The sequence below is a fragment of the Maricaulis sp. genome (genome assembly GCF_030149425.1).
Classification (GTDB): Bacteria; Pseudomonadota; Alphaproteobacteria; order Caulobacterales; family Maricaulaceae; genus Maricaulis.
This window is the reverse complement of record NZ_JASBRQ010000088.1, coordinates 1-55,633: the sequence shown is the minus strand read 5'-3', so window position 1 is coordinate 55,633 and position 55,633 is coordinate 1. Positions and strand designations below refer to the sequence as shown.

Here is a 55,633-nt window from a genome sequence, read left to right as displayed (position 1 = left end):
TGAGCCCGGACCGGTCACTGATCGCGCTGGTGGCTGAGGAATAGCGTGAGCCAAGCCGGCTTCCCAATAAGCGGTAAGCAAGCATAGACAGACGCCTCCTCGCCCTTGATGGGCGAGGTGGATTGCGGCGCAGTCGCAAGACGGAGTGGGTGCGCGCCGAAGGCGCACATAAAACCTGCAAAGTTCGAGTTGGTTCGCAGTAGCGGCTTCGCCGCGTCACCCACTCCCCCGCTGCGCGGGACCTCGCCCATCAAGGGCGAGGAGGGTATGTCAGCGTGTTGTCGCTGACCTAGACCCGGACTTGCCTGCCCTCGCGGAAGCGGGGCATCCGGGCGGAGATCCGGGACCGCGCCGCGAGCCTCGAGGTCCCTGATCTGCGCCCCGCGTGCGCGGGGCATCCGTCAGGGATGACAATATTGGGAAGAGCGCAGCGGAAAGCGGCACGTGTCACCGCTCTCCTTCTCCCTTGAGGGAGAAGGTGCCCGGAGGGCGGATGAGGGGGGAATCGCAGGCGTTGGCGTTTCCACCCTCTCGCTTAATCCCTCTCCCGTGGGAGAGGGGGAGCGGCCAGCCTACAAGCCCCCTAAACCGGCTGAGCCTCGGTGATCTTGTAAGTCAGATCATCGCCGTCAGCTTCGTGGATGGTGAGATACTCGCCGACACGCATGACATGCTCGCCGAGGCGGAAGACCGGCTCGTCCGGGCCTTCATGCTCCTCGTCATAGTGGAAGAACCAGTGGCTCCCGCGATGGGTCAGCCAGCCATCGGCTTTTTCAGCCTCGTCAGGAGAGAAGCGGTCGACGGTGCATTTGGCGCGCTCGGCCCGCCATAGCTCGACATCGAGATGGCCGTCCTTGTCCAGGGGGGCGACAACGACATAGCCGTGATTATCATCGCCCTCTGGATAACCGGCATCCGGATTTCGGCCGAGGCGCATGACGATACGGGTCAAGGACATGGATATCTCCCTCATTTGTTTGTGCCCATATCAACCCGACCGGGCGGCCGCGTCCAGCACTTCCGGCGCGTCAAACACGCGCAGGCCTGTTGGCAAGATCAAAGCGCTTCTGCTACACCCCGGCGCCCGCTTGATGAGGAAACGCCCCGCATGTCCAAAGACGCCGCGAAATCGAATGCCCCACGCGCCTGGCAGCGCATGATTTCCGGCCGGCGTCTCGATCTGCTCGATCCCTCTCCCTTCGATGTCGAGATCGAGGATATCGCGCACGGCCTCGCCCGTGTGGCGCGCTGGAACGGGCAGACCAAGGGCGATCATGCCTTTTCCGTCGCCGAGCACTCTGTTGTAGTGTTGAACATCCTCGACGCGCTTTATCCGGGGCTCGACGCCAAACTCCGCCTGGCGGCTCTGCTGCATGATGCGCCGGAATACGTCATTGGCGACATGATCAGCCCGTTCAAGGCCGCGCTCGGCGTGGATTACCGCTCCTTCGAGGACCGCCTCGAGGCGGCGGTGCACCTGCGCTTCGGTCTGCCGGCCAAGTTGTCGAAGGAAAACAAGCGCAAGATCAAGCGGGCCGACATGATCTGTGCCTATTTCGAGGCGACCCAGATAGCTGGTTTCACGCATGAGGAATCGATCAACTTCTTCGGCCGCCCGCCGGCTGGCCTGGAGATCGCCATCCGCCCGCTGCCGGTGAAGCAGGCCCAGCTGCTCTTCCTCGAGCGATTTGAAACCGTGCTGGCCGAGGTCGAGGCCAAAGGGTAAGACGGGGCCATGGCAGCGCTCGACAACAGCCTTATCGTTGGTCTCAACGCGGTGATCCTGTCCGTCGATGCGGACCGGCCGCAAGTGCTGGTCGTGGCCCAGCAGGACGGTGAGGTCGCCCTCCCCTTCGGCCCGTTCGATCCGGACGAGCATCGCACTTTCGAGATCGGCCTGCGCCGCTGGGTCGCCGAACAGGCCCGCTTCCAACTCGGCTATGTCGAACAGCTCTACACCTTCGGCGACCGCGGCCGCGAGGCCCCGATCGCCGCCATGGGCGACGCCGACGATGCACGCATCATCTCGGTCGGCTATCTCGCTCTGACCCCGGACACGGAAACCCCGCCGGATGGCGGCGGCATCTGGCAGGACTGGTACAGCTTCTTCCCCTGGGAAGACTGGCGCCAGGGCAAGCCGGCTGTGATCGACAGTGAAATCCTGCCCCGCCTGTCCGCCTGGGCGGATGAGGCCGCGGTACCCGGACGCCGGGCTGCGCGCCATGACCGCCTGAAGCAGACCTTCGGATTGGGCGGATCAAGCTGGAATGAGGAACGCGTTCTGGACCGGTTTGAGCTGCTCTACGAGGCTGGCCTGATTGCCGAGGCGGCCCGCGACGGCCAGGCCGAACGCGATCCGGGTTGCGCCGGGCTCGGCCGGGTCATGGCTTCCGATCATCGCCGGATTCTGGCCACCGCCCTGTCGCGCCTGCGCGGCAAGGTGAAATACCGCCCGGTGGTCTTCGAGCTGATGGAAGACCTCTTCACCCTGTCCCACCTGCAGCATGTCGTCGAAGCCATCATCGGCCATCGCCTGCACAAGCAGAATTTCCGTCGCGCCCTCGATCGTGCCGGTTTCGTGGACGGGACAGGCAAGTTCGAAAGCCAGACCGGCGGCCGCCCGGCAGAGCTCTTCCGCTATCGCCGTGAGGCGCTCGCGGGCCTGCCCTCACTGGGCCTGGCCACCCCGCGGCTGAAAGACAGCTGACTCAACCTGTGACGGATATTCTGGACGCGAACCACTCTAAACGGTAAGGTAACGAGTGAGCTGGGGGGCTTGTTGTGCGTACCATCATGACCTGTGCTGCTATCGCCATCGCCTACGGCATCGCTTTGATGTCGGCGATCACAGGTGCCTGGTGGCTGGCAGCACTGATTGCCGCGGCGACGAGCATGGCTCTGGTCTATCTCCCCGCCTCGACGACACCGCCCAAGCGCGCAGCCTTTGCCGCGGTGATGCTGGCCACACTGATCGTCGGCATCTCCCAGTAAGACCCGACTTCGGTCACATCGACGAGGAACCTGGTTTTACCAGCTGGTCGCTTGCGCTTTGCTCAAACTGAGCATATATCGGTTCCATCATTAGGCTCAGTTCGAGCATAAGGCGGCTTTCAAAAAGTCGCCGTTTATCGGATCTAACAAATGCTCATTTAGAGCATAAAGGCGTCAAAATCATGATGCCGAGACGGGGAGTAACATGATGGACCGCTTGAATTGGGACGGCAGCCAGGCCAGCACCGATGCGAACGCCAGCGAGGCCTCGAACCCCTATCTCCTGCCGTATACCGATGAGGTCAAGGCGGCAACGGACCATCTCTATGAGCGCGTCAAACACGTCGTGACACCGATGGAATGGCCGCAGAAGGCCGCCCTTATCCACGCCATCAACACGCTGAAGGCGGAGAAAAACGCCGTTATCCTCGCCCACAACTACATGACCGCGGATATCTTCCACTGTGTCGGTGATTTGATGGGCGACAGCCTCGCCCTGGCGCGCATGGCAGCGGAAAGCGATGCCGATGTCATCGTCCAGGCCGGGGTTCACTTCATGGCCGAAACCGCCAAGGTCCTGGCCCCGGAAAAAACCGTGCTCATCCCCGATATGGAAGCCGGCTGTTCGCTGGCCAGCTCGATCACCGGTGAGGATGTCCGCCGCATCAAACAGGCCTATCCCGGCGTGCCGGTTGTCACCTATGTGAACACTTCGGCGGATGTGAAAGCCGAATGCGACATGTGCTGCACCAGCTCCAATGCGGTTCAGGTCGTGGAAAGTCTCAACAGCGATACCGTCATCCTCCTGCCGGACCAGTATCTGGCCAAGAATGTCGCCGCCCAGACCGATGTCAAAATCCTCACTTGGGCCGGCAGCTGCGAAGTCCACGAGCAATTCACCACCGAGGACGTGCAGGACCTGCGGGACGCTCATCCCGGCGTGGTGATCATCACTCACCCGGAAAGCCCGCTGGAAGTCGTACAGGCGGCCGACTTCGCCGGTTCGACCGCCGCCATGGCGGACTGGGCACGCAAGAGCGGCGCCAAGAAAGCGGTGCTCCTGACCGAGTGTTCGATGAGCGATAATGTCGCCGTGGAAGTGCCTGAGATCGAGTTTATCCGGCCCTGCAATCTGTGCCCGCACATGAAGAAGATCACGCTGGAAAACATCTATGACGCCCTGCGCTTCGAGCAGCATGAAGTGCATGTCGACGCTGATGTGATCGAGGGGGCCCGCGCCTCTGTACAGGCCATGCTCGACCTGCCCAAGCCGGCCGCACCGGCGAGCTTCGACCCGGCCTGCCAGGAAAAACCCGTGGATATTGTCACGGTCTAGGAGAGCGGCGTGAAACTCGTCAGCCAGGACGGTCGCGAACTCTACGATTTCGGTACTGACCAGGACGGGCAGAGCCTGCTCAGCCTGTTGATCACCAATGCCAAATTCCAGGACGGGCCGTCCGACGCCGTGGCGCATAATGACAAGGTCAACGCCCTGCTGCGTGCCGTCGACCCGGCCAGTATTGCCGGTTTCGAATTGCATCAGGACCGGTTCGACGGTGAGGATGTCATGAAGATCCGCCGCTCGCTCCTGTTCCAGGCCGTAGGCCGGCATTTGGCCGGGCGGTTTTCCGATGCCGAGCGCGACCGGCTGATCGAGATCAGCTTCTTTCCCATGAAACTCAACCGGGCCCAACACGCCCAGGTCTGCAAGGACCTCAACAAGGCGCTGGACGATTTCGCTGCGGCGCGCGAGCGAGGCCGTAATGGCTGACCGCACGCTCATTATTGGAGCCGGTATTGCCGGTCTGTGGGCAGCCTTGAAGCTCGCCCCCAAACCGGTGACCCTGCTGACCGGATCGCCACTGGGTGAAGGCTCGGCCTCGGCCTGGGCCCAGGGCGGGGTATCGGCAGCCCTGGCCAGCGATGACAGCGCGGCGCTACATGCGGCCGATACGGTCCGCGCCGGCGCCGGCCTGGTTGCCCCCGAAGCGGCCCAAGCCATGGCCGAGGGCGCGGCAGTAGAGGTGGAAGCCCTCGCCGCCCTGGGCGCCCCGTTCGAACGCGACGGCCATCGCTGGGCCTTGTCGCGCGAAGCCGCTCATTCCGCACACCGGGTCGCCCGGGTGAAGGGCGATGGGGCCGGCGCAGCGATCATGGCGACCTTGATCAAGGCAGTGCGCAGCGCCGCTCATGTGGAGCTTCTGGAGGGCTGGACGGCCATTCAACTCCTCGGTGACGAGACCGGCTGCAGCGGCGCGCTCGCACGTGGACCACAAGGCGATACGACCGCCATTACAGCCGCCCATACAGTGCTGGCCACCGGAGGCGCGGGCGGATTGTTTGCGCTGACGACGACGCCCGCCGGCGCCCAGGGCCAGGCCATGGCCATGGCCGCGCGTCTGGGTGCTGTGATCCAGGATCCCGAATTCGTGCAATTCCATCCCACCGCGCTCAATGCGGATCTGGACCCTGCACCACTGTGCACCGAGGCCCTGCGCGGCGAAGGCGCGACCCTCACCGACACATCCGGCAAGCGTTTCATGAAACCCGTTCATGACGATGCCGAGCTGGCACCGCGTGACGTGGTCGCCCGTGCGGTCCACCGCCAGAATGCTAATGGACAGGGTGCCTATCTCGATTGCCGCGAGGCCATCGGCGAGCACTTTCCTGATCGCTTTCCTGCGGTTTTCGCCGCCTGTGAGCGCGCCGGTATCGATCCACGTATCGAGCCCATCCCCGTCGCCCCGACCGCGCATTATCATATGGGCGGAGTAATGACGGATATTGATGGCCGCACCAGCATCAAGGGTCTTTGGGCGATTGGCGAATGCGCCTCCTCAGGCCTGCATGGCGCCAACCGGCTGGCATCGAACTCGCTGGCGGAAGGCCTGGTCGCTGCGGCACGCTGCGCCAAGGCCGTCCGGACCACAACACCGCGCCAGCCTCAGCCCCCCCGTGCCGGGCAACACCCTGAAAACGTGGAAGCCGCTCCGGCACTTCCGCCCCTCGCCCTGACCCGTCTGCGCCAGGCGATGTCGCGACATTGCGGGGTCGAGCGCTCGCAAGCCGGACTGTGGCAGCTGGTCGAGCTGATCGACGAGATTGAAGCGCGCTACGGACAGAGCGATGCCATCCTGGCGGCACGCTTCATAGCCACCGCAGCGCTTCAGCGTGAGGAAAGCCGTGGCGGACATTTCAGGACCGACTATCCTGAAACCAGCCCGGACGCCCGGCACACCCGCCTGACCCTTGCAGATCTGGCGGTAATGCACGCATCTCGCCGCTCCAATGCCCTGCCGGCCGAATAGGACACATCATGACCGTCAATCCCATCCCGCCGCATATCCTGCGTGACGCGGTCAGCCGCGCGCTTGCCGAGGACCAGGGTGGCCGCGGCGATATCACCGCCCTGGCCTGCATCCCGGCGACTGCGAATGCGAAATTCTTCTTCAAATCGCGCGGCGACGGTGTGATCTGCGGCATGCAGCCGGCGCTTGAAGCGATCTGGCAGATGGATCCCGAAGCGCTGGTCAAAACCCAGGTCGAGGATGGTGAAAGGGTTGAGACGGGCGATATCATCGCCAGCGTCCTCGGCAAGGCGCGCGCGCTGCTGTCGGCAGAGCGTATCGCCCTCAACTTCATGGGCCGGATGAGCGGGATCGCGACCTTCACCAAGCGTTATGTCGATGCGGTTGACGGCACGGGCGCGCGGATAGCTCACACGCGAAAAACCACGCCGGGCCTGCGCGCCTTTGAACTCCAGGCCGTTCAGGCCGGCGGCGGCGCATTACACCGCTTCGGGCTCGATGACGCCATTCTGATCAAGGATAATCATGTCGCCGTCTGCGGCGGGGTCGCCGAAGCGGTACAGGCGGCCAAGTCCAATGCCGGGCATATGACCCGGGTCGCGGTCGAGGTTGACCGGCTGGATCAATTGCCCGCCGCGATCGAGGCCGGGGCGGAAAGCGTACTGCTGGACAATTTCTCGCTCGAGGACCTGCGCGGTGCCGTGGCTGAAGCCAAGGGCAAGGTCATCCTGGAGGCCTCCGGCGGGGTCAATCTGGAGACCGTGCGCGGTATCGCCGAGACCGGGGTCGATGTCATCTCCGTCGGCGCGCTGACCCATTCAGCACCGAACTTCGACATCGGTCTGGATGAGGCCTAGGCGACTTTCGCCAGCAACTCGGCCAGTGACCGCGCGCCGGCAACCGGTTCCGGCAAGACCTGTTCGCCGAAAGTTGTTCCTGCGCGGAATTCCTCAGCCAGGCTGTCATACCAGATCAGATCGCCCTCATGGCGGGCCAGGACCCAGAAGCCGACGCCATGTTCGGCCCCGTCCGCGGGGGACCAGACTTCCGGCTCAATACGGATATCATTCCACAGTGCGGCCTGCGCGGCATCCAGCTCGCCCTCGGCCACCAGGACCATGCCGCGAATCTGCGCCTCGGTGACTAGGCTCATGCCTCGTCCGTCACCGGCGGGGCCGCAACACCTTTCGCCGCCACTTCTTCCGGACTCAAACCACACAGCTCGTGCGGAAAGACCAGCCAGTCATCGCATTCATGCAGGAAGAAGTCCGGCGTCAACTCGGTCGTATTGCGCTTGGGTTTGTAATAGACGGTGGCGATACGGGTATCGACGGGATAATTGCGCCGCAGCTTCGACTTGAGGACACGCAGGATGGCCTCGATCGAACGGCCGCTATCGAACACATCATCGACGATCAGAACCCGGTCCGTCGCATCGAGCGTGTCGACCAGATAGCCCTCGCCATAGACCTTCACCTCACGCGATTGCTGATCAATGCCGGTATAGGACGAGGTTCGCAGGGCGATGTGATCGGTTTTGATGCCCTTGTATTCCAGATATTCCTGGACCGCGATCCCGACCGGCGCTCCACCGCGCCAGACACCGACAATATGGGTGGGGAGAAAACCGCGTTCGATGACCTGGGAAGCCAGTTTGAAACTGTCGCGCAACAGCTCATCGGCGGTGATGTAAGTCTTGGCAATGCTCATGCTTCAACTTGGCCTGACTTGCTGCTGATCTCAAGCGCTTGCCTCGGCTCTGCGCATGGCTAGGCTGGCGGCAAATCGCAAGAGGTTCCCCATGCGCCGAAACTCCGACACCCCCGCCGGCACGGTTACGTCGATCACCGTCACCAGTCAGGCGATTGCCAATAATATGCTCGGCGACGACCTTGACCGCCGGGTCGATGTCTATGTGCCGGCCGGACATGACGGCAAAGGCCTTCCGCTCCTGGTCGATCTGGTCGGGTTTACCGCTGGCGGGCCCAAGCACACCAATTGGCAAAATTTCGGCGAGAATGTTCCCGAACGCGCGGACCGGTTGATTGCCGAGGGCAAGATGGCGCCCTGCGTCATCGCGTTTCCCGATTGCTTCACCCGGCTCGGCGGCAATCAGTATATCAACTCTGCGGCGATGGGGAATTGGGCCGATTTCCTGATCCGGGAATGCGTACCTGCGATCGAAACCCAGTTCGGTTGCGGCGGTGATGGCAAGCGTGGCGTGTTCGGGAAGAGCTCAGGCGGGTACGGCTCCATGGTGCATGCGCTTTTATATCCCGATTTCTGGGCGGCAGCCGCCTGCCATGCGGGCGATATGGGGTTTGAACTGGGCTATGCGCCGGACTTCCCGCACACGCTGCGCCGCATCGCCAAGGGCGGTGGTACCATCGAACGCTTCATCGACAGCTTCGAAAACGCGGTGAAACTGTCCGGAGATGACCTGCACGCGCTCATGATCCTGGCCATGGCCGCGACCTATGATCCTGATCCGGACAGCTATCTCGGCATCCGCCTGCCGGTCACCATGGATACCTGCGAGCTCATTGAGGAACGCTGGGCGCAATGGAAACGGTGGGACCCGCTGGAACTTGCCGACGCCCATGGCGAAGGTCTGAAACGGCTTAAGGCGCTCTATATCGATTGCGGCGATGTCGACCAGTACAACCTGGTTTATGGCGCCCGCCGCATGACCCGCAAGCTGACGGCGATGGGAGTCGAACACATTTATGAGGAATTCCCCGACAATCACTCCTCGGTGGATTACCGGATGGACATTTCCCTGCCCTACCTGGTCAAGGCGCTGAGCGGCTGAGCCCTAGGCCGGAGCAATAATGCGCGGCTTGTTGCCCACCATGGCAGAGGTGAAGCTCGTCGCGACCAGGGCGATACCGATGCGCGCCACGATGGTGAAGAACAGCAGCAGGATCTTGTCGTCAGACACGATGTAGCGCACGCCCGCCGTCCAGCGCCCCGGCAGCGGCAATTGCGCCAGCATGTCTTCGACATAGTCCGCCATATCGAGCATGGCATGCAGCAGACCTTCCGCCGTCAGGGCGAGCGTCGACAGCATCAAAATGGCCAGCACGAAGGACAGCATCAGGGTCGAGATCATCGACGCGATCGAGGAAATCAGGCCCGGCCCTGCGACATGGTAGCGGTCGCGCTGGGTAAAGCGGGTCCAGATATTGCCGATCACACCGAGCATGATGCGGGCGATAATCGTGAACAGCAGCAGGACGATCTTGTCGTCACTGGCATAGATGCGCACCAGGTTGTTGTAGCGCTCGGGCATCGGGATGGAGACGATGGCGTCCTCGATCAGGTCGGCACCGTCCTGCACCCAGCCGAGCCATTGCGGCAGGTAGAACCAGAGCGAGACCAGCATGACCATGGCCAGAACCATGGACACGAAAAGCGTCACGGAAATTCCTGTCAGACGGCTCATGGCCCCGCTCCCTTTATCCCCACGTCCTTCTTAGCCCGGCTAAACGCCGGACACATGACAATACTCTTTGCAGGGGAATCCGGCGGGAAAACGGCAGACTAGTCGATCGGTTCCTGATCGGCGGCCGGCTGCCCGGGCGCTTCCACGATCTGGACCCAATACTCACCAATCGAATTGATCACCCGCATCAGGCGGTCGAGCGAGATCGGCTTCACGATATAGGAGGACGCACCCAAGCCGTAGCTGGACAGAATGTCGTCTTCGCTCTTCGAGGTAGTCAGGATGATGATCGGGATATCGCGCAGATTCGGGTCAGCTTTGACCTCTTCCAGCGCTTCACGCCCGTCCTTCAACGGCATGTTGAGATCGAGCAGGATAATGCCCGGGAAGGGCTCGCCCTTGAGGTGAGCGTAATTGCCCTCGCGCTTGAGGTAATCGAGCAATTGCTCGCCATTCTCGAGGAATTCGAGCGGATTGCGCAGGCGCACTTCCTCGCACGCCTCTTTGAACAGGAGACGATCATCCGGGTCGTCATCCACCATCAAGATCGTGAAAAGCGCGTCTTCAGTGCTCATATGCCCGCCTCTTTGCTTGTCCCAACCCGTAGCCCCCAGACCGGGTTTTTTCAACCTTTACTGCTGAGCCGGTAGCCCCAGGGTGAAAGTCGCGCCCTGTCCCGGCTGAGAGCTCGCGCGAAGCGTGCCCTTGTGACGCTGAACGATTTTCATACACGTGGCGAGACCGATACCGGCGCCACTATACTCATTGCGCGAATGCAACCGCTCGAACATCGAGAAGATACGATCGGAATATTTCGGATCGAAGCCGATACCATTATCGGCCACGGAGATCTCCGCATATGCCCTCCCGGCATGCTCGGCCTGCCCCGCCGAAAAGGTGATTTCCGGCCTCTGCCCCGCCGGTTGGTATTTCAAAGCATTACCCAGAAGGTTTTGTAACACAATCCGTATCTGCCCTGCATCCCCATAAACGGATGGCAAATCTACGGCCGTGATCACCGCACCGGAGCGCTTGACCTGTTCGGACAGGGCATCGAGCACGATCTCCAGCACATCGTTCAGATCGACGCGCTCATGCTTGATGTCGCGCTGGCTGGCGCGGGAAAACTCCAGTAGCGAATCTATCAGATGCCGCATTCGACCGGCCGCATCGATCATGCGGTCGAGATAGAGCTGACCGTCATCGCCAAGCTGGTCCGCATAACGGTCGGCCAAACGGCCGCCGAAACTCTCCACCTTGCGCAGGGGCTCCTGCAAATCGTGCGACGCAGCGGAGGCGAAAACTTTCAGGTCTTCATTGATCCGAGCCAGCTCTTCGGCGTGTTCCGATGCCTCACGCCGAGCCCGTTCCACTTCGGTCAGGCGACTGGCCAGATACAAGGCCGACCCCAGTCCGGCTCCGGTTACCGCGACAACCGCCAGCGACGTGACAGCGCGAATATCCGCCGGTAGACCCGGCAGGATCAGGGCGATCACCGCCCCAGCGGCCAGGATCACCGGGATAATACCGATCAGCATGTCCGGTCGCAGGAGGCCACGCTCGGCGGGCCGCCCCCCGCTACGGTCCTTATTGTCCTGTCCCTGGCTCATATCCCGCCGCCCTGCCGGATCGGCAATATCAGCGTGAAGACCGCGCCCGCATCCGGCTCGCCCCAGGCGGTCAGCTCGCCGGAATGGCGCTCAGCGATCTTGCGACAGGTTGCCAGTCCGACACCGGTTCCATCGAACTCCTCGCGGCCGTGCAGACGCTCAAACATGCCGAAAATCCGCTCCGCATGGCGAGGCTCGAAACCGATACCATTGTCGGCAACAGCAATACGGGCCACCGCACCGGCCTCTCCGACCTCAACCGAGCCTTCGATCGAAATCGAGGGCTGCGTCCCGGCACGGCGGAATTTGAGCGCATTGGCAATCAGGTTGAGGAAGAGCTGATGCATTTGTGCCGGATCGGCTTCGATTGCCGGCAGCTCGCCGACGCGGATTTTCGCATCTTCCGAGGCGATGCGTGGCTCGAGGTCAGACACGACATCCGCGACCACGGCAGACAACTCAACCGGCAGGAAGGAGGTGGTCTTGGAATTGACCCGGGAATAGCTCAGCAAATCATCGATCAATTGCCGCATTCGGCCCGCGGCATCGACCATGCGCTCGAGATAGTGGCGACCGGTATCATCGAATTCGGCGCCGTATTTGTTCGACAGGCGGTCGCCGAACGCCTGGATTTTCCGCAACGGCTCCTGCAGGTCATGCGAAGCGGCGTAAGCGAACTCCTGCAGCTCGGCATTGGAGCGCTTGAGCTCCTGGGCATAGCGGCGCAGCGCCTGTTCGTCCTGACGCCGTTTGGAAATATCGCGGAAGGTGACAACAGCACCGCCGCTGACATCATCCGGATTGATCGCCGTGGTCGAGAACTCGATCGGAATGGGCTGACCGCTTTTGGTCCAGAACACTTCCTTGTCGGTTTCCACAATTGGAACGCCAGCGGTATGAACCGGGCATTCCTCGCGCGGATAAATGGTACCGTCGCGATGCGAATGGTGGATCATGGCGTGAGACGATTTGCCGACCAGCTCGTCCTCGCTATAGCCCAGCATTTCGCAGGCACTTCGATTGACGAAGGTGATCGCCCCATCGCGATCGATGCCGTAGATCCCCTCGCCGGCCGACATCAGGATCTGGCTCAAGCGCTGACGCGCTTCCTGCGTCACCAGCGCGCGCTGGCGACTGATATTCCGGTGCGCACTGAAAAGGACCGCAAGAAGAATGAATGACAGCGCCATGGCCACAGCGAAAACGCGCAGAACAGCCTGCGCCTGGCTCGCTCCGGCCAGCGCTTCTGAGAGTTCGATCTCGGTGATCACCCCGAAGTCGCGCTTCTCACTCCATTCCCAGGCCCCCATCACCAGAACGCCGCGCGGATCGCGATAACCTTCAAGGTTCTGTCCCCGATTTCCGGCCGTCACATCGCGCGCGGCGAAGGTCAACGGCCACTCGCCATAGGGGCGCACTCCCGACGAGATCGAGCGCAAGGTCATTCCCGGATCACGCGCATCGAGATGCAGCATGGACGGATGTCCCTCGGGCAACAGCCCGGCCTCAATGAATTGCCGGTCATAGCGCGAATTGCTCAACAGGCGACCGGAGCTGTTCACCACATAGGTATCGCCAGATACGCCAGTGCGCCCGACCTGGAAGGTCGAGGTGTATTCGCGCAGAGGATCGACCTCGAAAATCAGAAAGCCGACGACCCCGGCAGGCTCACGCAGCGGGATGATCAAGTCGATGACGCTCAGCTCACTATGACCATCGCCCTCCTCGCCGGACTGCAGCCGGTCAAGGATGCGCGGCGAGGTCAGCCGAATACCATCAGCCGCTGTGCCCGAGACGCGCAGGGCCTCGCTTTGCAGGCCGAGCCGCTGCTCGTCCATTGCCGACAGCACCCTGCCGCCCCGATCAACGAGCTCATAGCCACGATAGCCATATTCGGCGACGCGCGTGTCGAGGCGCATGCGCGCCTCGAGCTGCACGTCAGCCGACATCAGCTCTGAAGCGCTTCCCAGCTCACGCAGCTCTTTGACCGTTGCGATCAGCCCTTCATCATCGAGCCAGATACTGCCGTGATCCTCCTGGTGCAGCGCCCAGGCCTCAAAACGCTGTATCGTATTGGCCAGCACAGATTGCAGGGTCGAGGCATTGGTTTGTCGCGCTGACGTCATCAGCGCGCGCTCGCCTGCGGCCACGGCGAGAGCAACCACAATCACGAAGGCTACAGCCAGAATGCCCGGCAGCACCTGGGACACCCAGGTCTCCGTGTCGGAGCCGTCCTGCCAGTCGCCGGCATCACTGCCCAGCCCCGGCTCGACTATCCTGTCTGGCCTTTGTTCCGACATTTATGTCTCAACGAATCGATCCCGTGCTCAGTGTAGGCGTTACGCAACAAAGAAAGGACTAATAAAACACGCTCTTCACCAGCAAACACGGCGAAACTGAGCCGGCAATAGTCAGCCGGGGTTCAGACTGACGCGCTTAAAACATCACCGTGCGCCCCGCGGTGTACCGGCCTTTCAGTCAGTTTTACCCTCGCATGGACGCTGATTGGCTGGTGCACCGCACCTTTTCCGCCGCTCCCGCCTTTTCTGCCTTTCCCGCTACGCCGCACAGCCGCGACAGCACACTCTACCACTGCTCGTCGACTTGCCGCGCATGATAGTATTCCGCAAGGCGTCGCCGGGTGCCCGGTGAAGTGTCGGACGGCAGGGCATCCGGCGCGAACCAGCCGACTTCTTCAATCTCGCCATCGCTATCGCAGGCGCACGCCTCCAGGGCGCTGGCAAAGTAAAGCAGAACGTGATCACCCCGGAAGACGGCGTGGTTGGAAAAGATGCCGACCAGTTTCAGCGGTTCGAGCGCCCGCATACCGGCTTCCTCCTCGAGCTCTCGCATGGCTGACAGCGCAGCCGATTCGCCCGCTTCGACCCCGCCGCCCGGCAAATGCCAGCCGCTGATATAGGTATGGCGGACCAGGACCACCTGCCCGGCATCATTCTCGGCGATCACACGGACGCCCAGCGTGGTGCCGCGCCGCAGCCGCCACCAGAGCTGAAACAGTGGCCTTACATAGGGTTCCACACGTTGACGCCAGTTCATGGCACCAACTTCGCTGGCCAGCGGCCACCAGCCGCGCTATGTACCCGCTCGAACCATATCAGTTGGGGAAGAACCATGTTTGCTTTGTACGCTATCGGCGGCGTTGCTGCCCTGTTTGCTCTGCTTAATCTTATCGAATACCGCCGCATCGATTAATTCAACGTCTCAGCGGCGAGTAGTTCCATGTCAGCACCTGAGTTCATCGGCCTGATTCTCGGTGGGATCGTCATCCTCCTTTTCGGTGGCGACTTCCTCGTCCGCGGCAGTGCCGCCCTGGCTCGCCGCTGGAAACTTCCGCCGCTTTTCGTTGGTTTGACCATTATCGCCTTCGGCACATCAGCGCCGGAACTGGTGGTCAGCGTCCAGTCAGCCTTGATGGGCGCGCCCGGACTGGCTCTGGGCAATATCGTTGGCTCCAATATCGCCAACTTCCTGCTCGTGCTCGGCCTGCCAGCCGTGCTCGGCACGATCCACACCACGACACCGGGTCTTCGCCGTAATGCGATGATCGCGCTCGCCGCCGCCGTCGCGCTGATCGTGGTCGGCTGGGATCGCCAGATCGACATGCTGGAAGCCTCGATCCTGACGATCACCATCGTGCTGTATGTCGGCATTCTCGGCATCCTGGCACGTAATAACACCGATGATCCGACGCTCACCGAATTGACCGATGTCGATGGTATGGACGGGCTACCGGCCAGCTGGCGCGGCATCATCATTGCCATTATCGGCGGCCTTATCGCCCTGCCGGTCGGCGCTCAGATGATTGTCATCGGCGGCACCGAAGCGGCACGCGCGCTCGACGTCGATGAAGCGGTCATTGGTCTGACGGCCCTGGCCTTCGGCACCTCTTTGCCGGAGCTGGCTACCGTGGTGATGGCTTCGCTGCGCCGCCAGGCCGATCTGGCGATCGGCAATATTCTCGGCTCCAACATCTTCAACGTCTTTGCCGTTGGCGGTGCAACCGGCCTGGCCGCAGGCGCTGTGGGTCAAACCCTGCCGATGCCGGAAAGCTTCTTCGGCCTCGACCTGTGGGTGATGCTGGGTGCCAGCCTCGTCATCGCGGCCATCGTGCTGCTGCGCCGCCCGATCAACCGGATCACCGGCGCCATGTTGTTTGCCGGTTATGTCGCCTATATCGCCTACTTGGCGCAAACGGCACTGGCTTAACATCTAACGCTTGCGGCGGAACCGGGTCAGGCCGACGGCCTCGGCGTCCTTGTAGGCCTCGGTCTTGCGCGTGGTCACCTGGGCCGCCATCACCGCTTGGGCACTCAAGGCGATGTCGAGGATCTCTCCGCACAGGGTTTCCTGCAGGTCGAACTGACGTTCTTCCAGTGCCTTGATGCCGTCCAGCAGGTAGTCGTAATCCACCACCGTGGCGATATCGTCGGCGCCGGACCAGTCCTTGCTGACCACCGTGACGACATCGACCAGCACTTGCTGGCGCACGCCGCGCTCATAATCGTGAATGCCGATTTCGATCGACATTTTCACGCCTTCCAGACGGTAGATAAAGACATCCTCACCGGTCGTATTGGCGAGGGCGTTTTCGATGACCTGGTCGAGTCTCAAGCCTTGTCCTCCGGCACGCCGGCGGCATACATCACATCGCCGTCGCGCGCGTCGAGATGCTGGCCGCCATCAATGATCATCGTCTCGCCTGTCATCGCATCGGTCGCAAGGATGAAACGCACCGCGCGGATGATATCCTCGGGCGTTGAACCGCCCTGCATCGGATTCAGTCTATGCGCGCGTTCGAACTCTTCCTGGTCCTGCCCGCCGGACGGCAGGGTGATGCCCGGCGCAATGCCATTGACCCGGACGCGCGGCGCGAACGCCATCGCCATCGTCGTGGTCGCGCCGAGAAGCGCGTGTTTGGACAGGGTGTAGGAGAAGAAGTCCGGGTTCAGGTTGAAGAGTTTCTGATCAAGGATGTTGATCACACACCCAGAGGCACGGCCGCTGTGCTTTTCAGCCATGGCCGAGGCCAGCAGGACTGGCGCCATCAGATTGACCCGCATGGCCTCATCCAGCATTTCGGCCGTTACCGCCTCGGGCCGGTCCATTTCGAAAATCGAGGCCGAATTGATCAGCGCATCAACCCGGTCGAGGGAGGACATGAATTCACGCACGCCCTTTACATCACCCAGATCGAACTGCGCGGTGGAAGCGGAACCGCCCTTTTCCCGGATCGCAGCCTCAACGGCCCGGGCCGCCGTGCCGGAAGAATTGTAGTGAATGATGACATGCCAGCCATCTTCAGCCAGGGCCGCCGCGATTTTAGCACCCAGACGCTTGCCGCCGCCCGTTACCAGCGCGATCTTGTGATCCATGAGTCCCTCAAAACAATCTTCGTCTGCGATAGATGACCCGTCCGCCGCGCCGGCGCAATCGCTGACGGGACCCAAGCTCATCGCCGAATACGTCAAACGCCTGCCCTCCAGGCCGGGCGTTTATCGCATGTTCGGCGAAGATGGAGCGGTGCTCTATGTCGGCAAGGCACGCAATCTGAAAAACCGCGTCTCCAACTATGCCTCCGGTCGCGGCCATTCCAACCGCATCGCCCTGATGATCGCGCTGACGCGGTCGATGGAATTCGTCGTTACCGAGACCGAAACCGAAGCGCTGCTGCTCGAAGCCAATCTGATCAAGACTCTGAAACCGCGCTTCAACATCCTGCTGCGCGACGACAAGAGCTTCCCCTACATTCTCATCCGCAAGGATCATGCGGCCCCGCAATTGCTCAAACATCGCGGCGCGCGCAAGACCAAGGGCGATTATTTTGGCCCCTTCGCCTCCGTTGGCGCGGTCAATCACACCCTCAACACGCTGCAAAAGGCCTTCATGATCCGGACCTGTTCCGACAGCGTCTATGAAGGCCGCACCCGGCCCTGCATGCTGTATCAGATCAAGCGCTGCGCCGGTCCCTGCGTCGATCTGGTCAAGCCGGAGGCCTATGACGAGCTGGTCGCGGAGGCGACAGCCTTCCTGCGCGGCAAGTCCAACGCACTGCGCGCCGATCTGCAGGAACGCATGCAGGCCGCCTCAGACGACCTCGATTTTGAAGGTGCAGCGCGCCTGCGTGACCGTATTCGCGCCATTGCCGCGGTGACAACGGACCAGGGCATCAACCCGACCGGGGTCGAGGAGGCGGACGTCATCGCCGTGGCCCAGGATGGCGGACGCTCCTGCGTGCAGGTGTTTTTCTTCCGGGCGGGCCAGAACTGGGGCAATCAGTCCTTCTTCCCGCGCCATGAGGATGACGCTGAGCCGGCCGATGTGCTCGCCGCCTTCCTGGCCCAGTTCTATGACGACAAACCGGCCCCCGGCCTGATCCTGATGTCACATGAGATCGAGGACGCAGAGCTGTTGGCCGAGGCGCTGAGCCTGCGCGCTGATCGCAAAGTCAAACTCCTCGCCCCCCAGCGCGGGGAAAAACGCAAGCTGGTCAGCCAGACTGAGACCAATGCCCGCGAAGCCCTGGCCCGTCGCCTGTCGGAAAGCGCCACCCAGGCCCAACTGCTCGGCGGTGTGCAGCGCGTCTTCAAGCTGGAGGATGTGCCCCAGCGTATCGAGGTCTATGACAACTCCCATATCCAGGGCACCAATGCGCTCGGCGCGATGATTGTGGCAGGCCCGGAAGGGTTTGAGAAAAACCACTACCGCCGCTTCAACATGAAGGGCGATGATGCCGCGACGAATGATGATTTCGCGATGATGGCGGCGATGCTGAGACGCCGTTTCTCGCGCCTGATCAAGGAGCGCGATGAAGGCGCTCCGGTGCCCGATCTGGTCCTCATCGATGGCGGCAAGGGCCAGCTTTCCAGCGTGCTGGAGGTGATGGAGGAGCTCGGCGTCACCGACATTCCCGTCGCCGCGATCGCCAAGGGACCGGAGCGCGATGCCGGCCGCGAAGCCTTCTACCTGCCCGGCGATGCGCCGTTCAAACTGCCGCAGAAGGACCCGGTGCTCTACTATCTCCAGCGCCTGCGCGACGAAGCCCACCGCTTCGCCATTGGCGGGCACAGAGCCAAGCGCAAGAAGGCGATCACCGACAATCCGCTCGACGGCATTCCCGGTGTCGGGCCGTCACGGAAAAAGGCGCTACTGGCGCATTTCGGATCGGCTAAATCGGTGCGCAATGCGGCGCTGGCGGACCTGGAAGCGGTTGACGGCGTGTCCAAAGCCATGGCCAAACGGATCCATGACTGGTTCCAGAAATAGAGACCGCCGGTGCGCGCCCATATTCCCAACATTCTGACATCACTGCGTATCCTGTTCGCAATCACCGGGGCATTGGCGCTTTACACTGCCTTCGGACTTGAGAACGGCCAGACCGTTTTCGGCCTGACATTGGAGCCCGGCTCCCGTCTGGCTGCCGACTTCAGCCGCTATGCCTTCGTGGCCTTCTTCATCTCCGCGGCAACGGACTGGCTCGATGGTTATCTGGCCCGTCGCTGGCAGGTCGAGAGCGGGTTTGGCGCCGTGCTGGACCCTATCGCCGACAAGCTGCTGGTTGACCTCTACCTGCTGGTCTACACGCTTATGCTGGCCGCCCCGCCGGAGGTTTATGTCCCGGTGATCGCCATTATCCTGCGCGACGCCGCCGTCACGGTGCGCCGCCTGGCTTCGAAAACGCCGTCCCAGGCGGCCCCGGTCAGCCTCACCGCCAAGCTCAAGACCGCCCTCGCCATGAGCGTGGCCGGCCTGCCGCTGATCGCGCTGCCATTGGGCTGGCTGGCCCATGAAGCGGTGCTCCTGATCTGGATTGGCGGGCTCTGGCTTGCCGCCGCCTTGGCGCTTCAGACCGGACTGAGCTATTTTCGCCCCAACGGGAGCGCCAATGACTGATATCGCTACGGACGAGGCCCACATCCTTGTCGTCGATGATGACGACCGCATCAGAAGCTTGTTGAAGCGCTTCTTGCAGGAGCGCGGCTATCGGGTATCCACCGCCGAGAACGCGACCAAGGCCCTTTCGACCATGAAGGCGCTAGAGTTCGACCTCCTTGTGCTCGACGTCATGATGCCGGGCATGAACGGCTTCGAGATGACCGAAGCGGTCCGCGATCAGTCAGAAACTCCGATCATGCTTTTGACCGCACGTGGCGAAGCGGAAGACCGGATCAAGGGGCTCAGCCTCGGTGCCGATGACTACCTGTCCAAACCGTTCGAGCCGGAAGAACTGATCCTGCGCATCAACGCCATCTTGCGCCGGACCAAGCCAGCCCAGGCGGCCATCAAGCGCGTCGAGTTCGGCGATTGGAGTTTCGATATCGACCGCGAACAGCTCTCCCGTGCGGGCGAGCCTGTGCGCCTGACCGGCGGGGAAAGTGCCCTCCTGGCGGCCCTGGCGGCCAGCGCCGGCCAGCCGGTTTCCCGCCTGGCCCTGTCGGAACGGACCGGCAGCGGCGAACGGGCCGTGGATGTGCAGGTCACACGGCTGCGCCGCAAGCTGGAAAACGATCCAAAGGAACCCCTGCATCTGCAGACGGTCCGGGGCGAGGGCTATCGCCTGGCGGCCGATCCGGTGTTCGAGGATTGATCTGACGAATGAGCTTGCTGCGTCGCATCACGCCCAAAGGCCTGTTCGGCCGCACCCTGCTGATCATCGTCCTTCCGGTGGCGCTGATGCAGGTAGCCGTCGCCTGGTCTTTCTTCGAAGAGCACTGGGAGACGGTAACAAGCCGGCTGTCGGAAGGCGTGGCTGGCGATATCGCCATGATGACAGCGCTTTACGAACAGGATGATCCGAACAATCCGCAATTCGACCGGCTGGCCGACACCGCCTATGCGACGATGCGGCTCTCGGTGGATTTCCGCGAAGGTGAAACCCTGCCAACGGCACGCCGCTCCTCCTTCTTCCGGACGCTGGACCGCACCCTGCGCTCGGCCTTGTCGGCCCAGATCAGCAATGAGTTCTGGTTCGATACGACGCGCTATCCCAGCTATGTCGATGTCCGCGTTGAAGTCGATGGCGGCGTGCTGCGCTTCATTGCCCTGCGCGAGCGCGTGTTTGCGACGACGGGGCATATCTTCCTGTTGTGGATCATCGGCGCCTCAACGCTTCTGACCGCCGTCTCGATCGTCTTCATCCGCAACCAGGTCAAACCCATCCGCCGCCTCGCCGACGCCGCCGAACAATTCGGCCGCGGCCAGGACGTGGCCCATTTCCGGCCCGCCGGAGCGACCGAAGTGCGCCAGGCTGCCCATGCCTTCCTGGAAATGCGCGCCCGCATCCGGCGGCATCTCGAACAGCGCACGGCGATCCTGGCCGGTGTCAGCCATGATCTGCGCACGCCTTTGACACGGTTGCGTCTGCAGCTCGCCCTGATGCCCGAAAGCCCGGAGCGCGAGGACGCCAAGCGCGATCTCGCCGCGATGGAGGAAATGCTCGACGAATATCTCGACTTTGCCCGCGGCCAGATGTCGGACGAGACCGAACCGACCGATCTCGGGGCCCTGGCCGAGGAAGTGACCGGCGATCTGGCGCATACCGGTACGCCGATCGATGTGCATTATGACGGCGACCTCATCGCCGATGTCCGGGTCAGCACGGTCCGCCGGGCGATTGCCAACCTGGTCTCCAATGCGACCGGATTTGGTGACCATGTCGCCGTGAGCGTGCGCCGCAATGGTTCGCGTATCGAGATCATTGTCGATGATGATGGCCCGGGCATCCCCAAGGACCAGATTGAGGAGGCACTGAAACCCTTCTCGCGCCTGGATGAAAGCCGCAACCAGAACCGCAAGGGCGTCGGTCTCGGCCTCGCCATCACGCGCGATGTCGCCCGCAATCATGGCGGCGAGCTACGCCTGGGCGATAGTCCGATGGGTGGTTTGCGGGCTGTACTGAGCCTGCCGGGTTAGGCGCAATCGCTAGCGACCTTCCGGCTCAGCCCCCAATGCACGGGAACGCCGCTCAGCCGCATTAACGGCCATGCGCACCAATTCCGGCAAACCGCCGCCCGAGCCCATAAGGACATCCAGCGCAGCCTGGGTGGTCCCATTGGGCGAGGTCACCGCGCGCCGCAGGTCCTGCGGGGATTTGTCAGAGGCGGCCAGCAAGGCGCCGGCGCCGACGATGGTCTGACGGGCCAGCTTGTCGGCCAGCTCGCGCGGCAGACCTTCGGCGAAACCGGCACCCGCCAGGGCTTCGGCCAGCAGGAAGATATAGGCCGGGCCGGAGCCGGAGACCGCCGTAACGGCACCGAGCAGGCGCTCATCGCGGACCCATTCGACATCGCCGCCTACCTTCAACAGCTTGGTCGCCTGGTCCTCGAAATGCTCACCGGCCGGGTTGGAGACGCAGACCGAAATGCCCGATCCCACCGCCGTCGGCGTATTGGGCATGGCGCGCACGACCGGACGGTCGCCGAAGACGTGTTCGAGCCGTTTGATTGTGATACCGGCCATGATCGACAGGATCGCCGTATCCTTGGCCAGGAGCGGCGCCAGGCTTTCCGCCAGGGCATCAAGTGCCTGCGGCTTCACCGCCAGTACGATCGTGCCGATCTGGGTCGAGGCCGTGAGGCTTAGCCGGTCCGTATGCTCCAGACCGTGGTCCTCGATCAGAGCCTCCACCGCCTCGCTCGGCGACGGATCGATGATGAGAATGTCTTCTGCCTTGATGCCCGTGCGTTTATTGCGCAACCAGCCTGCCGCCAGTGCACCGCCCATATGGCCAGCCCCGATAAGGGCGATCTTTCCGCTTTGACTCATGTGTGTAATCAGGCCTCGCCTGCGGTTTCGAACATCGCCGCAGCGGTCGCCTCATCGGGCGTCTTGCCGCCCCAGATGAGGAAGTGGAATGCCGGATAGAAGCGTTCGCCCGCTTCACGCGCCGCCGAGATCATCACCGCGGCCTGGGCTGCGGTCACCGGCGTGTCGCCGGGCAGGGACATGGCGTGGCGATAGACGATCGAACCGTCCTCGGCCCAGACATCGAAATGACCGATCCAGAGTTTCTCATTCAGGCGGGCGACCAGTTCGCAGACATCGCGGAACCGGTTGGCCGGGACTTTCAGATCGAGGCTGGCGCAAACATGCAGCGCTTCCAGCTCCGGCCGCCAGGCAAACCAGATCTGGTGGTCACGCCAAGCCCCCGGCGTGCTGATATGCAGCTCGCCGCTTTCATCACGGTCATAAGGATATTGTTCGGCGATCACCGCCTGCTCGACCGCATCCAGCGGATCGGTCACAGTCAGGGTGACATCATCAGAGAGCAGGTCCATGGAGCCATCTCCTTCGTCTGCGCGGCGACTCACACCGTGCAAGGACGGTATGACCGGGCCACGGCAGGCGCAATAAAAAGCGCTTTGAGCGCGGGGATCAGTCTGTGGATTTCGCAGCTGCGCTTTTGGCCGGAGCCTTCCGCTTGCGCGTTACGGGTTTCTTTTCGCTGGCCTTTTCAAGCGCCTCAACGCGCGCTTCGAGCGCCGCGATGATCTCGATCGCGTCGGCCAGATTGGCTTTCACGGCGTCATATTCTTCGCGCGAGACCAGGTCCATATCGGCAATGATTCGATCCGCACGGGCGCGGAACATGGCCTGCGCCTCCTCGCCCATGGCCTGGGCGGCACCGAAGGCGTCGGTCATCAAATCTGCGAAATCATTGAGAAGCGGGTTGCGCGTTTGCATCAAAGAAAGCCATTAGAGTGTCGGGAAAGCCCTATATGCGGTGCGGGGTGGCAAAGCGCAACGTGCCGAAGCGTCACATCTGCACCTGAGTGCGTGCGTATCGGCCCGGTACGCAGTGGTAATAGCGAGACATCATGCAGACCTGTCCGGCCAGTTTCGATCTGATCGATCCCGAGATTTTCTCCATCGGCTTCTTCACCCTGCGTTGGTATGCCGTCGCCTATATCGCCGGTTTGATGCTGGGCTGGCGCTATATGGTGGCACTGAGCCGCCGCCCGCATATCTGGCACCCGGCCAATGCCAAGAAACCGCAATCCCCGTTCAACGAGACCCAGGTCGACGATCTTCTGGTCTGGGCCACGCTTGGCGTCATCGCCGGCGGGCGGCTGGGCTATGTCCTGTTCTACTATCCGGAAATGATCTGGGAGCGTCCGCTGGACATCGTACTGGGCATCACGGATGGCGGCATGGCCTTCCATGGCGGGCTGATCGGTGTCTCCCTGGCGCTCTGGACCTTTGCCCGGCGCAATGATCTCGACCTCTGGCGCATTGCCGATGCCGCCGCTGTGGTGACGCCGATCGGTCTGTTCTTCGGCCGGCTGGCAAACTTCATCAATGGCGAGCTCTGGGGCCGCCCCTGGGATGGTCCCTGGGCCATGCGCTTCGAGCATGACCCGCTGTGTCTGACGCGCCATCCGAGCCAGCTCTACCAGGCGGCATTGGAGGGCCTGGCCCTGTTTGCGATCATCAATTTCGCCACCTGGAAGTACCGCTCCCTGTCCAAACCGGGTCTCAATGCGGGCCTCTTCCTGCTCTTCTACGGTGTGTTCCGGGCGCTGATGGAGACCGTTCGCGAACCGGATAATCACATGATCCCGGCCCTTCAGGGCATCATCACCATGGGCATGCTGCTGTCGCTGCCGATGATCGCGCTGGGCGGCTGGCTGATCTGGCGGGCGTTGAAATCGGACCAGACCAGCAAGGCCGCCGCATGATTGCAGACCGCCTGAAAGCGCGGATCCGCGAACAGGGCCCGCTTTCCATTGCCAATTTCATGACCGAGGCCCTGTTTGACCCGGTCGAGGGCTTTTACGCGACCAAGGACCCGATCGGCGCCGGCTCGGACTTCATTACAGCACCGGAGATCAGCCAGATGTTCGGCGAGCTGGTTGGCGTGTTCGTGTTACAGAGCTGGGTCGATCTCGGCCGTCCAGGCCAAGTCCATCTGATCGAACTCGGTCCTGGTCGAGGCACCATGATGTCGGACATTTTGCGCACCGCCCGCGCCCTGCCCGGCTTCCTGGAGGCGGCACAGGTGACGCTGATCGAAGCCAGTGCGGCGCTCAAATCCGTCCAGGCGCAGACACTCGGCCCGAGCGGTGCCCAGATCGGCTGGGCGGACCGGCTTGAAGCCGTCGCACCGGGGCCGTCGATCATTATCGGCAACGAGTTTCTCGACTGCCTGCCCGTGCGCCAGGCTATTCGCCATCGCGGCCAGTGGCATGAGCGCATGGTGACGCTGGGCGATGAGGGCGAGTTCGTCTTCGCCCTGGGACCGGACCTTGGCCCCGATAGCGCGCTGATCCCGGAGCGTTTGCGAGACCTGCCCGACGGGCAGTTGGCAGAATTCCGCCCCGGCGATCTGCAAGTGGTCGAAGCGCTGGCGAAGCGCTTCGCAAAGGCTCCCGGCCGCGCCCTCTTCATCGATTACGGCCCGGCCCTGAGCGAGCCCGGAGACACGCTGCAGGCGATCCGGGCGCATGCAAAGGTCGAGGTGCTGGATGCGCCCGGCACGGCAGACCTGACAGCCCGCGTCGATTTCGAATCCCTGGCCCGGGCTGCGCACCAGCAGGGCCTGCAGAGCCATGGCCCGATCGGCCAGGGTGATTTCCTGGCCCGCCTGGGTCTGGAAGCCCGCGCGGCCACGCTGAGCCAGTCGGCGCCGGAAAAACGGGCGCAGATTGCGCGTCAGGTCTTCCGTCTCACCGACAGCGACCAGATGGGGGATTTGTTCAAGGCCATAGCCCTGCAATCGCCCGCTCTGCCCGAGCCGCCGGCATTCTCTGCGGACTGATATTTTTAACAACCCCAATCGACGCATTTACGGGTTCAAACTTGCCCGCCCCTCTGTTAATGAGCGCGCGAATTCATACCTGCGCGGGGCGAGCACCATGAAATTGATGTCGGGCACTTCCAACGAGCCGCTGGCTCGGGCAATCGCAGACTATCTCGATGCCCCCCTGACGGCGACCGAGATCGAGCGCTTCGCCGATGGTGAGATCTTCGTCCGCATCGATGAAAATGTGCGCGGCGAGGACGTCTTCATCATCCAGTCGACCTCCAGCCCGGCCAATGACCATCTCATGGAGCTGCTGATCTGCATCGACGCCCTGGTGCGCGCCTCGGCGCGGCGCATCACAGCGGTGGTGCCGTATTTCGGCTATGCCCGCCAGGACCGCAAAACCGGTGGCCGCACGCCGATCTCGGCCAAGCTGGTGGCCAACATCATCGCCAAGGCAGGCGCCGATCGCGTCCTGACCATCGACCTGCATGCCGGCCAGATCCAGGGCTTCTTCGACATTCCGACAGATAATCTCTTCGCCACCAAGGTGATCGAGGAAGATATCCGCCGCAAATACTCCGAAGATGATGACCTCCTCATCGTTTCCCCCGATGTCGGCGGTGTGGTGCGGGCCCGTGCCCTGGCCAAACTGCTTGATGCCGAGATCGCCATTGTTGACAAGCGCCGCCCCAAGGCCGGCGTGTCGGAAGTGATGAATATCATCGGTGACGTCGAAGGTCGCCGCTGCATTCTGTTTGACGATATGTGCGATAGCGGTGGCACGCTGTGCAATGCCGCCGCAGCGCTGAAGGAACAGGGCGCCATCGATGTCTCCGCCTATGTCACCCACGGCGTCCTCTCCAATGACGCTCCGGGCCGGATCGCCAAGTCGGAGCTGAACGAGCTGGTGGTGACGGATTCGATCTCCCCGGACCCGACCGCAACGGTCACCGACAAGGTTCGCCGCCTGCCGGTTGCCCCGCTCCTCGGCGAGGCCATCCGCCGCATCGCCAATGATGAGTCGGTGTCGAAACTGTTCGACTAGGACGGCTATCGACCGAGCCGGTCTCTGCGCCTAAACTCGCCTCCAATTTGAACCCGCGCGGGGGTGCGGGACATTGGGGGTGTTGCTATGAAACGTATTCTCACGAGTGCCCTGGCCGGGCTGTTATCGCTCGGTGCGGCCGCCTGGGCGCAGGATGACGCGGTAAGCGATGCGGCGGCCACAGACGTGACCGTGGCCGATCTACCGGCGGCAATCGACTGGCCGGTACCGACGCCAGAGCCCTTTGTCTGCCCGTTCAGCTTTGACTATGAAGTCGGCGAACTGAGCTGCGGCTTTATCTCCGTGCCGGAGAACCGGGATAATCCGGACAGCCGCATGATCCGTCTCAATTATGTCAAAATCGCCTCCACCGCCGAGGATGAAGCCGATGTGCGCGAGGACCCGGCGATTTATCTCACCGGCGGGCCCGGCGTGGTGCTGGAAGGCTATGCCGACCGGCTGCGCCAGCATGACATCCTGCTACAGCGCGACCTCTACATCCTGGAGCATCGCGGCATCGGCAATTCCGGTGATTTCTGTCCCTTCTTTGACGCGGTCCGCCGCGATCTGGCCTGGGCCGAAACGCCCCTGCAGGGCTCGATCAATGCCGCCGAACGCATGCGCGACTGCTTCCGCACGGCGCGCGAGGCCGGCGTTGATCTGACCGGCTACAGCACGGTGGAGAATGCCCGCGATGTCCGCACCCTGCGTCAGGCGCTGGGTTTTGAGAGCTGGAATGTCTGGGGCATTTCCTACGGCTCGGTACTGGGTCAGATGGTGCTGCAGGAGGACCCGGAGGGCACTGCAGCCATGGTGATCGACGCCATCGTGCCGAACGATCTGCAGGATCTCGGGCGGATCGGACGCTGGGTCAATCGCGTGCTCGAGAACCTCTATTCCACCTGCACCGATGCGGCCGTGTGCGAGAACCTGGAAGCGCGGGTGATCACCGCAATGGAACAGCTCAAGGCCGAGCGTATTATCGTCGAAGTCGATAATACCGAACTCAACCCGGAAGGCCGTGTCGCCATCGGCGCCGAGATCGTCATCTTTGCCCCTTTCATGATGATGTATGAGCAGAGCGAGCACCCGGCCATTCCCGGCGTCATGGACACCATCCTGACAGCAGTCGAGACAGGCGATATGTCGCTGTTCGAACTGCTCGCCGGCGATGATGATATGGGCGGCATCTCCTCTTCCCAGGGCATGTCGAGCGCGATCCGGTGCAATGACGGCTATTTCGCATCCAGCGCCGCCGTCGCCGCTGAGGACGTCGCGGAAAACCCGATGCTGGAGGGTCTCGGTTTTGCCGAGGGTGCGGCCTATCAGGCCCAGGTCTGCGTCGAGGAAGGCCTGATCCCGCGCCGTCATGCCGACAAATACGGGCTGATCGAGACCGATATCCCGGTGCTGGTCGTCAATGGTGCCTGGGACCCGGTGACGCCGCCGCCGCTGGCCGAGCGCATTATGCCGGGGCTCAGCAATAGCCGCTATGTTGAAGTGCCCTTTGCCGGCCATGGCCCGACGCGCTCCCTGCCGGAATGCGCCGGCCCGGTGATGAATGCCTTCTTCGACAATCCCGATCCGGCAGCCCTTGACGTCGCCTGTCTGGAAGAGGGCGTGGCCCAGCCGCAATATGTCGACTTCTTCACCTCCAGCGCCGTCCTCCGTGCCGGCACGCTGGCGTCGGACGATCCGAAAAACCTGGTTCCTGCCGGGATCTGGTTTGCCCTGCCGCTGCTGATGCTGATCTTCTCGGCCATCATCTATCCGCTGGCCTGGCTGGCCCGTCGCATCAGCCTGAACTCTGCTGAAGCGCTATCGGCCGATACCGCTGGTGCCCGCTGGCTGGCCTGGTTTGCTTCGCTCAGCGGCATCGCCTTCCCGGTCATGGTCGGCCTGGGCGCCTATGAGGCCAGCGAGATCTCGCAATTCGCCATTATTGCCGGCATGACCAGCACCGCTTCGACCGGGGCCTGGCTGGCGCTGCTGGCCGGCGTGTTCGGCGTCCTCGCCCTGGTCCAGCTCTGGCGCGCCCGGGCTGCTGGTTCGGTGCGGATCGGTTCGCTGATCGGCATCGCCATTACCGGCGCCTCGGCAGTGGCCTTGGCCGCCTTTGCCGTGAGCTGGGACCTGGCTCCGTTCTAAGCTCGGCTGGCTCCCACCTCTCCCTGGGGAGAGGTGGGCCGGCGCTTGGCCTGACAGACGAGAAAACCCGCGACGGGCCCCCGATCCCTGCTAGGCTCTCTCCACACCACCGATACGGAGCGTTCCATGCTGCATTCCCCTGCCCTGCGCATTCTGGCTCTTACCGGCGCCCTGGCGGCGTGTTCGGGCCCGCAGGAGGACATCTCCAGCTGGGCCCATGCCTGCCATATCGGCAGCTATGCCATGGACGCTGGCGGCATTATCGATATCGGCGCCTCCAGCGAAACGCACCTGCGCTGGCGCACGCTGGATGGCCGGGTCGGGCGTATCGCGGCGGGCGAGGATGGTGTCTGGTCCGGGACGACCGGGTGGAGCGATCTGGCGGATCCGGCGCGCTTCGAGCTCGGCACATGCGAGGACGGCACCATCCGCGTGACCGGCGTTGAGGACAGCGACGGCTCCGGCACCCGGCTCAATTTCACCAGCCAAGACATCCGTTTTGAGGGCGACGGCGTCGAGCTGGCCGGGCGGCTGGTCTGGCCGGAGGGCGCAGAAAGCGCGCCGCTGGCCGTGCTGGTACATGGCTCGGAGGATTGGAGCGCGCTGGATTATGCCAGCCTGCAGCGCATCCTGCCGGCCCAGGGCATTGCCGCCTTCGTCTATGACAAGCGCGGCACGGGCGGCTCGACCGGCTCCTACACCCAGGATTTCGACCTCCTCGCCGCCGACGCCGCAGCCGCGCATGCGACCGCACTCGACATGGCCGGTGATCTGATCGATGCCAGCGGTTATCTCGGCGGCAGCCAGGGCGGCTGGGTCGCGCCGCTGGCGGCCACCATGAGCCAACCCGATTTCGTCATCGCCAGTTTCGGCCTCGCGGAAAGCCCGCTGGCCGAGGACCGCGAGCAGGTGCAGATGGAATTGCGCGAAGCCGGTTACGGGCCCGACGTGCTCGCCCAGGCGCTGGAAGTGACCAATGCCACCGGTCATCTGCTGGCAACCGATTTCCAGGAGGGGCATGAAGAGCTGGACCGGGTCAAACAAGCCTATGGCGATGAGCCCTGGTTTGACGAGATTGTTGGCGAGATCACGCGCGACATGATTATCCGCCCGCTCTGGCAGTTCCGCATGGGCTACGCCATCCTCGGCGTCTCAACGCCCTGGGGCCATGAACCCGTCCCGGTGCTGCGCCAGGTCGAGGCCCCCATGCTCTGGGTCCTCGCCGGCGCCGACCGCGAAGCCCCCTCCGCCAATACACGCGTGATCCTGACCGACCTCCAAGCCGAGGGCCGCGCCATCGATATCGCTTTTTTCCCCGACACCGATCACGGCATCATGCGTTTTATCGAGGACGAAAACGGCGATCGGCAAACGCTGGGCTATGCGGACGGGTATCTGACCCTGCTCGCGGACTGGATCCGCACGGGCGGGTTTGACGGCACGTATGGAGATGCGGAGTTGGCGGCTCGGGAGTGAGGGGGGCCTTCCCTGCCTGTTCTCCTCAACTTGTCATCCCGGACGCAGGCCCGGCCTTGCCTGCCCTCGCGGAAGCGGGGGATCCGGGCGAAGATCCGGGACCCAGCCTGCCGCAACGAGATCCCTGATCTCCGCCCCGCTTTCGCGGGGCCTTCGTCAGGGATGACGAGCGGGTTGGGGCATGGGTATGTGTCTCCGTTTATTCCGGGGACTGCGACAGGGCAGGTGCGCAAAGCAGGACGAACGGAAGCGGGCCTAGTAGCGGGTGCCCGGCCTGCCAAGTGAAAGACAGGGGGAAAGCGCGGTCAAAAACCGGCGCGGATCCGGGTAACAGCAGTAAAACGGCAATGGCGCTGTTTCTTCCCGGTTCACGCGGTTGCACACCTCGCAGGGATCGGCTATAGCCCGCCGCTCGAAAGATTACTGTGGCGCGATGCCAGATAAAAGTCGCCGCCCGCTGAGTTGAGGCGGCGCTTGCATTTAAGGAACAGGACCGATGAGCAACATCGTTCTCACCGTTGACGTTCGTGAAGGTACCGGCAAGGGCGCCGCGCGCGCTGCCCGCCGTGAAGACCTCGTGCCGGGCGTTCTCTATGGCGGCAAGCTGGGTCCGGTCTCGATCAACCTGCGCGGCAATGAAGTCCGCAAGGCTCTGCTGACCGGCAATTTCCTCTCCAACATGATGGAGCTGGATCACGAAGGTAAGCGCCAGTCGGTTATCGCCCGCGACATCCAGTTCCACCCGATCTCCGACAAGGTCATGCATGTTGACCTGTTCCGCGTCGACGAAGACTCCAAGATCAACGTCGAAATCCCGGTTCGCTTTGTCAATGAAGGCGCATCTCCGGGCATGAAGCGCGGCGGCGTCCTCAACATCGTCCGCCACGATGTCGAACTGCTGGTTCCGGCCGGCAAGATCCCGGATTTCATCGAAGCCGACCTGACCGGCCTCGATATCGGCGATTCGGTGCACATCTCCGCCATCAAACTGCCGGAAGGCGCCACGCCGACGATCACCGATCGCGACTTCACCGTTGCCACGCTGCAGGGCTCGCGCGCTGTGCTTACGGCTGCTGATGAAGACGCCGCTGAAGGCGAAGCTGCTGACGGCGAAGCTGCTGAAGGCGGTGACGAGGCATAAGCCTTCGCGCCCTGCTCCATCGCCGGAGCAGACACGCTGTTTCAAAGGCCGCGGCTCGCAAGGGTTCGCGGCCTTTTGCTGAGAAAAGCCAGGTCACGCCATGATGATCCTCGCCGGGCTCGGCAATCCCGAGCCGAAATACCTCAAGAACCGTCACAATGTCGGCTTCATGGCGCTCGACGTCATGGCCCAGGCCTTCCATTGCGGCCCCTGGCGCAAACGCTTCCAGGGACTGGCCACTGAGCTGACCCTTGGCTCGGAAAAACTGCTCCTGCTCAAACCGCAGACTTTCTACAATAATTCAGGCCATGCCATTGGCGAGGCTGCTAAATTCTTCAAGGTGCCGCCAGAGAAGGTCGTGGTTTTCCATGACGAGCTGGATCTCGCCCCGGGCAAGTTCCGGCTGAAGCTGGGCGGCGGGGCGGCCGGCAATAACGGCATCAAGTCGACCACCAGCCAGCTCGGCCCGAATTTCCGCCGCGGCCGCATCGGCGTCGGTCATCCAGGCGACCGCAACCGGGTTACCGGCTATGTGCTGTCGGATTTTTCCAAGTCAGAGGAAAAATGGCTGATCGATCTGCTCGACGCCATCGCCGCTTCGGTCGACCTCCTGGCCAAAGGCGAGTTCGACGCCTTCCAGACCCAGGTCACGCACAAGGCGCCGGCGCCCGAGCCGGTCAAGCGCGGCAAGCCGGACGCCGACTGAGACCGGGCTATTTGGCCAACGGCCCAACCAGCGCGACCAATGCCTTAGCATGCGCTTGCAGCGCTTCACGCCCGCTATCGGTCAGGCTGAGCGTCGTGCGCGGACGATTTTCGGCATAGCCCTTCTCAACCTCGATCAAGCCCGCCTCGGACAGCTTGCCGATATGGGTGGAGAGATTGCCGCCGGTCAGCGCCATCATGCGCTGGAGATAGACGAAATCGGCACTCTCAACACTGGCCAGCAAGGTCAGCACGCACAAGCGGACCGGTTCATGGATGACACGGTCCGCCTGCAGCACGGCGGCCAGTATGGGGCTCGCAGATGTCATCGGCTCTAGCCCTCGTCCAGCACCGGATAGGCGCGCAGGAAGCGGATCAGCATGACCACACCGCATAGCAGCGGCAGAGCCCCGCCGAGAGCCAGAGAGTGGCCGGGGTGATAGGGCAGGACGATCTGCATCAACACGCCGCTGGCCACAAAGACAGCGGCATAGACCAGCATGCGCATGGCGCCCAGCATCAGGAAACCGATCACAGCGGCAAACGCCATCACCAGGCTTGGCACGAGCAGGATCAGCGGCACAGCGATCTCCTGCACGCTGTCGATCCAGCCCTCCACCAGGGCAAAGGCAATGAGACCGAAGAGAAAGCTGACCGTGCCGAGAATGAGGAGCGCGATATAGGTGGTCGATATCTTGGCCTTGCGGGCCTCACTGAACTCCACCTCTCCCAGACGCGGCACCACGATGCGTTTGTGCACCACCGCCCAGAAGGGCCAGAACACGGCTGGCATGATGGCGGCCAGCACGACGATGTCGAACATCCAGCCAATGCCGATGGAGAAGATCGCCAGCCCGGCAAACAGGTCGAGCGCGCCATCATCGAAGCGGCGGCGGAAAAGCTCGGATTCCAGGGTCTTAGTCATCATTGCACGTCCTTCCGTTCTTCATTGCACATAGATTTGTATCACAAACTTATTGCCAGTGCGAATTAACCCGCGGTCATGTTGCGTCTAGGCCTTGCCTTCTTGGAAGGAACGCGCTTGAAACGCCGCCACACAGGACATGCCAGAGCGGAAAGCGGAAGATCATGGGATTTAAGTGCGGGATTGTGGGTCTTCCCAATGTGGGCAAATCAACGCTGTTCAACGCGCTGACGCAGACAGCTGCTGCGCAGGCTGCCAATTACCCCTTCTGCACCATCGAGCCCAATGTCGGTGATGTGGCCGTGCCCGAACCGCGCCTCGCCAAGCTGGCGGAGATCGCCCAGTCCAAGGAAGTCCTGCCCGCGCGCATGAATTTCGTCGACATTGCCGGCCTGGTTGCCGGTGCGTCCAAGGGTGAGGGCCTGGGCAATCAATTCCTCGCCAATATCCGCGAAACCGATGCCATCGCCTATGTGCTGCGTTGCTTCGATGATGATGACGTTACCCATGTCGCCAACAAGATCGACCCGTTGGCCGATCTGGAGACCGTCGAGACCGAGCTGATGCTCGCCGATCTGGAAAGCCTGGAGAAGCGCCGCACCAATTTGGACAAGAAGGCCAAGTCCGGTGACAAGGAGGCCAAGGCCACCCTCGCCCTGGTCGATATCGCCCTGGAGCAGCTCAATAACGGCAAGCCGGCGCGGTTTGCCGAGATTTCCAAGGATGACGAGAAAGCCTGGCGCGGCCTGCAGCTCCTGACCACCAAACCGGTCCTCTTCATCGCCAATGTCGATGAGGCCTCGGCCGCCGACGGCAATGCCTACTCTGAAATCGTCATCAAACGTGCCGAGGAAGAAGGTGCCCAGGCCGTGGTCATCTCGGCCAAGATCGAGAGCGAGCTGGCGCTGCTGGAAGACGAGGAAGAGCGTGCCGAATATCTCGAGACCATCGGCCTGACCGAACCCGGTCTCGATCGCCTGATCCACACGGGCTACTCCCTGCTCGGCCTGCAGACCTATTTAACCGCCGGCCCGAAAGAGGCCCGCGCCTGGACCATTCATGAAGGCTGGACTGCCCCGCAGGCGGCCGGCGTGATCCATGGTGATTTCGAGAAGGGCTTCATCCGCGCCGAGACGATCGCCTATGAGGACTACGTCGAGTGCGGCGGGGAAAGCGCGGCCAAGGAAGCCGGCAAGATGCGCGCGGAAGGCAAGGACTACATCGTCAAGGACGGCGATGTGATGCACTTCCGGTTCAACGTCTAACCGCTCGCCGTTACCCGGTCGAACACGCTCACATCCTTCATGCACTGCGCCATGATCATGGCGCCCTCCAGCCGAGCGACGAGTTCCAGCGCGGCCGCCTCGCGTGCCTGATCATCGACCAGATCAGGATCACTCTCGAGTGCGGCGCCGAGCCAGTCCCGCGTGCGATCAAAAAAGGCGCGGGCCGCGTCGGCGACCGGTTCGGGCAGGCAGGCGCTCTCCGCGCCGAGCACACCGCACAGGCACATCAGGTTTTCTTCGACCAGAGCGGTGCGGAAGCCGGCGATAAAGGCGGCGCGCTTTTGCTCCGGTGACCGGCTGTCCCGCGGATCGCCAAGACTGTCGAGGAAGCGATCATTATAGCGCTGCGTCATGGCGACGCCGAGATCTTCCTTGGTTGGAAAATGATAGTGCACGCTTGCAGATTTGATCCCGACAGCACCGGCCAGGTCGCGGAAGCTGAAACCGCCATAGCCGCCCCGGCGCGCCAGGCGCTCGGCTGCGTCGAGGATTTCTTCTGCTTTTTGAGCGCGTTCCATATGCACCACACACCACCTTCTACCATGTGATAGATAGGCGGTTGGCGCGGCGCATTCAATGGCCCGGTCCTAGCCCGCAGATGACATCCGGCGCAAAGCCATCATTGCGCAAACAAAACAACACGCTTGCGGATAAGCCCAGAGCACCCCAAAGTCCCGGCCTCCATGACCCCATCTCCTCCCCCATCCCGCGCTTCCCGCTCCGGCGACGCCTCCGAACTGCCGCTGCCGCTTTGGGAGCTGGTCGCCTTGATGGTGGCGATTACCGGCCTCGTCGCCTTGTCGATCGACATGATGCTGCCGGCGCTCGACGATATCGCCGAGGACCTCTCGGTCCAGCACGCCAACAGCCAGCAGAATGTGATCGCCTCCTACCTGCTCGGCTTCGCCATTGCCCAAATCGTCTATGGCCCGCTCTCCGACCGCTTCGGACGCAAGCCGGTCATGATGGGGGCGATTGCGGTTTATCTCATCGTCACACTGATCTGTGCGCTGACGCCAAGCTTTACCCTGCTGTTGCTGGCCCGGTTTGCCCAAGGCGCTGCTGCCGCCGCCAGCCGTGTTATCACCGTCGCCATCGCCCGTGACCTGACCTCCGGTCGGCGCATGGCAGAGATCATGTCGCTGGTGATGACGGCCTTCATGGCGGTTCCGGTCCTGGCTCCGGCCATGGGGCAGCTGATCATGGTCGTCGCCGACTGGCGCTGGATTTTCGGGGCGCTGTTTGTGTTCGGGGTGATTTTGCTGGCCTGGATCCAGCTCCGCCTGCCCGAAACCCTGCATCCGGAATATCGCGTCGGACTGCGCGTCCGCACCATCGCCGCCACCTTTGCCGAAGCCCTGCGCAACCGGCAATTGCTCGGTTACACGCTGGCCGCCATGGCCTTCTTCGGCGGCCTCTACGCCTTCCTCAATTCCTCGCAGCAGGTTTTCGTGGAGACCTATGGCCTCGGCGACAATCAATTCCCCCTCGCCTTCGCCGCGATTGCAACGGGGATGGGGGTGATGAGCTTTATCAATTCACGCCTGGTGCAGCGGCTGGGACAAAGGCGCCTCGCGCATACTGCCCTGATTATCTTCACCAGCGTCAGCCTGGTTCACACCGCAACCCTGCTTATGGGCGTGCAAAGCACGGCCGCCTTCCTGGTTCTGCTCGCCGTGTCGCTGGCGGCGCTCGGCCTGATTGCGGCGAATTTCTCATCCATCGCCATGGAACCCATGGGCCATATCGCCGGAACGGCATCCGCCGCCTATGGCGTGGTGAGCGGGATTGGCGGCACCTTTTTCGGTTGGGCCATCGGCCAGCTTTACGACGGAACAGCCATACCGTTAATCGCCGGCCAGACCCTTTTGGGCGCGGCGGCGATAGCGATCATTCTAGTTACCGAGGGCGGGCGTCTCTTCGGCACCGGAGATGAGGCCCATCACTAGGAGGGGAAAGACATGACGTTTGAAACGATCCGCTACGAGGTCGAGGACGCAATCGCGACCATCACCATGAACCGGCCGCACCGGCTCAATGCCTTCACCTATGAGATGGGCGACGAGATCATGGCCGCCTTTGACGCGGCCGACGCGGATGATGCGGTCAAGGCGGTCATCGTCACGGGGGAATCGCCGGCCTTTTGCGCCGGCGCCGACCTGGCCACCGGGGTAGAGACTTTCGACATGGTCTCCCAGACCCAGCATGAGGGAACGTTCGATCCCAAGGATCCCAAATGGCGGGACCGCGGCGGCGTGCTCAATCTGCGCATCTGGAACTCGCTCAAGCCCGTCATCGCCGCCATTAACGGCGCCTCGGTGGGTATCGGGGCGACCATGATCCTGCCGATGGATATCCGCCTGGCCTCGGTCGACGCCAAATTCGCCTACCCGTTCGCCCGCCGCGGCATTGTCTGGGACGGCTGCGCCAGCTGGTTCCTGCCGCGCGTCGTTGGCATTTCCACGGCCATGGACTGGGGCCTGACCGGCCGGACCTTCCCGGCCGCAGAGGCCTATGAGGCTGGCCTCGTCGCCCGCGTCATGCCGGCCGAGGACCTGATGGCAGAGGCGCGCGACCGGGCCCGCCAGATTGCGGAGCGCTGCTCGCCGGTCTCCCTGGCGATGATGCGGCGCATGGCCTGGCGCATGCAGGGCGCCGCCCACCCGATGGAAGCGCATCGCGTTGAGACCCTGGGCATTCTGGAAGCGGGTATGGGCGAGGATGCGAAGGAAGGCGTGATGTCCTTCCTCGAAAAGCGTCCGCCGGAATTCCCGGGCAAGGTCTCCAGCGATCTGCCGTCATGGCATCCCTGGTGGGATGAGGCGGGGGAAAACTACTGAGGCTTTAATCGTCAGCCAGATCCTCGAGATCCTCGTCGGTGAATGCCCCATCCACGCGCCAGCCATAGCCATCGCCCTGGGCCAGGGTATCCGCCAACCAGGGCAGCGCTCCAATTAGCTGCTCTTCAAGCGTCCAGGGCGGATTGACGATGACCACACCGGCACCGGCCAGCTTGCCTTCGCTGGCCAGGTCCCGGGTCCAGAGGTCCGCACGCAGGATTTTTTCCGGGTCAATGCCCTGTTCCGTGATCAGCCAATGGGCGAGACCGGCATCGAAGCGGTCCGCGGCCCAGAGGTTTTTCAAGGACCGCCAGAATATGAATGTGCCGGTCGGCCATTTGCCAATCGCCCCCATGACCGCCTCGGCCATGTGGGCCAGCTCGTCGCGATCCTCGAACGGCGGATCAACCAGCACCAGGCCGCGCTTTTCAGGCGGCGGCACCAGGGCCTGGATCGCCTTGTAGCCATCCCGTTTCTCAACCTTTACCCGCTTGTCGCGCTTGTAACGCTCGTCCAGCGTTACCGCGTCGGCAGCGTGCAGCTCGCACAAGTGCATGCGGTCAGTTTCGCGCAAGAGCCGTGCAGCGATCTCCGGCGAGCCGGGATAGGATTTGAGCCCATCGGGGTTCATCTCGCGGATCAGCTCGAGATAAGGCGCCAGTGCCGGGCGGGCCGCTTCGGGAATATCGGCATCCAGCAGTTTGCCAATCCCGTCCCGCCATTCCGGCGAGCGCTCGGCCTCTTCGGAGGCCAGATCATAGGCACCGATGCCGGAATGGCTGTCGATATAACGCACTGGCTTGGGCTTGGCCTTGAGATGTTCAAGGCAAAGGGTCAGGACCAGGTGTTTGAGAATGTCGGCAAAATTGCCGGCATGGAAAGCGTGGCGATAATTCATCCGCCTGCCCTACCCCAACTTGGCTTTAGCCCCAAGTCTTAGCTTACAGGCTGGTCACTTCACGACCTGCGCCACGCTGACTAGACTGCCGCGAAAATCACCGGGGAGATCATCCATGTTCCGTACCTTTGCCGCTGCGCTGGCCGCGGCCACGCTCAGCCTTGCACCCGCCCAGGCTCAGGAGAACGGCGACACGCCGGAACCGCGCGTCTATGAAAGCCGCGGCCAGGTCACCATTGATGGCCAGCGTATCCGCTACTCCGTCACGGCCGGAGAAACCTTCCTGCATGACAGCGACGGCAATGCGACCGCATCGATCTTCACCACCGCTTATATTGCCGACAATATGGGTGATCCGCGTACGCGCCCGGTGGCCTTTGTGTTCAATGGCGGTCCGGGTTCGGCGAGCCTCTGGCTGCATATGGGCGTCTTTGGCCCGCAGCGCCTGGCCCTGCCCAATGCCGAAGATGACGGCGCCGCGCCCTATGACATCGTCGAGAATGTCCACTCCATCCTCGATGTTGCCGATCTCGTCTTCGTCGACCCGGTCGGCACCGGCTGGAGCCGCGCCCTGGGCGACACCGACGCCTCTGACTTCTGGGGTGTGAACGAGGACGCCGAGAGCCTGGCGGCATTTATCCGTCTGTGGCTCAGCGAGAACCGCCGCTGGAACTCGCCGAAATACCTGCTGGGCGAAAGCTATGGCACGTTGCGGATCGGTGCACTGCTGAATGAGCTTGAGGGTGGATATACCGATGTGGCGATCAATGGCGTCGCGCTGATCTCCACGGTTCTGGACTTCCGCTATGACGACACCTCGCCAGGCAATGATATCGGCTATGTCGGGCTGATGCCGGGCTTTGCCGCGACGGCGTGGTATCACGACAAGGTCGATCGGGCGGCCTGGGATAATGACCTGGAAGCTTTCCTGGCTGATGCGCGCGAGTTTGCTATCGAGGAATACATGCCGGCTCTGATGTACGGCGTCACGCTCGATGCGACGCGCCAGGCCAGCGTCATTTCCGGCCTGGCGACCTTTACCGGCCTGTCCGAGGACTTCCTGGAACGCGCCAATATGCGGGTCTCGCTGCGCCGCTTCCAGCGTGAGCTGCGCCGCGATGAGGGCCTGTCTGTCGGTCGTCTCGACAGCCGCTTCACCGGTGTCGAGGTCGACGCTGTCGGCGAGGGGCCGGAGACGGACCCGAGCTTCTATGGCATCGATGCCAGCTTCACCGCCTCCATGCTGGACTATTTCACCCGCAATCTCGGCGTCGAGATCACCGAGTATTATTCCACCATTGGCGGCGTGCGCGGCTGGAACTGGGATACCGGCCGATCCGGCGGCAATAACTACATCAATGTCGTGCCCTGGGTGGCACGGGCCATGCGTCAGAATTCCGATCTCGAAGTGCTGGTCGCGCAGGGGTATTACGACCTCGCCACACCGTTCTTCTCAGCCGAGCTTATGTTCAACCAGCCTGGCTTCGATCAGGACCGGGTGACCTTCACCTATTATGAAGCCGGTCACATGATGTACATCCACGAGCCGTCCTTGGAGGTTTTCGCCCGGGATGTGCGGGAGCTGATCGCCGACTAGGCGCTAGCGCAGATCGCCTTTCAGCCGCAGGCTGAAAAGCAGGTAGATAACGAGTGTGTGCGCGGCGATAGCCGCGTACCCGCTCAACTCCGACTGGCCGGCGAGAATATTGTCGTAATGCTCGTTTCCGGTCAGGGCGAACCAGTCCAACTTGTCGAGCAGGAACGCGGCAACGAACACCGGCAGAACCCGGCGTGAGCCTGCGAGGAGCAGCAGCAGGGAGCCGACCAGGAAAGCGACGCTGCCAAAGAAAGCGGTCTCCTGCAGGAAACTGGTGCTGGCGATGAAATCGCTCATATGCGGGTTAAGGGCACCCTCACCGAGAAACCCCAGCCTCGCCGCAAGACCCAGCACGGCCCAGGCCAGGCCATAGCTCACCTCGAATGCGAGAATGAGAAGCACCATGGAGTAGGAAACCGGGTGGGCGCTGAGGATTTGCCTGGCCCGCCACATTGGGCCTACTCGCCGTCAAACTCGACCAGCGAGGAGACCGGCACGCCCAACGCTTCAATCCGTTTGGCCCCGCCCAGATCGGGCAGATCGATGACGAATGCAGCACCGACAACGGTGGCTCCGGCCCGCTGCAGCAGCTTGATCGACGCCTCGGCCGTACCTCCGGTCGCAATCAGGTCATCGACCAGCAAGACCCGGTCACCCTCATTGATCGCATCGACATGAATTTCGATGGAATCGACGCCGTATTCGAGCTCGTATTCCTCGATCAGAGTGCGATGGGGCAGCTTGCCCTTCTTGCGGACCGGTGTGAAACCGACAGACAGCTGATGCGCCACCGCACCCCCGAGAATAAAGCCACGCGCCTCGGTCCCGGCGACCCGGTCGATCTTGGTACCGGCCCAGGGGTGGACCATAAGATCAACGGCGATGCGGAAGGCCCGCGCATCGCCGATCAGCGTGGTCACGTCGCGGAACATGATGCCCGGCTTGGGGTAGTCAGGAATCGTGCGGATCGCGGATTTCAGGTCCATGGCATTCACTCATTGCGCCGCTAGATCGGGTTTTCATAGGGGTTGGGGAAGTCTTCCTCGAGCGCACCGGCTTCCCAGGAGAGAAAGTCTTCATCGGCCAGCAGCCGGTCGCAATAGGCTTGCGCTTCGCTGTGCAGATCAATGGCATAGCTGCGGAAACGGGTCGCTGCCGGGGTGAAGAATGCATCGGCGATCGACCATTCACCGAACAGGTAAGGGCCGGCCGGAGTGGCGACATCATGCCAGAGCGCCTGCATCAGCGCGACATCCATCCGCGTGGCGTCATTCAGCTCCATAGCCGCGGGTTCACGCCCCAGATCCATCGGGCAATGTTCACGCAAGGCCAGGAAGCCGGCATGCATCGCGCTCGTTGCCGAGCGGGCCCGGTGCCGGAGCGGCGCGGCCGCCGGCCAGAGCGATGGCACCTGTTCCGCGGCCCATTCACAGATCGCCAGAGAATCCCAGATCACCCCGTCATCGGTATGCAGCGCCGGCACGGTACCGCCAGGCGAGATCGCCGAGATGGCCGACCGCGTATCAACATCGTTCAGCGGGATCAGAACTTCCTCGAAGTCCAGGCCAGACTTCTTCAACACCTGCCAGGCCCGCAGCGACCAGCTTGAGAAACGGCGATTGCCGATAAAAAGGCGGGGTCTCGACACGTCAGGCCTCTTCCAATTCCGTGGTGCGGGCACGGGTCAGGGAAATCTGGCAATCCAGAAGCACATCGCGACGGGAATCCTCGCTCAGGATCATGAGCGCACCACGGCGCGCGCACTCGGCATCACGATAGGCCATCCAAGCGGCCTGAGCAGCCTCCAGGGCCGCAGCAGCGCCAAACATGCCCCCACTGTCCAGATCGGCGAGTTCGGCCTCCTCGGACGCTCCTGCGGCCGCAGCGTCCATTTGCGTCTCGGCCTGGCCGAGCAAGTCTTCGAGGCAATTATGCCGGGCGCGGGCATTGGTGAGATGCTGGGCGCATTCCACGGCCGGACGCGGCAGAGTGATCGGCTCTTGCACCGCCAGCATCAGAGTTGAACTCAAAACCACACTCAGCATGACAACCCCCGCTGCAAACCCGGCACACTTTCACCAACCGGATGGTCTTTATGGACGACCGGTCGCAGGCGCAAAAGACCCGCGTGGGCGGAAATTGATCAATCCGCTGCAAAAACGCGCGGGACCAGGCTCGCAAGCCGCTCTACAGCAGCCCCGAGGCGATGGCTGCGCGGGGTCACGATGGCCGTATCCAGGCAGGTCTCGATACCGTCCGGCGAGGCGGTCCGCTCGGTATTGGCCAAGGTCGTGGCAAGCTGGCTGAGCATCGCCTTGGCCTTGAGCGTATTGCCCTGCATGACCTCGAGCACGGCGGCAACATCGACGCTGTCCTCGCTCTCGTGCCAGCAGTCATAATCCGTCACCATGGCAATAGCGGCATAAGGCAGCTCGGCTTCGCGGGCGAGACGAGCTTCGGGCATGTTGGTCATGCCGATCACATCCAGCCCCCATGAGCGATAAAGCTCACTTTCCGCGCGGGTCGAGAATTGCGGACCTTCCATGACCAGATAGGAGCCGCCGCGCGTGGCCGCGATACCGGCATCCTGCGCCGCATCAAACGCCAGACCACTGAGACGGGAGCAAACCGGGTCAGCCATCGGCACATGGGCAATACATCCCTCACCGAAGAAACTCATCGGGCGTTGCCGGGTCCGGTCGACATATTGGTCGATCAGCACGAAATGGCCCGGCGCGTAGTCCTCGCGCAGCGATCCACAGGCTGAGATCGCCAGGATATCGGTGCAGCCGGCCTGTTTCAGTGCCGCAATATTGGCCTGATAGGGCAGTTCGGACGGAGACAGGGTGTGGCCGGAGCCATGGCGCGGCAGAAAGACGAAATTGACGCCGTTCAGCTCACCAAAGGTCAACTCGGCAGAGGGGAAACCCCAGGCCGTTTCCCAAGCCTGGGTCCGAACATTTTCCAGCCCTTCCAGGGCGTAGAGCCCGGAACCGCCGATCACACCAATCGTCCATTCACTCATCAATCTACTCCCTGGCGGCCAAGAAAAAGGCCGCGGACGAACGCCGCGGCCTGATTCTGTTCAGCGTTCGGCAATGCCTAGTGCTCGACGTTCGCCCAGATCTGGCGATAGGCCAGATAGACCAGAATGGTCAGGACGAAGAGGAAAAGCAGCACCATCAGCCCCGTCTGCTTGCGGATATCCTGGTGCGGGTCGGCAGCCCAGGTCAGGAAGACGGCAATGTCTTCCGCCATCTGTTCCTTGGTCGCTTCCGTACCGTCGGCATACTCGATCAGACCGTCGACAAGCTGCGGAGCCATCGAGATCGGGCCGAAATACTCGTTGTAATACTGACCGGCACCCAGCTCGACACCTTCCGGCGCGTCCTTGTAGCCCAGCATCAGCGAGCGGACATAATCGGTGCCGTGGTGACGGGCGCGGGTCATGACCGAGAGGTCCGGCGGCAGGGCACCATTATTGGAGCCACGAGCAATCTGCTCGTTCTCGTACGGTGCCGGGAAGGTGTCGGCCGGGATGCCCGGGCGGATCCGCGGATCGCCGGCATCGTCAACTTCACCAGCCCACTGGCGCGTGTAGGACGCGGCCAGCTGCATGACCAGCGGGTTATCGTTGGCGTTCGGGAAGCGCTCATCCTCGAACGGACCGCCGCGCTCACCCAGATTACGGAAGCTCAGCAGATCCATCGAGTGGCACGAGGCGCAGACCTCGACATAGATCTGGTAGCCACGCTGGATAGCCGAACGGTCATAGGTGCCGAACGGACCGGAATGGTGCCAGTGATGGTGCTCAGGAGCCTTGTAGTCGCCCGGAGCAGCACCAGCCGCCGCGGACAGACCAAGCGCTGCCAGACCGGCTGCAATAAGACGGGTCATTTTCATGATCTTGATCCTTATTCCGCCGGCTGGGCGCTGGCTTTATTGCCCAGAACTGCCGCTTCAATTGAGGCTGGACGCTCCTTCGGCTTCTCGACGATGCCCATGACCGGGAGAACGACGAGGAAGTAGGCGAAGTAGTAGAGCGTCAGGAACTGGCCGAAATAGAGGAATTTGAAGCCCTCAATACCGAGCACGTAGTCATCCGGGTTCTTTGCACCGCACCAGCCCAGACCGAAGCAGGTCAGGACGAAGAAGATGAAGAACCAGCGCGTCAGCGGACGGTAGCGCATGGAGCGAACCTTGGACGTATCCAGCCAGGGCAGGACAAACAGGATCGCAATGGCGCCGAACATCAGCAGCACGCCGCCGAGCTTCGCATCGATCGGGCCGATGTCGAAGGTGATGGCCCGCAGGATCGCGTAGAAGGGCAGGAAATACCATTCCGGAACGATGTGCGCCGGGGTCGAAAGCGGGTTGGCTTCGATGAAGTTATCCGCGTGACCGAGAACCGTCGGCAGGAAGAAGACGAAGACCGCGAAGACCATCAGATAGACCAGGATCGCGAAGCCGTCCTTCACCGTGTAATACGGGTGGAAGGGCAGCGTATCTTTCTTGCCGTCCTTGCCGCCACGCACTTCGAGGCCGACAGGATTGCCATTGCCCGGAACGTGCAGCGCCCAGATGTGCAGGCCGACAACGCCGGCAATCACGAAGGGCAAGAGGTAGTGCAGCGAGAAGAAGCGGTTGAGGGTGGCCTGGCCAACCGAGAAACCGCCCCAGAGCCATTCGCGGATCGCATCGCCGACGAAGGGCAGCGCGCCGATCAGGTTGGTGATCACGATAGCGCCCCAGTAGGACATCTGGCCCCACGGCAGGACATAGCCCATGAAGGCCGTGGCCATCATCAGCAGGTAGATCACAACGCCCAGGATCCACAGCACTTCGCGCGGCGCCTTGTAGGAACCGTAATAAAGGCCGCGGAACATGTGCAGGTAGACCGCGACGAAGAAGAAGGCGGCGCCATTGGCGTGCATGGACTGGATCATCCAGCCGAAATTCACGTCACGACGGATGCGCTCGACACTGTCGAACGCATAGGCTTCGTGCGGCACGTAGTGCATCGCCAGAACGATACCGGTGATGATCTGGATCATCAGGAAGACGGCGAGAATACCGCCGAAGGTCCACCAGTAGTTCAGGTTACGCGGCGTCGGGAAATCGACGAAGCTGTCCCAGCCGAGGCGAACGATCGGCAGGCGCGAGTCGAGCCACTTGGTAAAGCCGGTTTTCGGTTCGTAAGTTGAAGGTCCACTCATGCTACAGCCCACCCGGAGTTAGCGCGTTCTTCATCGTTCAGACCGATTTTCACGGTGGTTTCGCTTTCGAAGAAATAGTCCGGAACCGGCAGATTTTCAGGTGCCGGGCCGCGACGGATGCGCGCAGATTTGTCGTAGTGCGAACCGTGGCACGGGCAGTACCAAGCATTGTACTCGCCACCCGCATTGGTCTCCTGGCTCGTCGGCACGCAGCCCAGGTGGGTGCAATTGCCTTTGACGATCAGGAACTCGGAGCGCAGCACGCGATTGGCATCAATCGCGGGCGTGCCCTCGGGCAGGTTGTCATTGCGTGCGTCTTCATCGGGCAGAGCCGACAATTCGACGTCACGGGCCTCAGCCACCTCTTCTTCCGTGCGGTGACGGATGAAGACCGGCGCACCGCGCCACATCACCGTCATTTCCGAGCCCGGAAGGAGCTGGGAAACATCGACCCGGATCGAGCCCAGAGCCAGCGTATCCGCTGCCGGGTTCATCTGATCGACAAATGGCCAAAGCACCAGACCGCCGCCAACGGCGGTCGCGCCGCCTGCAGCGATGTAGATGAAGTCGCGGCGGGAGGGTTTTTCCCCGTGTCCGTCGAGCGCGCCGTTATCTTCCGTCACGAGCCGACCTCTTCTCTTCTATCTTGGGGAGCCGGACGGCATCCCCTGCCCCAGAAAATCGGCAGTCAAATCCGGGGTCCGGACTTGACGCCGCATAACCGATCGTCGATGGGCGTATCGCAGTGCCGCGGAGCGCGGCGTACACTTCCCGAATTTCGACGTGAGCGCGGCTTAGAATGCGTATCGTTTTTTTTCAACCTGATATTCCGCAGAACCTTGGGGCCGCAATGCGCGTTGCCGCCTGTTTCGGGGCTGGGATGGACATCATCGAGCCATGTGCTTTTCCCCTTACAGCTAAAGGGATTAGGAAGGCTGCAATGGACTATCAGGCGGCTATTTCACCCCTCCGGCATGCCTCCTGGAGCCACTACACATCAAGTGCAGACGCGGCAATTGGTCGCCTCGTTCTGTTCACTACCAAAGCTGCTGACAACCTTTGGGATTTCTCCTTCCGGCCCGATGACCGGCTGTTATTCGGCCGGGAAAGCGCCGGTGTGCCCGATGAGGTTCACAATTCAGCCGATGCCCGTGTGGTGATACCGATTCGCCCCGAAACCCGGTCGTTGAACGTGGTGGTCAGCGCCGGGATCGCGCTGGCAGAAGCGCAAAGGCAGCTCGGCCCGGCCTAGGTTATGCCCGCATCTTCGAAACGGTGTTTCATCCGCGCATAGGCGACCAAATCGGCCGCCATGAGGACACCGGTCAGCTGCGTGCCGTCCACGACATACAGACGATCGAGATGATGATGCTGCATGCGCCTTAGAGCCGCGTCGCCGCTGGCGTGCGCATTGATGAGCTGTCCGGCCTCCGGCTTCACCGCTATTTCGCCGACCCGCCTGTTTGGACGATCCTCGACCGGCACCGCCTGCGCTTCGGCAACCCCGGCCCCGCCAATCAATTGCCCCTGATCGACCACCGGGCACCAATCGCGATGGTGCAGGACCAGAACCTCACGGATGAACGTCTCAACACTGGCCCGGGCATCAATGGTCTCGAGACCTGGACGCAACAAATCGGTGACGCGCAAGTCCCGCAGAGCCAGGCGGGTTTCCAGTTGTAACCGCGAGGAGCGAGCGGCCGAGCGCAGGAAGAACCCGATCAGCACCCACCACAGTCCCGCCGCCGCGCCGGCCAGAAGCAGGACCAGCAGCCCGTTGACCATCAGAAAAGCGGCGAAGACCTCGCCGGCAATACTGGCGATCCGTGTCGCCTGCCGCTGACTGGCTCCGAACATCCAGATGATGGCCCGCAGCACCCGTCCGCCATCGAGCGGGAAGGCCGGCACCATGTTGAACAGAGCCAGGAGCAGATTGATCAGGCTGAGATATCCCAACACCAGGCCAAGCGGCAGCCCTGCTCCATCGAGACCGGGCAGATCTGCGGCCAGCGCGAACACGCCCGAGAGCAAGAGGCTCATCAGCGGCCCGGCCAGCGCCATCACCAGCTCCACAAAAGGCCGGTCAGGTTCCTCCTCAAGCTCGGCTGCACCACCAAAGATAAAAAGCGTGACGTGATTGATCGGCAGGCCGAAAGCCCGGCCGACAAAGGTGTGGGACAGCTCGTGGGCGATGATGGAAAAGGTCAGACCCAGAACGGCGAGTACCGCCATCAACACATAGGTTTGCGTCGATAGCCCGGCCTCGGTGTCCGGGAAGAACCCGACCGCCAGCGACCACGCCACGAGCAGAACCAGGAACAACCAGGACGGCTCGGCCCGGACGACGACGCCGTAGACTTTCACCGAAAAGATGTATGGCCTCATCTTGCGAGTGTAGGCCGAAAACCCGTGCCCGAGCCAGATTCAACCGCGTATTTCGGGGTGCGGCTTCGCCGCGCACCCGGCGCAACGCTTGCTTTTGATGCTTTTCCGGCCCATATGGGCACCAGCACGCCGCGCGTAGGCCTCCCGCAACCGGGAGATCGCGGCCCAACAGGATCGCCGATCCACCGCGCCCCGATGCGCTTCGCCGGACGGCTGATCTACGCTCATTTCGTTCATTTGATTTTCGCGCTCCGGCCCGGCCGGTTGCGCCTTTTATGGTATTTGTTTTGACCCTTTTTTCTGATCTCGGACTGGCGCAGCCCGTCCAGAAAGCCGTTGATGAAGCCGGCTATACCCAACCCACACCGATCCAGGCCCAGGCCATCCCTGTCCTGCTTGAGGGGCGCGACCTTGTCGGCATCGCCCAGACCGGTACCGGCAAGACAGCCGCCTTTGTTCTTCCGTTGCTGACCCGCCTGGCCGCCAGCGATGAGCGCGCCGGACCGCGTGGCTGCCGCGCCTTGATCCTGGCCCCAACCCGCGAGCTTGCCGCCCAGATCGGCGACAGCATTGCGACCTATTCGAAGTTCCTGAAGCTGAGCCACACCGTCATCGTCGGCGGTGTGAAGCCGCGGCCGCAGATCAAGCGGCTGGAACCGGGTGTCGATATTCTTGTGGCTACACCGGGCCGCTTGCTCGACCACGCCGGCAGCGGCGCCCTGCGGCTCGACAAGATCAAGGCTGTGGTGCTCGACGAAGCCGATCAGATGATGGACCTCGGCTTCATGCCGGCTATCCGTCAGATCATGAGCAAGCTGCGCAAGACCCGGCAGACACTGCTCTTCTCGGCCACCATGCCCAAGCCGATCCGGCAATTGGCCAATCAATTCCTGACGGACCCGGCCGAGATTGCCGTGACGCCGCAATCCAAGCCGGTCGAGCGCATCGAGCAGACAGTGATGCTCGTCGAGCGATCGGAGAAACGCGATGCTCTGCGCGACATCCTTGCCGACCAGGCGGTGGAACGCGCCATTGTCTTCTCCCGCACCAAGCACGGCGCCAACCGCATTGTCCAAAATCTCGGCAAGGACGGGCTCGAGGCGGTCGCCATTCACGGCAATAAGAGCCAGAATCAGCGCGAAAAGGCGCTCGAAGCCTTCAAGTCCGGCGATGTGAAGATCATGGTCGCCACCGATATCGCGGCGCGCGGCATCGATATCGACAATGTTTCACACGTGGTGAATTACGACCTGCCCAATGTACCGGAGGTCTATGTCCACCGTATCGGCCGGACGGCACGGGCCGGAACCGACGGCATTGCCATCTCCCTGGTGGAAATGGACGACCGCATCCTGCTGCGCGACATCGAGAAGACGATCGGTTTCCACCTTACGGACGAAGGGGCGGATCTGCATTGCCCGAAACCGGCCAAGAAGCCCCAGCGTGGCCAGCGACACAGAGGCGGCGGCCAGGGGCGTTCCGGTGGACAGCGCAAATCTGCAACTCCGGGCAAGCCCAGCGCCCAGCGCGGGCAAGGCAAGCCTTCGGCAAAGCCAGCTGAGGGATCCGGTAACGCACAGGCAAAACGCCGCCCTCGGCGCAAGCCGCGCAGATCCGGTGGCGCTGCCGCGGCCTAGGCGGCGCGCAGTTTGCTGAGAAAGCCGGTGATATTCTCGCGCATGGCGCGGGACTGGGATTGCAGGTCATCGACCTCACCGGCCACCGCTCGACAGGCTTCATAGGCCGCACGCGCGCCCTCGCCGACACTTGAGATCAGCGTATCCAGCTCGGCGGCGGCGCTGGCGGTCATTTCGGCGCTGCGGGAGATTTCACCCGTCGCGGCGTTTTGCTCCTCGACCGCCGCGCTGATCGATGCACCGGTCGCGCTCACATCCTCGATCGATGTGCTCACCGAATCGATCTCACGCACCGCGCGGCCGACAGTTTCCTGCATACCGGCAATCTGGCGGCTGATATCCTCGGTGGCCTTGCCGGTCTGGCTGGCCAGAGCTTTGACCTCGGAGGCCACGACGGCAAACCCCTTGCCGGCCTCACCTGCCCGGGCCGCCTCAATGGTGGCATTGAGAGCCAGTAGATTGGTCTGCTCGGCCACGGCCTCGATCAGGGTGACAATCTCGCCGATCTTATCGGCAGCCGCGGCGAGCTGGGTCATGGTCTCGACCGTGACCTGGGCCGATTGCGAGGCCGAACTGCTCTGGGTTGCCGTATCGCTGGCCTGACGCGCAATCTCGCTGATCGAAGCCGTCATTTGAGTGGTTGATGCCGCCGCACTTTCCGCCGACTTGCGCACATCTGTGGCCCGCGAAGAGGCCGTGGTCATTTCATCGCCACTGGTCTTGGCATTGCTGGCAATGGTGTCGGTGGCATCCTTGACGCTGGTTGCGGCAGACAGGACCTGATCGGCGATGGCAATCACCTGCTGCTCGAACTCAGCCGTCAGCGCCTCGATACGCGCCTTGTCCTCGTCCGCCTTTCGGCTCTCGCTATAGACCTCCAGGGCCAGGTCCATGTCGAGCATGGCCACACGCGTAAAGGCCGCGACACGTTCAGCGGTTTCCGCACTGCGGTTGTGCAGGCGGCTATAGCCGTCCTGGATAATCGCCGCCTGGATTTCGGACATGACGAAGGAATAGCCCGCCATGTAGAGGCTCGGCGACAGCCCGATCTTGTTGTGAACCTGTCCGATAGTCCGCGCGGATTCGACATAGGCATCGTCAAAACGGGCATCGAGCATCCGGCTCCAGTGCTCGCTCTGTTTCTGCTTGGCGTGGGACACCCGCTCCCCGGAGGCAAAGAAATCGCGGCTCTCCTCATGAGCGGCGAGATGAGCATAAAAGGCCTCCAGCACCGCCGGCATCTCCTGCTCGATCAGGGGCCGGACCTCACGCAAGGCCTGCCGGCCCGGTTCGTCGATTTTGAGAAAGGCCAGGCGATTGGCGATGCTCATCGTGCTCATGGTTGAAACCCTTTGGAATTTCCGCAATCTAATTGGGCTCTTTGATGACGCCGCGAGGGTAAACGCGGATTAACCAGAAGCCTTCGAGCGCACCCAAACCGGCTCATTTCTTATACATCGGATCGTTCAGCACGGGCGGCGCATCGGTCGCGCCTAGAAGACTTGCACCGGCGGCCAAAGGGCGTATCCATGTCGCCATGACCACGACTTCTGCCATCGACACGCTCGACATCGACCTCGCCCGGGCCTCCGCCCGCGCCTGGTTCGAAGACCTTCGCGACAAGATTTGCCACGCTTTCGAGACCCTTGAGGACGAGGCCCCCGCCCAGCTCTATGGCCCGCAAGCCGGCCGCTTCGAGTTCGAGGACTGGAGCCGGGGCAAGGATCAGGGTGGCGGTCGCATGGGCATCATGCGGGGCCGGCTGTTCGAAAAGGTTGGCGTTCACGTCTCCACCGTTCATGGCGAGTTTTCCGAGCAATTCCGCGCCCAGATTCCCGGTGCAGCAGAAGACCCGCGCTTCTGGGCATCCGGTATCTCGCTGATTGCCCACATGTGGAATCCGCACGTCCCGGCAGTCCACATGAACACCCGTTTCATCACCACCACGAAATGGTGGTTCGGCGGCGGCATGGACCTGACCCCGGTGCTCGACCGCGCGCGCACCCAGGAGCATGACGACGCCAAGGACTTCCACGCCGCCTGCAAGACGGCCTGTGACAAGCATGGCGAAGATTTCCACGCGCGTTTCAAGAAATGGTGCGATGAGTACTTCTACCTGCCCCATCGCGACGAGCCGCGCGGCATTGGCGGGATTTTCTACGACCGGCACAATACCGGCGACTGGGACGGCGATTTCGCCTTCACCCGCGATGTCGGCCTGGCCTTCCTGGATGTCTATCCGCAACTGGTGCGCCGCCGCATGCAGACGCCCTGGACCCAGGATGATCGCGAGGAACAACTGGTCCGTCGCGGCCGCTATGCCGAGTTCAACCTGCTTTATGATCGCGGTACCAAGTTTGGACTCGAGACCGGCGGCAATGTGAAGTCGATCCTGTCCTCCATGCCGCCCGAGGCGAAATGGCCCTAAGCGGGACGTGGATTTTCGCCCGCCTAATCCCGCTTCATCAGACCTCAATGCCCGATTATGCAGACCTCAAGGAAACGAGGGTGCCAATCGGGCGATGTCGCAAACAGGACGGGTGATCACGGCGGCCGGGCCGCAAAAACGCTTCGAAGCCGCCTTCAGTGGACGCGCTTTCGCGCCGCATCGGCACGACACCTATACGTTTGCCCTGACGCTAGCCGGGGTTCAGAGCTTCGATTATCGCGGCGCCTGCCGGTTTTCCCTGCCGGGCGAGCTGGTCGTATTGCACCCCGACGAGCTGCATGACGGACAGGCCGGGACCGAGGACGGATTTCGCTATCGCGGTATCAATATCGCGCCATCGAACCTGGTTGAGGCTCTCGATGGACGCCCCCTGCCCTTCATTCAGGGCGGACGCAGCACGGATACTCGGCTCATCACGCTGATTGCTGAACTGGTACAGGATCTCTCCACACCGCTCGCCCCGCTGCACTGGCAAACGGCACTGGCTGAGCTGGCCGAGACCCTGTGCGCACTGGATGCCGGTGAGGCCGAGCCCCGCACACCTGACAAGGTATCTGTGCTGGCCGCTCGCGACTTTATCGACGCCCATCTGATCGAGCCGATCCAGATGGAAGACCTGGAAACGGCAACCGGCGTGTCGCGCTGGCAACTCTCGCGTGACTTCCGAGCCTTGCTGGGCACCAGCCCCTATCGCTATGCCACTCTGCGCCGTCTCGATCGGGCCAAGGCCTGTATCTTCAGCGGCCTCAGCCTTGCGGAAACGGCCTATGCCTGCGGCTTTTCCGACCAAGCCCATCTGACACGGCAATTCAAGGCGACGCTGGGCGTCACACCAAGGGCCTGGTCCAAGCTGATCGACACCCGCACGCACGGCACGATCATTCAATAATTATGCCGCGCCAGCGCTTACACCGGGATCAGACCCGCAAAGGGCACCTCCCCAAAGTGAAAGCGCTTGCATGACTGAACAAACCCATTCCCGCCTCCGCGCCGCCGTCGAACTGACGGCCGGCGTCACCATTGCCTTCGGCACGAAAGCCGCACTCGACCCGTTTATCTGGAAATTCTCCGGGCCGATCTCGCTCGCCGTGGTGCTTACCGTTGCGACGCTTTACCTGCACGCACGCGGCGAAACCTGGGCGCAGCTTGGCTTGCGCAACCCGGGCGGCTGGAAGTCCTGGGCCCTTCTACTGCCGCAAATTCTGCTCGGTGTCGTAGTCATCCTCGGCGTCGGGGCTGGCACAGCGATGCTCGGCGATACATTCGGCCTGTGGCAGACCGGAGCGCTCCCGGATGGCGTAGAGGACCGATGGGGCGACATCCGGGGCAATCTGGCGGTCTATTTGCTCTGGCTGGCACTGGCCTGGGTGTCTGCCGGTTTCGGCGAGGAGCTGTTCTTTCGCGGCTTCATGGTCAGCCGCGCCGAGCGGGTGACGCAAGGCCTGCCCCTTGCCCTCTTCCTCGCCGTACTGATCCCGGCAGCGATTTTCGGCATCGCCCACTTCTACTATCAGGGCCTGCGCGGCCTCATCGTCACCGGATTGATTGGTTTGTCCCTGGGCACGCTTTACCTCGTCTACAAGCGCAATCTCTGGCCATTGATTGTCGCCCATGGTCTCGTCGATACGCTCGGCTTTACTGCGCTCTATCTCGACGCAGACTGGTAGACCCAACACGAAAAAGCCCCGGCCAGCTGGCCGGGGCTTTTTGGCTTGAATGCGTGTCCACGCAAGTGCTTCAGGCAATCGACCAGCTGTTCCTCGCCCATCGCCCATTAAAATGCGACCGCCGCCGGAGACCGTGCAGTCCGGTTACACTCTTCGGCTGCGCAGCGATGTCGATTGGCAGGGGTCGGCCGCCCCCATGTCCGATTCTGTCGCTTTTTAGCCCTTTCGGCCATGACGATGCTCGCGTAATTCTCCGCGCATGGCAGAAAAACGTACCATACGAATAGGCTTTCTGGTCTTCGAAGGCATTCAGGCGCTCGACTTGTTTGGTCCGCAGGAAGTGTTTGCGGAGGCGAATAGCTGCGGCTCGGATACCGCCACCTCCTACGAAACGCTCCTGATCAGCGAGACCGGCGAGAACGTAACAACGGAAAGCGGCGTCACGATAGGAGCCCACGCCAGCCTCGATAACTGTCCGCCACTTCACACACTCATCGTACCGGGCGGCGCCGGTTCAAGGCCGGATAGAATCCCTCAACGGGTAGTCGACTGGGTCTCCAGACGCGCTACAGAGACCCGGCGCCTTGGAAGCGTTTGTACAGGTTTGTTTATCCTGGCCCGTACGGGGATTCTGGACGGGCGCCCGGTCACAACACACTGGCATCATGTCGACGAAGCCGCCAAAGCCTTCCCAAACCTCAACATTGCCGCTGATGCGCTATTCGTGCGCGACGATGGGATCATCACAGCAGCGGGTATCACTGCCGGCATCGATATGGCCCTATCCTTGGTTGAAGAAGACATGGGTGCAGGTGTCGCGGCCCAGGTCGCGCGCGAACTGGTGGTCTTTCTCCGCCGTCCCGGTGGCCAGAACCAATACTCCTCGCTGTTGCAGCGCCAAGCTGCCGAGAATGACAAGTTCGCGGGTCTCTTGGCCTGGATCGCCGACAATCTGACAGAGGACTTGTCGGTCGAAGCCCTGGCCGCCCGTGCCTGTCTGAGCGAGAGACATTTCCGGCGGAGTTTCAAGGACCTTCACAACGAAACACCCGCCCGCGCCATAGAACGTATCCGCATCGACGTGGCCAAGGACTGGCTTTCGGCAAGCCGACTTTCGATCGCAGAAATTGCACGCTCAGTCGGCTTTCAGTCCGCCGACGCCTTCCGGCGCGCTTTCGAGCGCCAGGTTGGTGCAACACCGCGCGATTACCGGCAACGGTTCGGCCACCAACACAATCAATCCCAATCATTCAAGGAGTAGCGCGTGAACGCGATAACTAAAGCCTGCGCAGTTCTCACCCTCGCCTTAGCACTCGCCTCGCCCGGGATAGCCGACGGGCGCGATCAGGTTGAGCAATGGCGAGAAGACATCCAGTTTTACCACTCAGCGCTGCAGGACGGGCATATCAATCTCTACCACTCAGTCAGTGAACAGCGCTTCTCGGCCGAGCTAGAGCGGCTGATGGACCGGCTTCCGGTCCTCACCGAGGATGAAATTGTTGTCGAGATGATGCGGATCACGCGTCTTATAAATGATGGGCATACCCAATTTCCGATCATGTCTGGTCCACATCGGCATTATCCGCTGCGTTTCTTCATGATCGACGATAGCGTCTACGTGCGCTCGGCATCGGACACCTTGGAGCGCTATCTGGGCGCACGGGTCGTTTCGATCGACGGTGTTCCCATCGCAGCCGTGCTGGCAAGAATCGAGCCGATCGTTCAGCCTGCGGAGAACAAGTACGGGCTCATGCACAGCCTCGCCTTTCATCTCACCGTTGACAACATGCTGTTCGGCGCCGGTGTTACACAGGCGTACGGGTCGGCAGAATTCGTGTTCGAAACCTCTGACAGCACGCTTTCGACCGAGATTGTCACATCGCTTCCCATGAGCGAATACCTTGCTAAAACAACCAATTGGATTGAGCAGCACACCCCGTTTCCGGAAGCCGATCTGGTGTTGAACGACGACCTCTGGATCACCGCAGATCCCCAGACGAGAACAGCCTATTTCCATTTCGCTGCCTATCCGGCGTTTGAGGACATGCTCCGCTTCGGGCCGCTCGTGGGCGCCTACCTCGCCGAGAATAATGTCCGCAACATCATCATCGATCTGCGCGAGAATGGCGGTGGCGATTTCTATGTTGGCCTGGCGTTGTCCAGCCCGATCCTGATGACCGACAGCGTTGACTGGCGGAACGGCGTCTACATCCTGACCGGCCGCACGACCTTTTCCGCTGCAATGAGCAATGCGGCCCAGTTTCGGCAAATCCTCAATGCTCGCCTGATCGGCGAACCAACAGGGGCAAATCCGGTGTCCTATTCCGAAGTCGGGCAGTTCAGCCTGCCCAACTCCGGTCGACAGGTGATCTACTCGAAACGTCTCTACCGTTTCCAAGCCGAGAATACGCCCGGGATTCAGCCGGACGTGTTCATTCAGCCGACCGTGGATCAGTTCCGCACCGGCGAGGATCCCGTGCTGAATTGGGTGATGACGGATATCCGATCTCGCCAGGATTAATCCAGCGTTCCACACGAAAAATCCCGGCGCCGAAGACGCCGGGATTTCTTCAATCGTTCGTAAACGCTTTGGACTAGTGCTTCAGGCGGGCGAGGAGCTCGTCCTTGCTCGGCTCGAAACGCTCGGCGATCCAGTGTGCCTTGAGCTCGTCGAGCGCATCGCCCAGCATCGGGCCCGGCTCGTAGCCCATAAGGATCAGATCGCCGCCTGAAACCGGAAAATCCGGCTCTTTCCATTCCGCAGCAAACTGGGCCAGGAGACGCCAATCGCGCGGCGGCGGAGCAGTTTCAGAAGCGGCCGCAAGACGGGCCTGGTCTTCAAAAGCGCGCGCGCCCAGCGCCATGATGGCGCGTTCGGCAGCGGCACGGTCGGTAAAAGCGTCGTGGACATCGCCCCGGGCCGACGGATCGACAGCACCCTGGAGGCGTTGGGTCTCGGCGTTGGACATTTTGAGTTTCGCAGCCATGGTCCTGATCCTTTCCGGTCCGCCATCGGCCAGCGCCACAAACCGCAACAGCGAATCGGGCGCTAATCCGTATTCTACATCTTGATCAATGATTGCGGTCAGGACTCTTAAGGAT

At 62.3% G+C, this 55,633-nt stretch carries 60 protein-coding genes (1 of these 60 cut by a window edge); 32 read left to right on the top strand and 28 right to left on the bottom strand.

Going from position 1 to position 55,633, the window contains the following annotated elements; translation table 11 throughout:
- A protein-coding gene (locus tag Q1V57_RS15450; protein ID WP_300532614.1) for a hypothetical protein crosses the window boundary here: on the top strand, positions 1–44 show its 3' portion. Its footprint begins 961 nt before the window's first position; the window shows 44 of its 1,005 coding nt (coding positions 962–1,005); its start codon lies beyond the left edge, outside the window; its stop codon occupies positions 42–44.
- A gap of 539 nt (positions 45–583) precedes the next feature.
- Here Q1V57_RS15450 and Q1V57_RS15445 read toward each other — a convergent pair.
- Entirely contained in the window at positions 584–958 is a 375-nt protein-coding gene (locus Q1V57_RS15445) for a hypothetical protein (RefSeq protein ID WP_300532612.1), read from the bottom strand.
- Between the two features lie 150 nt (positions 959–1,108).
- Here Q1V57_RS15445 and Q1V57_RS15440 point away from each other — a divergent pair, with 150 nt between their 5' ends.
- From Q1V57_RS15440 to nadC, 7 genes are all read left to right on the top strand, one after another.
- Complete coding sequence (locus tag Q1V57_RS15440; RefSeq protein ID WP_300532610.1) at positions 1,109–1,726, top strand: HD family hydrolase; 618 nt, start codon at positions 1,109–1,111, stop codon at positions 1,724–1,726.
- Between the two features lie 9 nt (positions 1,727–1,735).
- Entirely contained in the window at positions 1,736–2,707 is a 972-nt protein-coding gene (locus Q1V57_RS15435; protein WP_300532608.1) for an NAD regulator, read from the top strand.
- Positions 2,708–2,781: 74 nt separating this feature from the next.
- Positions 2,782–2,991, top strand: a complete 210-nt coding sequence (locus Q1V57_RS15430) for a hypothetical protein (protein WP_300532606.1) — start codon at positions 2,782–2,784, stop codon at positions 2,989–2,991.
- A 208-nt stretch (positions 2,992–3,199) separates the two neighbouring features.
- Positions 3,200–4,327 (top strand): quinolinate synthase NadA, encoded by a 1,128-nt coding sequence (gene nadA, locus Q1V57_RS15425; protein ID WP_300532604.1) that lies wholly within the window; start codon positions 3,200–3,202, stop codon positions 4,325–4,327.
- 9 nt (positions 4,328–4,336) lie between these two features.
- On the top strand, positions 4,337–4,762 hold the full coding sequence (locus tag Q1V57_RS15420) for a hypothetical protein (protein ID WP_300532603.1): 426 nt from the start codon (positions 4,337–4,339) through the stop codon (positions 4,760–4,762).
- Complete coding sequence (locus Q1V57_RS15415; RefSeq protein WP_300532601.1) at positions 4,755–6,299, top strand: L-aspartate oxidase; 1,545 nt, start codon at positions 4,755–4,757, stop codon at positions 6,297–6,299. Before Q1V57_RS15420 ends, Q1V57_RS15415 begins: the two co-directional genes overlap by 8 nt.
- A gap of 8 nt (positions 6,300–6,307) precedes the next feature.
- The gene (gene nadC / locus Q1V57_RS15410; protein ID WP_300532600.1) at positions 6,308–7,156 is read left to right on the top strand and encodes a carboxylating nicotinate-nucleotide diphosphorylase; all 849 of its coding nucleotides are present in this window, start codon (positions 6,308–6,310) and stop codon (positions 7,154–7,156) included.
- Here nadC and Q1V57_RS15405 read toward each other — a convergent pair.
- Positions 7,153–7,452: a hypothetical protein gene (locus Q1V57_RS15405; RefSeq protein WP_300532598.1), complete on the bottom strand. Its 300-nt coding sequence runs from the start codon at positions 7,450–7,452 to the stop codon at positions 7,153–7,155. The two genes, nadC and Q1V57_RS15405, sit on opposite strands and share 4 nt — an antisense overlap.
- The gene (locus Q1V57_RS15400) at positions 7,449–8,009 is read right to left on the bottom strand and encodes a phosphoribosyltransferase family protein (RefSeq protein WP_300532596.1); all 561 of its coding nucleotides are present in this window, start codon (positions 8,007–8,009) and stop codon (positions 7,449–7,451) included. The genes Q1V57_RS15405 and Q1V57_RS15400 overlap by 4 nt, the downstream gene beginning before the upstream one ends.
- A gap of 91 nt (positions 8,010–8,100) precedes the next feature.
- On the opposite strand from Q1V57_RS15400, the gene Q1V57_RS15395 reads away from it, so the two are divergent.
- A complete protein-coding gene (locus Q1V57_RS15395) occupies positions 8,101–9,111 on the top strand; it encodes an alpha/beta hydrolase-fold protein (RefSeq protein ID WP_300532594.1) in 1,011 nt (336 codons plus the stop codon).
- Between the two features lie 3 nt (positions 9,112–9,114).
- Here the strand turns inward: Q1V57_RS15395 and Q1V57_RS15390 are convergent, their stop codons facing one another.
- The 5 genes from Q1V57_RS15390 to Q1V57_RS15370 form a co-directional block, all read right to left on the bottom strand.
- Positions 9,115–9,744, bottom strand: a complete 630-nt coding sequence (locus tag Q1V57_RS15390) for a hypothetical protein (RefSeq protein ID WP_300532592.1) — start codon at positions 9,742–9,744, stop codon at positions 9,115–9,117.
- Between the two features lie 98 nt (positions 9,745–9,842).
- Positions 9,843–10,319: a response regulator gene (locus Q1V57_RS15385; RefSeq protein WP_300532590.1), complete on the bottom strand. Its 477-nt coding sequence runs from the start codon at positions 10,317–10,319 to the stop codon at positions 9,843–9,845.
- A 57-nt stretch (positions 10,320–10,376) separates the two neighbouring features.
- Positions 10,377–11,354: an ATP-binding protein gene (locus Q1V57_RS15380; protein ID WP_300532589.1), complete on the bottom strand. Its 978-nt coding sequence runs from the start codon at positions 11,352–11,354 to the stop codon at positions 10,377–10,379.
- Complete coding sequence (locus Q1V57_RS15375) at positions 11,351–13,654, bottom strand: ATP-binding protein (RefSeq protein ID WP_300532587.1); 2,304 nt, start codon at positions 13,652–13,654, stop codon at positions 11,351–11,353. The genes Q1V57_RS15380 and Q1V57_RS15375 overlap by 4 nt, the downstream gene beginning before the upstream one ends.
- Positions 13,655–13,940: 286 nt before the next feature.
- Complete coding sequence (locus Q1V57_RS15370; RefSeq protein ID WP_300532585.1) at positions 13,941–14,411, bottom strand: NUDIX domain-containing protein; 471 nt, start codon at positions 14,409–14,411, stop codon at positions 13,941–13,943.
- Positions 14,412–14,594: 183 nt separating this feature from the next.
- Between Q1V57_RS15370 and Q1V57_RS15365 the strand changes: the two genes are divergently transcribed.
- Entirely contained in the window at positions 14,595–15,581 is a 987-nt protein-coding gene (locus Q1V57_RS15365) for a calcium/sodium antiporter (protein WP_300532583.1), read from the top strand.
- Between the two features lie 3 nt (positions 15,582–15,584).
- On the opposite strand, the gene Q1V57_RS15360 is transcribed toward Q1V57_RS15365, so the two are convergent.
- Both Q1V57_RS15360 and Q1V57_RS15355 read right to left on the bottom strand, forming a co-directional pair.
- Entirely contained in the window at positions 15,585–15,986 is a 402-nt protein-coding gene (locus tag Q1V57_RS15360; protein ID WP_300532581.1) for a dihydroneopterin aldolase, read from the bottom strand.
- Positions 15,983–16,747: an SDR family oxidoreductase gene (locus Q1V57_RS15355; protein WP_300532579.1), complete on the bottom strand. Its 765-nt coding sequence runs from the start codon at positions 16,745–16,747 to the stop codon at positions 15,983–15,985. Before Q1V57_RS15355 ends, Q1V57_RS15360 begins: the two co-directional genes overlap by 4 nt.
- Between Q1V57_RS15355 and uvrC the strand changes: the two genes are divergently transcribed.
- Genes uvrC through Q1V57_RS15335 form a run of 4 tightly spaced genes read left to right on the top strand, consistent with a single transcriptional unit; the run spans position 16,746 to position 21,284 of the window.
- On the top strand, positions 16,746–18,638 hold the full coding sequence (gene uvrC, locus Q1V57_RS15350; protein WP_300532577.1) for an excinuclease ABC subunit UvrC: 1,893 nt from the start codon (positions 16,746–16,748) through the stop codon (positions 18,636–18,638). The genes Q1V57_RS15355 and uvrC overlap by 2 nt on opposite strands.
- A 9-nt stretch (positions 18,639–18,647) precedes the next feature.
- Entirely contained in the window at positions 18,648–19,265 is a 618-nt protein-coding gene (locus tag Q1V57_RS15345; protein ID WP_300532575.1) for a CDP-alcohol phosphatidyltransferase family protein, read from the top strand.
- Complete coding sequence (locus tag Q1V57_RS15340; RefSeq protein ID WP_300532573.1) at positions 19,258–19,959, top strand: response regulator transcription factor; 702 nt, start codon at positions 19,258–19,260, stop codon at positions 19,957–19,959. The genes Q1V57_RS15345 and Q1V57_RS15340 overlap by 8 nt, the downstream gene beginning before the upstream one ends.
- An 8-nt stretch (positions 19,960–19,967) precedes the next feature.
- Entirely contained in the window at positions 19,968–21,284 is a 1,317-nt protein-coding gene (locus Q1V57_RS15335; RefSeq protein WP_300532571.1) for an ATP-binding protein, read from the top strand.
- 9 nt (positions 21,285–21,293) lie between these two features.
- Here Q1V57_RS15335 and proC read toward each other — a convergent pair whose 3' ends face one another.
- The 3 genes from proC to Q1V57_RS15320 all read right to left on the bottom strand — a co-directional run bounded on the left by proC (position 21,294) and on the right by Q1V57_RS15320 (position 23,054).
- Positions 21,294–22,136, bottom strand: coding sequence for a pyrroline-5-carboxylate reductase (proC, locus tag Q1V57_RS15330; RefSeq protein WP_300532569.1), 843 nt, complete (start codon positions 22,134–22,136; stop codon positions 21,294–21,296).
- A gap of 8 nt (positions 22,137–22,144) precedes the next feature.
- Positions 22,145–22,648 (bottom strand): YbjN domain-containing protein, encoded by a 504-nt coding sequence (locus tag Q1V57_RS15325; protein ID WP_300532567.1) that lies wholly within the window; start codon positions 22,646–22,648, stop codon positions 22,145–22,147.
- A gap of 97 nt (positions 22,649–22,745) precedes the next feature.
- On the bottom strand, positions 22,746–23,054 hold the full coding sequence (locus tag Q1V57_RS15320) for an accessory factor UbiK family protein (protein WP_300532565.1): 309 nt from the start codon (positions 23,052–23,054) through the stop codon (positions 22,746–22,748).
- A gap of 134 nt (positions 23,055–23,188) precedes the next feature.
- Between Q1V57_RS15320 and lgt the strand changes: the two genes are divergently transcribed.
- The 7 genes from lgt to pth all read left to right on the top strand — a co-directional run bounded on the left by lgt (position 23,189) and on the right by pth (position 31,632).
- A complete protein-coding gene (gene lgt, locus Q1V57_RS15315; RefSeq protein WP_300532563.1) occupies positions 23,189–24,049 on the top strand; it encodes a prolipoprotein diacylglyceryl transferase in 861 nt (286 codons plus the stop codon).
- Positions 24,046–25,128, top strand: coding sequence for an SAM-dependent methyltransferase (locus tag Q1V57_RS15310; protein WP_300532561.1), 1,083 nt, complete (start codon positions 24,046–24,048; stop codon positions 25,126–25,128). The genes lgt and Q1V57_RS15310 overlap by 4 nt, the downstream gene beginning before the upstream one ends.
- Positions 25,129–25,225: 97 nt before the next feature.
- Positions 25,226–26,161, top strand: a complete 936-nt coding sequence (locus Q1V57_RS15305) for a ribose-phosphate pyrophosphokinase (protein ID WP_300532560.1) — start codon at positions 25,226–25,228, stop codon at positions 26,159–26,161.
- Between the two features lie 87 nt (positions 26,162–26,248).
- Entirely contained in the window at positions 26,249–28,309 is a 2,061-nt protein-coding gene (locus Q1V57_RS15300; RefSeq protein WP_300532558.1) for an alpha/beta hydrolase, read from the top strand.
- Between the two features lie 126 nt (positions 28,310–28,435).
- Positions 28,436–29,785: an alpha/beta hydrolase gene (locus Q1V57_RS15295; protein WP_300532556.1), complete on the top strand. Its 1,350-nt coding sequence runs from the start codon at positions 28,436–28,438 to the stop codon at positions 29,783–29,785.
- Positions 29,786–30,281: 496 nt separating this feature from the next.
- Positions 30,282–30,926 (top strand): 50S ribosomal protein L25/general stress protein Ctc, encoded by a 645-nt coding sequence (locus Q1V57_RS15290; RefSeq protein ID WP_300532555.1) that lies wholly within the window; start codon positions 30,282–30,284, stop codon positions 30,924–30,926.
- Positions 30,927–31,026: 100 nt separating this feature from the next.
- Positions 31,027–31,632 (top strand): aminoacyl-tRNA hydrolase, encoded by a 606-nt coding sequence (gene pth / locus Q1V57_RS15285; RefSeq protein WP_300532553.1) that lies wholly within the window; start codon positions 31,027–31,029, stop codon positions 31,630–31,632.
- Between the two features lie 7 nt (positions 31,633–31,639).
- Here pth and Q1V57_RS15280 read toward each other — a convergent pair whose 3' ends face one another.
- Entirely contained in the window at positions 31,640–31,960 is a 321-nt protein-coding gene (locus Q1V57_RS15280; protein WP_300532551.1) for a transcriptional regulator, read from the bottom strand.
- Between the two features lie 5 nt (positions 31,961–31,965).
- Entirely contained in the window at positions 31,966–32,559 is a 594-nt protein-coding gene (locus tag Q1V57_RS15275; RefSeq protein WP_300532550.1) for a hypothetical protein, read from the bottom strand.
- A gap of 161 nt (positions 32,560–32,720) precedes the next feature.
- On the opposite strand from Q1V57_RS15275, the gene ychF reads away from it, so the two are divergent.
- Positions 32,721–33,821, top strand: a complete 1,101-nt coding sequence (gene ychF, locus Q1V57_RS15270) for a redox-regulated ATPase YchF (protein WP_300532548.1) — start codon at positions 32,721–32,723, stop codon at positions 33,819–33,821.
- Here the strand turns inward: ychF and Q1V57_RS15265 are convergent.
- Complete coding sequence (locus tag Q1V57_RS15265) at positions 33,818–34,360, bottom strand: TetR/AcrR family transcriptional regulator (protein WP_300532546.1); 543 nt, start codon at positions 34,358–34,360, stop codon at positions 33,818–33,820. The genes ychF and Q1V57_RS15265 overlap by 4 nt on opposite strands.
- A gap of 165 nt (positions 34,361–34,525) precedes the next feature.
- Here Q1V57_RS15265 and Q1V57_RS15260 point away from each other — a divergent pair, with 165 nt between their 5' ends.
- Positions 34,526–35,791, top strand: a complete 1,266-nt coding sequence (locus Q1V57_RS15260) for a multidrug effflux MFS transporter (RefSeq protein ID WP_300532545.1) — start codon at positions 34,526–34,528, stop codon at positions 35,789–35,791.
- Between the two features lie 12 nt (positions 35,792–35,803).
- The gene (locus Q1V57_RS15255; protein WP_300532543.1) at positions 35,804–36,682 is read left to right on the top strand and encodes an enoyl-CoA hydratase-related protein; all 879 of its coding nucleotides are present in this window, start codon (positions 35,804–35,806) and stop codon (positions 36,680–36,682) included.
- A gap of 4 nt (positions 36,683–36,686) precedes the next feature.
- Here Q1V57_RS15255 and rlmJ read toward each other — a convergent pair whose 3' ends face one another.
- Positions 36,687–37,580, bottom strand: a complete 894-nt coding sequence (gene rlmJ, locus Q1V57_RS15250; RefSeq protein WP_300532541.1) for a 23S rRNA (adenine(2030)-N(6))-methyltransferase RlmJ — start codon at positions 37,578–37,580, stop codon at positions 36,687–36,689.
- Between the two features lie 115 nt (positions 37,581–37,695).
- Here rlmJ and Q1V57_RS15245 point away from each other — a divergent pair, with 115 nt between their 5' ends.
- Positions 37,696–39,177 (top strand): peptidase S10, encoded by a 1,482-nt coding sequence (locus Q1V57_RS15245; protein WP_300532539.1) that lies wholly within the window; start codon positions 37,696–37,698, stop codon positions 39,175–39,177.
- Positions 39,178–39,180: 3 nt separating this feature from the next.
- On the opposite strand, the gene Q1V57_RS15240 is transcribed toward Q1V57_RS15245, so the two are convergent.
- The 8 genes from Q1V57_RS15240 to petA all read right to left on the bottom strand — a co-directional run bounded on the left by Q1V57_RS15240 (position 39,181) and on the right by petA (position 45,016).
- Positions 39,181–39,630: a hypothetical protein gene (locus tag Q1V57_RS15240; protein WP_300532537.1), complete on the bottom strand. Its 450-nt coding sequence runs from the start codon at positions 39,628–39,630 to the stop codon at positions 39,181–39,183.
- A gap of 5 nt (positions 39,631–39,635) precedes the next feature.
- Entirely contained in the window at positions 39,636–40,163 is a 528-nt protein-coding gene (locus Q1V57_RS15235; protein WP_300532535.1) for an adenine phosphoribosyltransferase, read from the bottom strand.
- Between the two features lie 20 nt (positions 40,164–40,183).
- Positions 40,184–40,825, bottom strand: coding sequence for a glutathione S-transferase family protein (locus Q1V57_RS15230; protein WP_300532533.1), 642 nt, complete (start codon positions 40,823–40,825; stop codon positions 40,184–40,186).
- Position 40,826: 1 nt separating this feature from the next.
- A complete protein-coding gene (locus tag Q1V57_RS15225; RefSeq protein WP_300532531.1) occupies positions 40,827–41,222 on the bottom strand; it encodes a lysozyme inhibitor LprI family protein in 396 nt (131 codons plus the stop codon).
- Between the two features lie 98 nt (positions 41,223–41,320).
- Entirely contained in the window at positions 41,321–42,202 is an 882-nt protein-coding gene (gene mtnP, locus Q1V57_RS15220) for an S-methyl-5'-thioadenosine phosphorylase (protein WP_300532529.1), read from the bottom strand.
- A gap of 77 nt (positions 42,203–42,279) precedes the next feature.
- Positions 42,280–43,080, bottom strand: coding sequence for a cytochrome c1 (locus Q1V57_RS15215; RefSeq protein ID WP_300532528.1), 801 nt, complete (start codon positions 43,078–43,080; stop codon positions 42,280–42,282).
- An 11-nt stretch (positions 43,081–43,091) separates the two neighbouring features.
- On the bottom strand, positions 43,092–44,393 hold the full coding sequence (locus Q1V57_RS15210) for a cytochrome b N-terminal domain-containing protein (protein WP_300532526.1): 1,302 nt from the start codon (positions 44,391–44,393) through the stop codon (positions 43,092–43,094).
- Entirely contained in the window at positions 44,390–45,016 is a 627-nt protein-coding gene (petA, locus tag Q1V57_RS15205; protein WP_300532525.1) for a ubiquinol-cytochrome c reductase iron-sulfur subunit, read from the bottom strand. The genes Q1V57_RS15210 and petA overlap by 4 nt, the downstream gene beginning before the upstream one ends.
- Positions 45,017–45,192: 176 nt before the next feature.
- Between petA and Q1V57_RS15200 the strand changes: the two genes are divergently transcribed.
- A complete protein-coding gene (locus Q1V57_RS15200; RefSeq protein WP_300532523.1) occupies positions 45,193–45,645 on the top strand; it encodes a TrmH family RNA methyltransferase in 453 nt (150 codons plus the stop codon).
- Here the strand turns inward: Q1V57_RS15200 and Q1V57_RS15195 are convergent.
- Positions 45,642–46,778: a site-2 protease family protein gene (locus Q1V57_RS15195; RefSeq protein WP_300532522.1), complete on the bottom strand. Its 1,137-nt coding sequence runs from the start codon at positions 46,776–46,778 to the stop codon at positions 45,642–45,644. The two genes, Q1V57_RS15200 and Q1V57_RS15195, sit on opposite strands and share 4 nt — an antisense overlap.
- Before the next feature lie 287 nt (positions 46,779–47,065).
- Between Q1V57_RS15195 and Q1V57_RS15190 the strand changes: the two genes are divergently transcribed.
- Entirely contained in the window at positions 47,066–48,415 is a 1,350-nt protein-coding gene (locus Q1V57_RS15190; protein ID WP_300532520.1) for a DEAD/DEAH box helicase, read from the top strand.
- On the opposite strand, the gene Q1V57_RS15185 is transcribed toward Q1V57_RS15190, so the two are convergent.
- Complete coding sequence (locus Q1V57_RS15185) at positions 48,412–49,755, bottom strand: globin-coupled sensor protein (RefSeq protein WP_300532518.1); 1,344 nt, start codon at positions 49,753–49,755, stop codon at positions 48,412–48,414. The genes Q1V57_RS15190 and Q1V57_RS15185 overlap by 4 nt on opposite strands.
- Positions 49,756–49,970: 215 nt before the next feature.
- Here Q1V57_RS15185 and hemF point away from each other — a divergent pair, with 215 nt between their 5' ends.
- The 5 genes from hemF to Q1V57_RS15160 all read left to right on the top strand — a co-directional run bounded on the left by hemF (position 49,971) and on the right by Q1V57_RS15160 (position 55,052).
- Complete coding sequence (gene hemF, locus Q1V57_RS15180; protein ID WP_366145179.1) at positions 49,971–50,843, top strand: oxygen-dependent coproporphyrinogen oxidase; 873 nt, start codon at positions 49,971–49,973, stop codon at positions 50,841–50,843.
- Positions 50,844–50,937: 94 nt separating this feature from the next.
- Complete coding sequence (locus Q1V57_RS15175; protein ID WP_300532514.1) at positions 50,938–51,753, top strand: AraC family transcriptional regulator; 816 nt, start codon at positions 50,938–50,940, stop codon at positions 51,751–51,753.
- A 70-nt stretch (positions 51,754–51,823) separates the two neighbouring features.
- Complete coding sequence (locus Q1V57_RS15170) at positions 51,824–52,531, top strand: CPBP family intramembrane glutamic endopeptidase (RefSeq protein WP_300532512.1); 708 nt, start codon at positions 51,824–51,826, stop codon at positions 52,529–52,531.
- A gap of 259 nt (positions 52,532–52,790) precedes the next feature.
- Positions 52,791–53,792 carry a GlxA family transcriptional regulator gene (locus Q1V57_RS15165; RefSeq protein WP_300532510.1) on the top strand — a complete coding sequence of 334 codons (1,002 nt, stop codon included), beginning with the start codon at positions 52,791–52,793 and terminating at the stop codon, positions 53,790–53,792.
- A 3-nt stretch (positions 53,793–53,795) separates the two neighbouring features.
- The gene (locus tag Q1V57_RS15160; protein WP_300532509.1) at positions 53,796–55,052 is read left to right on the top strand and encodes a S41 family peptidase; all 1,257 of its coding nucleotides are present in this window, start codon (positions 53,796–53,798) and stop codon (positions 55,050–55,052) included.
- A gap of 73 nt (positions 55,053–55,125) precedes the next feature.
- Here the strand turns inward: Q1V57_RS15160 and Q1V57_RS15155 are convergent, their stop codons facing one another.
- A complete protein-coding gene (locus tag Q1V57_RS15155) occupies positions 55,126–55,518 on the bottom strand; it encodes a hypothetical protein (protein WP_300532507.1) in 393 nt (130 codons plus the stop codon).
- Positions 55,519–55,633 lie beyond the last annotated feature (115 nt).

Excerpts from the sequence above, each read along its gene's own strand:
- Q1V57_RS15445 (WP_300532612.1), bottom strand. The coding sequence starts at position 958 with ATGTCCTTGACCCGTATCGTCATGCGCCTCGGCCGAAATCCGGATGCC.
- Q1V57_RS15440 (WP_300532610.1), top strand. The coding sequence starts at position 1,109 with ATGTCCAAAGACGCCGCGAAATCGAATGCCCCACGCGCCTGGCAGCGC.
- Q1V57_RS15435 (WP_300532608.1), top strand. The coding sequence starts at position 1,736 with ATGGCAGCGCTCGACAACAGCCTTATCGTTGGTCTCAACGCGGTGATC.
- nadA (WP_300532604.1), top strand. The coding sequence starts at position 3,200 with ATGGACCGCTTGAATTGGGACGGCAGCCAGGCCAGCACCGATGCGAAC.
- Q1V57_RS15415 (WP_300532601.1), top strand. The coding sequence starts at position 4,755 with ATGGCTGACCGCACGCTCATTATTGGAGCCGGTATTGCCGGTCTGTGG.
- nadC (WP_300532600.1), top strand. The coding sequence starts at position 6,308 with ATGACCGTCAATCCCATCCCGCCGCATATCCTGCGTGACGCGGTCAGC.
- Q1V57_RS15405 (WP_300532598.1), bottom strand. The coding sequence starts at position 7,452 with ATGAGCCTAGTCACCGAGGCGCAGATTCGCGGCATGGTCCTGGTGGCC.
- Q1V57_RS15400 (WP_300532596.1), bottom strand. The coding sequence starts at position 8,009 with ATGAGCATTGCCAAGACTTACATCACCGCCGATGAGCTGTTGCGCGAC.
- Q1V57_RS15395 (WP_300532594.1), top strand. The coding sequence starts at position 8,101 with ATGCGCCGAAACTCCGACACCCCCGCCGGCACGGTTACGTCGATCACC.
- Q1V57_RS15390 (WP_300532592.1), bottom strand. The coding sequence starts at position 9,744 with ATGAGCCGTCTGACAGGAATTTCCGTGACGCTTTTCGTGTCCATGGTT.
- Q1V57_RS15385 (WP_300532590.1), bottom strand. The coding sequence starts at position 10,319 with ATGAGCACTGAAGACGCGCTTTTCACGATCTTGATGGTGGATGACGAC.
- Q1V57_RS15380 (WP_300532589.1), bottom strand. The coding sequence starts at position 11,354 with ATGAGCCAGGGACAGGACAATAAGGACCGTAGCGGGGGGCGGCCCGCC.
- Q1V57_RS15375 (WP_300532587.1), bottom strand. The coding sequence starts at position 13,654 with ATGTCGGAACAAAGGCCAGACAGGATAGTCGAGCCGGGGCTGGGCAGT.
- Q1V57_RS15370 (WP_300532585.1), bottom strand. The coding sequence starts at position 14,411 with ATGAACTGGCGTCAACGTGTGGAACCCTATGTAAGGCCACTGTTTCAG.
- Q1V57_RS15365 (WP_300532583.1), top strand. The coding sequence starts at position 14,595 with ATGTCAGCACCTGAGTTCATCGGCCTGATTCTCGGTGGGATCGTCATC.
- uvrC (WP_300532577.1), top strand. The coding sequence starts at position 16,746 with ATGAGTCCCTCAAAACAATCTTCGTCTGCGATAGATGACCCGTCCGCC.
- Q1V57_RS15355 (WP_300532579.1), bottom strand. The coding sequence starts at position 16,747 with ATGGATCACAAGATCGCGCTGGTAACGGGCGGCGGCAAGCGTCTGGGT.
- Q1V57_RS15340 (WP_300532573.1), top strand. The coding sequence starts at position 19,258 with ATGACTGATATCGCTACGGACGAGGCCCACATCCTTGTCGTCGATGAT.
- Q1V57_RS15335 (WP_300532571.1), top strand. The coding sequence starts at position 19,968 with ATGAGCTTGCTGCGTCGCATCACGCCCAAAGGCCTGTTCGGCCGCACC.
- proC (WP_300532569.1), bottom strand. The coding sequence starts at position 22,136 with ATGAGTCAAAGCGGAAAGATCGCCCTTATCGGGGCTGGCCATATGGGC.
- Q1V57_RS15325 (WP_300532567.1), bottom strand. The coding sequence starts at position 22,648 with ATGGACCTGCTCTCTGATGATGTCACCCTGACTGTGACCGATCCGCTG.
- Q1V57_RS15320 (WP_300532565.1), bottom strand. The coding sequence starts at position 23,054 with ATGCAAACGCGCAACCCGCTTCTCAATGATTTCGCAGATTTGATGACC.
- lgt (WP_300532563.1), top strand. The coding sequence starts at position 23,189 with ATGCAGACCTGTCCGGCCAGTTTCGATCTGATCGATCCCGAGATTTTC.
- Q1V57_RS15310 (WP_300532561.1), top strand. The coding sequence starts at position 24,046 with ATGATTGCAGACCGCCTGAAAGCGCGGATCCGCGAACAGGGCCCGCTT.
- Q1V57_RS15305 (WP_300532560.1), top strand. The coding sequence starts at position 25,226 with ATGAAATTGATGTCGGGCACTTCCAACGAGCCGCTGGCTCGGGCAATC.
- Q1V57_RS15300 (WP_300532558.1), top strand. The coding sequence starts at position 26,249 with ATGAAACGTATTCTCACGAGTGCCCTGGCCGGGCTGTTATCGCTCGGT.
- Q1V57_RS15295 (WP_300532556.1), top strand. The coding sequence starts at position 28,436 with ATGCTGCATTCCCCTGCCCTGCGCATTCTGGCTCTTACCGGCGCCCTG.
- Q1V57_RS15290 (WP_300532555.1), top strand. The coding sequence starts at position 30,282 with ATGAGCAACATCGTTCTCACCGTTGACGTTCGTGAAGGTACCGGCAAG.
- pth (WP_300532553.1), top strand. The coding sequence starts at position 31,027 with ATGATGATCCTCGCCGGGCTCGGCAATCCCGAGCCGAAATACCTCAAG.
- Q1V57_RS15280 (WP_300532551.1), bottom strand. The coding sequence starts at position 31,960 with ATGACATCTGCGAGCCCCATACTGGCCGCCGTGCTGCAGGCGGACCGT.
- Q1V57_RS15275 (WP_300532550.1), bottom strand. The coding sequence starts at position 32,559 with ATGATGACTAAGACCCTGGAATCCGAGCTTTTCCGCCGCCGCTTCGAT.
- ychF (WP_300532548.1), top strand. The coding sequence starts at position 32,721 with ATGGGATTTAAGTGCGGGATTGTGGGTCTTCCCAATGTGGGCAAATCA.
- Q1V57_RS15265 (WP_300532546.1), bottom strand. The coding sequence starts at position 34,360 with ATGGAACGCGCTCAAAAAGCAGAAGAAATCCTCGACGCAGCCGAGCGC.
- Q1V57_RS15260 (WP_300532545.1), top strand. The coding sequence starts at position 34,526 with ATGACCCCATCTCCTCCCCCATCCCGCGCTTCCCGCTCCGGCGACGCC.
- Q1V57_RS15255 (WP_300532543.1), top strand. The coding sequence starts at position 35,804 with ATGACGTTTGAAACGATCCGCTACGAGGTCGAGGACGCAATCGCGACC.
- rlmJ (WP_300532541.1), bottom strand. The coding sequence starts at position 37,580 with ATGAATTATCGCCACGCTTTCCATGCCGGCAATTTTGCCGACATTCTC.
- Q1V57_RS15245 (WP_300532539.1), top strand. The coding sequence starts at position 37,696 with ATGTTCCGTACCTTTGCCGCTGCGCTGGCCGCGGCCACGCTCAGCCTT.
- Q1V57_RS15240 (WP_300532537.1), bottom strand. The coding sequence starts at position 39,630 with ATGTGGCGGGCCAGGCAAATCCTCAGCGCCCACCCGGTTTCCTACTCC.
- Q1V57_RS15235 (WP_300532535.1), bottom strand. The coding sequence starts at position 40,163 with ATGGACCTGAAATCCGCGATCCGCACGATTCCTGACTACCCCAAGCCG.
- Q1V57_RS15225 (WP_300532531.1), bottom strand. The coding sequence starts at position 41,222 with ATGCTGAGTGTGGTTTTGAGTTCAACTCTGATGCTGGCGGTGCAAGAG.
- mtnP (WP_300532529.1), bottom strand. The coding sequence starts at position 42,202 with ATGAGTGAATGGACGATTGGTGTGATCGGCGGTTCCGGGCTCTACGCC.
- Q1V57_RS15215 (WP_300532528.1), bottom strand. The coding sequence starts at position 43,080 with ATGAAAATGACCCGTCTTATTGCAGCCGGTCTGGCAGCGCTTGGTCTG.
- Q1V57_RS15210 (WP_300532526.1), bottom strand. The coding sequence starts at position 44,393 with ATGAGTGGACCTTCAACTTACGAACCGAAAACCGGCTTTACCAAGTGG.
- Q1V57_RS15200 (WP_300532523.1), top strand. The coding sequence starts at position 45,193 with ATGCGTATCGTTTTTTTTCAACCTGATATTCCGCAGAACCTTGGGGCC.
- Q1V57_RS15195 (WP_300532522.1), bottom strand. The coding sequence starts at position 46,778 with ATGAGGCCATACATCTTTTCGGTGAAAGTCTACGGCGTCGTCGTCCGG.
- Q1V57_RS15185 (WP_300532518.1), bottom strand. The coding sequence starts at position 49,755 with ATGAGCACGATGAGCATCGCCAATCGCCTGGCCTTTCTCAAAATCGAC.
- Q1V57_RS15175 (WP_300532514.1), top strand. The coding sequence starts at position 50,938 with ATGTCGCAAACAGGACGGGTGATCACGGCGGCCGGGCCGCAAAAACGC.
- Q1V57_RS15170 (WP_300532512.1), top strand. The coding sequence starts at position 51,824 with ATGACTGAACAAACCCATTCCCGCCTCCGCGCCGCCGTCGAACTGACG.
- Q1V57_RS15165 (WP_300532510.1), top strand. The coding sequence starts at position 52,791 with ATGGCAGAAAAACGTACCATACGAATAGGCTTTCTGGTCTTCGAAGGC.
- Q1V57_RS15155 (WP_300532507.1), bottom strand. The coding sequence starts at position 55,518 with ATGGCTGCGAAACTCAAAATGTCCAACGCCGAGACCCAACGCCTCCAG.